Genomic DNA, 45,400 nt, shown 5'->3' with positions numbered 1-45,400 from the left:
AGTTGGAAGGAATAAACAATCGAATAAAGGTCATCAAACGAATGGCGTACGGTTACCGGGACAGCGAGTTCTTCTTCATGAAGATCAAGAGCGTCTTTCCCGGCAATCCGTGAAGAACCATTTTTTAACCCAAGGTTCTGCGACCGCGTGCCCTTTGCGCCTTTGCACAGCGGTGTCCGGCTCAGCCAAGTCGATGTCTTTCTCAACCAAGCCTGCGACTTGAGGCGCGGACTATCTTGAGCGCCAGGCCCACTGAATTTGATGAGCCGCAGCGCTCTTCGGCCACTTACGATAAGGACAGCCCAACCATGCCAATTGTTCGCCCCACCCTTGAACAGCTATTGGATGTATCGACCAGCCTGTACATGCAGATCAGTGCGGAGCAAGGCCATGAATACCTGGCTCTTATGCAGTCAAGCTTCGACGCTTATGACCTGATTGACGAGCTGCCTGACTTCATTCCGCCGGTACGTTACGAACGCAGCTCGGGCTATCGACCCTCGACTGCACACAACCCGCTCAACGCCTGGTACTACCGAACGGAAGTCAGCGGCGCCCGCGAAGGCAAGTTGGCGAATAAAACCGTCGCACTCAAGGACAATATTTCACTCGCTGGCGTACCGATGATGAATGGTGCAAAGCCCCTTGAAGGCTTCGTTCCCTCATTCGATGCCACCGTTGTCTCCCGCTTGCTGGATGCCGGCGCAACCATCCTCGGCAAGGCAACATGCGAGCATTACTGCCTATCCGGTGGTAGTCACACCTCCGATCCGGCGCCGGTGCACAACCCCTATCGCCACGGATTTGCCTCGGGTGGGTCGTCTTCCGGCAGCGCAGCACTGGTTGCCGCGGGCGAGGTCGACCTGGCAGTCGGCGGTGACCAGGGCGGGTCAATCCGGATTCCTTCCGCATTCTGCGGCACTTACGGAATGAAGCCGACCCACGGACTGGTGCCTTACACCGGGATCATGGCCATTGAGGCGACTATCGATCATGCCGGCCCCATCACGGCAAACGTACGGGACAACGCCTTGATGCTGGAGGTCATGGCGGGAGCGGATGGGCTCGACCCGCGACAAACCGCGCCCCAGGTCGACGCTTACAGTGATTACCTGGAGCGCGGTGTAAGCGGGCTGAGGATCGGAGTCCTGCGCGAAGGCTTTGAACTGCCCAACCAGGATCCGCGTGTTGCCTCGTCTGTGCGCAATGCCATCGACGCATTTGCACGGATGGGCGCGCACGTCGAAGAGGTGTCAGTGCCTGAGCACAAGATTGCCGGTTCGCTGTGGCACCCCATCGGCTGTGAGGGCCTGATGATGCAGATGATGCACGGCAATGGGGCCGGCTTTAACTGGCAAGGGCTATATGACCTCGGGTTGCTGGACAAACAAGCCGGATGGCGCGATCAGGCGAATGACCTGTCCGCCTCTCTCAAGCTGTGCATGTTCGTCGGGCAATACGGTCTGGAGCGCTACAACGGTCGCTTCTACGCCAAGGCACAAAACCTCAGGCGCCTGGCACGCTCCGGGTATGACGCCGCATTGGCGCGCTATGACCTGTTGGTGATGCCCACCGTGCCGATCATTGCCCAGCCCCACCCGGAGCCCGGTTGCTCGATCACCGAGTACGTGGCCCGAGCGCTGGAAATGATCGGCAATGCCTCCGCACAGGACATCACTGGCCATCCGGCCATGTCGATTCCCTGCGGCCTGGTAGACGGTTTACCTGTCGGGCTGATGCTAGTGGGCAAACACTATGCCGAAGGCACGATTTACCAGGCTGCAGCGGCTTTCGAGGCATCGGTTGACTGGAAAAACAGCTAGAAGCCGATGCGTCCCATGCAGCGCAAAAGAATAAGCCGCCGGGCGCTGCCTAGAAGCTCAACGATGAGGAACCAACTGATGACCACACCTGAAATAAAACCATCAACCCCGGGTGAGCGAGCACAGGCGTTACTGCAAGTGCTCAAACAAAAAGACCTGATCCCCGACGGTTACATCGAGCACATGACACAGCTCATGGCACACGAATGGAGCCCGCAGAACGGTGCTCGGGTAGTGGCCAAGGCATGGGTGGACCCGCAGTTTCGCGAACTGCTGCTCAAGGACGGTACGGCTGCGTGCGCCCAATTTGGCTATACCGGCCCGCAGGGTGAATACATTGTTGCGCTGGAAGACACGCCCAGTGTGAAAAACGTGATTGTGTGCAGCCTGTGCTCCTGCACCAACTGGCCCGTCCTGGGCTTACCGCCGGAGTGGTACAAGGGCTTCGAGTTCCGCGCCCGACTGGTTCGCGAAGGGCGTACCGTGCTGCGGGAGCTGGGCACGGAGCTGCCGGACGGGGTCTCCATCAAGGTGTGGGACACCAGCGCCGAAAGCCGCTATCTGGTGTTGCCTTTGCGGCCAAAGGGCAGCGAATCTATGGATGAAGAGGCGCTTCGAAAATTGATTACCAAGGATGTCCTTATTGGCGTGGCGCTACCGTACGTCGCGTAACCGGGGTGCTTTGTTTCTTTCAATTTTCATTCTCTATTCATTGCCTATTAAGAGGTATCCACAATGGATGGCTTTCACGATCTCGGCGGTTTCCAAGGCTTTGGCAAAGTCCCTCACACCATCAACAGTCTGAGCTACCAACCCGTGTTCAAGCAGGACTGGGAGCACCTGGCGTACAGCTTGATGTTTATCGGTGCCGATCACTTGAAGAAGTTCAGCGTGGACGAAGTGCGCCACGCCGTCGAACGACTGGACGTGCGTCAGCATGTCGGCACCCAGTACTACGAACGCTATGTCATCGCCACCGCCACCCTGCTGGTCGAAACCGGCGTCATCACCCAGGCGGAGCTCGATCAGGCCCTGGGTTCTCACTTCAAACTGGCGAATCCCGCGCATGCGCAGGGCCGCCCGGCGATCACTGGCCGACCGCCTTTTGAAGTCGGCGACCGGGTTGTCGTGCGCAACGAGTATGTAGCCGGGCATACCCGCATGCCGGCCTATGTTCGCGGCAAGGAAGGTGTGGTCCTCCACCGGACTTCAGAAAAATGGCCTTTTCCGGACGCCATTGGTCATGGCGACTTGAACGCTGCGCATCAGCCAACCTATCACGTCGAGTTTCGCGTGAAAGACCTGTGGGGGGATGCGGCCGATGGCGGTTTTGTGGTGGTCGACCTGTTCGAAAGCTACTTGGACAAGGCCGCCAGCTCACATGCGGTGAACGTATGATTGACGGCGCCCAGGCGAGCCGACTGCCGGTGACCGTGCTTTCTGGTTTCCTCGGCGCCGGCAAAACCACCCTGCTCAATCATATCTTGCGTAATCGCGACGGCCTGAGAGTGGCAGTCATCGTCAATGATATGAGCGACGTCAACATCGATGCCGAAGAGGTGCAGCGCGACGTGGCGCTGCACCGTGGTCGAGATGAGTTGATCGAAATGAGCAATGGCTGTATCTGCTGCACGCTGCGCGCCGATTTGCTCGAACAGATCAGTGCCCTGGCACGCCAGCAACGTTTTGACTACCTGCTCATTGAGTCCACGGGAATCTCCGAGCCGATGCCGGTTGCCGAGACGTTCGCATTTCTTGACGCAGAAGGCTTCAGCCTCAGCGAACTGGCGCGGCTCGATACCTTGGTGACGGTGGTCGATGGCAGTCGTTTTCAGACGTTGCTCGAATCGCCGGATATCGTGGCGCGCGACGACGCACAAGCGGACACACCCAAACGCCATCTGACAGATCTGCTGATTGAGCAGGTGGAGTACGCCAACGTCATTCTCGTCAACAAACTGGACCTGATCGACGAGCCCGGTTATCAGGCCGTGCACGCGGTCCTCACCGGCCTTAACCCGACCGCGCGGATCATGCCGATGACACACGGCAACGTTGAGCTATCAGGCATTCTCGGTACCCATATGTTTGATTTACCCAGCCTGGCTGCATCACCCGGCTGGATGAAAAAAATGCAGGCCGACGACACACCGGTCTCCGAGTCGGACACCTATGGCGTGACGTCATGGGTGTACCGCGAGCGTGCCCCCTTTCACCCACAGCGATTACTCGATTTTCTGCAACGCCCCTGGCGCAACGGGCGGCTGTTGCGTAGCAAAGGTTACTTCTGGCTCGCCAGCCGGCACCTGGAAACCGGCCTGCTGGTGCACAGCGGCAGGCAGTTCCAGTGGGACTATGTCGGGCACTGGTGGAACTTCATCGAGCAGTCGCAATGGCCGCGGGATGAATATCGGTTGCGAAGCATCATGACCAAGTGGGACAGCATTGTCGGTGATTGCCGGCAGGAATTGGTCTTTATCGGCCAGGATCTGGATACCCACGTGTTACAGCGCGCCCTCGACGACTGCCTGCTGAGTGCCCAGGAAATAGCCGCCGGCCCATCAGCCTGGCAAACGCTGCCGGGAGCGAAAGTCTTTGACGCCCAGGCCTTATCGGCCCCGATGCAGTCCTTGCAGGCTGTTCCCATTTGACCGAGGTAGAGGTGCCCCATGCTCTTTTTCAGCCGAACCACACGCCGGGTATTGGCGCAGCTCGCCGACCGACTGGAGCAGCCTGATCAGGCGAGCACGCCATTGGCGTCGAACAACCGGTTGGTGCGCCTCATCCTGGCAAGCGTCGAGCGACTGCTGCAAGAGCGGCAAGCCGTTAAGGAGCAGGCCTGCGCACTGACGTTTCGCGTCAGCCAACTGGAAGAGCACCTGGCCTGCCGTGACACGCTGTTGCGGCAATGGGAGGCGCGCTGGGTACTGATCACACAGGGCGCAGATGAACTGTTCTGGGAACTGGAGCTGGATGGAACCGCTGCACCTGGGCCGGAATGTGCAATGACGTGGACGGGGCCAGCGTCGAACTCGGCCCAGGCTATGAATCAGCTCGGCGCGTGGAGTGAACAGTTGCACCCGGATGACCGGCAAGTGCATTTGGCAGCGCTCGCCAGGCACCTTGCTGATCGCAGCGGGCGGACGGCATTTGCGCTCGAGGTGCGGATGAAACCTGCACCCGGCGATGACTATCGCTGGTGCAGCATAAGTGGTGCCTCGCGTCGCGATGCGCAAGGCGCAGCGCTCTGCATCGCTGGGACCGTTCGTGACATTCATGAACAGTACCTGCACAACGAGGCGCTCGAACTGGCGGCCACACGTTTCGACATTTCCCGGGAAATGCTGCATGACGGGCTTTGGGATATCGAGGTGGTAGCAGGCGACCCGGCGAACCCGAAAAATACCATTTGGTGGTCTTCGCAAATGCGACGACTGCTGGGGTGCAACACCGTCGAGGAGTTCCCCAACACCCTGGAAAGCTGGACCTCGCGCTTGCATCCCGACGATAGCGCACGGGCCATCGGCGCATTCGTCGCCCATGTGGACGACCGCAGCGGCAAGACGCCGTTCGATGTGGATTATCGACTCAAACACCAAAACGGTACTTACCGCTGGTTTCGCGGTCGTGGGCAAACGCGCCGCGCGCAGGACGGCTCCCCGCAACGGGTGGTGGGCGCCATCACCGACATACATGCCCACCATGAAGAAAGCACGATGCGCGAGGCGCAGGCGCAACAACATCGGGTGATGCAGGAAACCCTCACCAAGCTGACGCAGATTGTTGCCTCCATTCAGGGCATTGCCAGCCAGACCAACCTGCTGGCGTTGAATGCCGCCATTGAGGCGGCGCGAGCAGGCGAAGCCGGTCGCGGGTTTGCAGTGGTCGCCGATGAAGTGCGCAAGCTAGCCACGCGGACCAGCCAGGCGACCCAGCAAGCGGCCGAGATGATGGACAACTAGCAACATCCCTGCGCCTGCGCGGCTTGCGTGGCCATAGGGCAAATTCCAACAATAATAATCAGGTACGTTATGCGCGATTACGACTCAGCAGTGTCAACCTTCGACTATCTACAACTGGCTGCTCAAAACTTGCACGGCGAACCGGGAGCCTTGAACGCCTGCATCGAGTGCTGCGACCGGCACGCTCATGGCAATGCCGTGGCGCTGTACTGCGAAACGCGGGATGGTCGCGCCACGCACTACACGTTCAGCGAACTGCAGGTGCACGCTGCGCGCTTTGCCAACTTTCTGCGAGCGCAAGGGGTACAGCCGGGAGATCGTGTCGCCGGACTCATGCCACGCACGGTTGAACTGGTGATTGCTATCCTCGGGACCTGGCGCATCGGTGCGGTCTACCAACCTCTCTTTACCGCATTCGGGCCCAAGGCGATCGAGCAGCGATTGGATTGCTCCGGGGCACGCTGGATCGTAACCGATGCCCACAATCGTCCCAAGCTGGATGACATCCCCGACTGCCCTCGCGTCATCGTGACAGACGGCACCCCACAGCACCCGAGCGATTACGGTTTCTGGGACGCCCTCGGTCGCCAACAGGCCGACTGCACGCCTGAGCTGCTGGACGCGAGTGCGCCTTTCCTGCTGATGTGTACCTCGGGCACTACAGGACCTGCCAAGCCGCTTGAGGTGCCTTTGAGCGCCATTCTGGCCTTCAAAAGTTATATGCACGATTCAATCGACTTGCGCGAAGACGACCATTTCTGGAACCTCGCCGACCCCGGCTGGGCCTATGGCTTGTATTACGCAGTGACCGGGCCACTGGCGTGCGGCCGAGCCACGCTGTTCCATGACGGCCCTTTCACCGTGGAAAGCACCTGCCGGATTATCGCCAAGTATGCGATCAGCAACCTGGCCGGCTCGCCCACGGCCTATCGCCTGCTGATTGCTGCCGGGGCCGAGTTCGCCGACGCCGTGCGTGGCCAGTTGCGTATCGTCAGCAGCGCCGGGGAACCGCTCAACCCGCAAGTCATCCGTTGGTTCGCCGAACAGCTCGGCGTGGTCATTCACGACCATTACGGCCAAACCGAAATTGGCATGGTGCTATGCAATCACCATGGGCTACGCCATCCGGTACGTGAAGGTTCTGCCGGTTATGCGGTGCCGGGGTACCGGATTGTCGTGCTGGATGATGCGCATCGGGAACTACCGACGGCTCAGCCGGGCGTACTGGCGGTGGATCGCGCGCGCTCGCCCCTGTGCTGGTTCAATGGCTACTTTCACATGCCCACCAAGGCGTTTGTCGACCGTTACTACTTGAGCGGCGATATCGTTGAGCTCAATGAGGACGGCAGTATCAGCTTTGTAGGCCGTAACGACGATGTGATCACCACGTCCGGCTACCGCGTGGGGCCTTTCGATGTCGAGAGCGCGCTGATCGAACATCCGGCAGTCGTCGAAGCCGCGGTGATCGGCAAGGCCGACCTGCAACGCACCGAGCTGATCAAGGCGTTTGTGGTGCTGAACCGTCAGTACCTGCCCAGTGCCGAGTTGGCGGAAGCCCTGCGTCTGCATGTCAAACAGCGCTTGGCCGCGCATGCGTACCCACGGGAAATCGAGTTCGTCGAACAACTGCCCAAGACCCCAAGTGGCAAGTTGCAGCGGTTCATTCTGCGCAACCAGGAAATTGCCAAACAGCAGGCACTCTACACATGACTCACGGGCGTATGGTTCCCACGCTGAGCCGTTCGGAGTTTCAGCGCAGAGCCCTTGAGCTGTTCAAGGAACGTAGTTTCAGCCAGGTCAGCATGCGCGAATTGGCGGCGCATGTTGGAATCAGCCCGGGAGCGATTTATCACCATGTAGAGAGCAAGGAAGCAATGCTGTTTGAATGGCTGACAGAGCTCTATCAGGCGCTGTTGTCGCACGTCGACCTGATCAAAACCCGAAGGTTGACGCCCGCGCAACGCCTGACAAAACTGATCGAAGGCCATCTCAAATTGCATGAACAGATGACCGGGCACTTCAAGTTAGCGGTCATGGATACCAATTGCCTGGGCGCTCCAATGCAGGCACGCGTTGAGCGATTGAGGCTAGCCTATGAGTCAGAAATCATGAAGTTGGTCGGCCAGTTGGGCCATCAACCCGGCGGCCCGTTGCGCGAGGGGGCGCTTACTGCGATTTTGCCCATGCTCAACAGCCTACCCATATGGCTGAGCCCGAAGGTTGATAACAGCCAGCGTCGGCTTATTACAAAGACCATCGCCGATGCGGTAATTCACGCCATAAACGCCCTACCTTGAGTGCCCCTGCCCAGCTCTGGATTTCAAAACTGACTCAAGACCTTTTGTTCGCGTCCACGTCCAACCTGATACCCATGTATGCGCAGATACAGGATGATCGCCGTGGGGGCAAAAATGGGGGCATCGAAAGGTTCTTCGGAGCTCAAAGTACCGCCCTAGAGCCCAGTCAAAATGTTTTTTGGCGACCCTGAGAGTCTTTAAGGATCGTCTGGAAGGCCGTTCGGCCGATCAACGCTACCTCCATGCTCAGCCGCAATCGCGCCGGGGATGGCAAAGGCCTTGAAATTCAGTTGCAGAGGCAGTTCGATCGCCATCAGCGCGCCGCCCAACAGCGGGCCGACAATCGCGCCATTGCGACCGATGCCGGACGCCCAGCCCACGCCTGTGGTGCGAATCGACAAGCCTTAGAGCTGCGCAGCCCCCACTCGCGCATGAGTGACGGCAGGCCCACGCCTTAAATAAACAAGTCATAGCCTTCAAAGGTCAACAGCAAGGCACACAGGCTCACGATTAACCAGTGGAAGCGGTTGAACGGGGCATTATCGATAATCGAATGGCCATCATGGCTGCGCATGGCAGTGCTCTCTTTTTTGTTGTTGTGAGTCAGTGTCAGCAGATGGAAAAAGCCTTAGCCGAGGTCGCCGCCGCCCACCGGCAAGGTCACGCCGGTGATGTAGGAGGCCTCGTCGCAGGCCAGGAACAGAATCGCGCCAGCTTGTTCGTCGATGCTGCCGTAGCGTTTCATCGGGCTGCTGTCGAGGGTCTGGTCGACGATCTGCTGGTACCACACACGCTCCTGCTCGCTCTGCGGCTGGCTGTTGCGCGGGATGCGCCGTGGCGGTGCCTCGGTGCCGCCGGGCGCGGTGGCGTTGACGCGAATCCCGCTGCCGGCAGTCTCCAGGGCCAGGCAGGCCGTCAAGGCATTCACGCCGCCCTTGGCCGCGCCATACGGCACGCGATTGACCCCGCGCGTAGCCACGGAAGACACGTTGACGATGGCGCCTTCTCCCTGCTCCAGCATGTACGGCAGCACGCAATGGCAGCACCACAACGTAGGGAACAGCGAGCGGCGCACTTCGGCCTCGATTTCAGCCTCGGCGTAATGCTCGAAAGGCTTGGCCCAAATGGTCCCGCCGACGTTATTGACCAGCACGTCGATGCGCCCGAAACGGGCCGTGGCGGCGGCCATCACCCGCGCGCACTCGCTGTATTGTTCCAGGTCGGCGGTCAGCAGCAGCGCTCGCTCATGCTGCAATTCATGCACAAGCTCGGCGCGATCCACCGCGACCAGCCAGGCGCCCTCCTCCAGCAAGCGCTCGGCGACACGCCGGCCGATCCCTTGGGCAGCGCCGGTGACCAGCGCGACCTTGTTGTTAAACCGTTGAGTCATGCGGCAGTCCTCAGGCGGCATCGCACGGGGCGACGGCGTTAGGGGTGAATTTCTCGTAATGGAAGCTGGTCGGGGTCACGCCCTGCTGCATGAAGTGCTCGCGCACCGCATCGACCATCGGCGGCGGGCCGCACAGGTACACGTCGACATCGCCGCCATTGAGGGATTCGTCGGCCATGTGCTGGGTCACATAGCCCTGGCGCGGGTGAGTGGTGTGCGGATCAGCCACGCAGGTCACCAGGTTGAAGTCGGGCAAACGCGCGGTAAAAGCCTGCAACGCCTCGACCATCACCAGGTCCTGATCCCGCGTTACGCCGTAGATCAACCGGATCGGGCGAGTTTCCTGGCGCTGCGCGAGCACTTCAAGCATCGACAGGAACGGCGCCAGGCCGGTACCACCGGCCAGTAACAGCAGCGGCCGCTCCACCTCACGCAGGTAGAAACTCCCCAGTGGGCCGGTGATCGCCACGCGGTCGCCCGGATGGGCGCGCGCGAGCCAGCTGCTCATCAACCCGCCGGGCACGTGCTTGATCAGGAAGCTGGCGCGCGTGTCGCCCGGGCGACTGCTGAAGGAGTACGCGCGTGTCTGCCCACTGTCGGGCACGCTGATATTCACGTACTGGCCAGGCAGGAATACCGGCGCCTGGTCCAGCTCGAAACTCGCCTCCACCGCGGCATCGGCATGTCGGGTGATGCCAGCCAGCGTCGCGGCGAAGTGCGTGGTGCCGGTCTTGCAGGCGCTGGACGGCATCGGCACAGCGATCACGCAGTCGGACTGCGGCACCATCTGGCAGGTCAGTACCTGGCGCGCCTGCGCTTCATCGGCGCTCAGGGCGTCGTCGATATAGTCGTCGCCCAAGTCGTAGGCGCCGGTTTCACAGTGGCATTTGCAGGTGCCGCACACACCATCCGAGCAGTCCATGGGCAGGTTGATGCGTTGGCGGAAGGCGGCATCGAGCACCTTTTCCCCCACCTTGCAGTCGATGAAGCGTGTCACCCCATCCTCGAAGTTCAGGGCGATGGCATACGTCATGGCGGTGTCCTCAGATGTGGTAGATGTCGATGACCTGGTGGATGTAGTCGTTTTTCAGCACCACCTTCTTGCGCGTGATCAGCGGCTGCTCGGCACGGATGTCGAGGCGATAGAAGGAGGTACCGAAATAACTGTCGGTGGTTTTGTAGCGGTGGCTGAGGGTGTGCCAGTTGAAACGCAGGTCCACCTGCACGCCGTCGTCGGACAGCACTTCGAGGTTGCACAGCATGTGCACGGTGCGCGGCTCGGGCGTGCTGGCGCTGGAGCGCTCGGTCTTGATGCGGAAGATACGGTCTTCCAGGCCGTCACGGTTGGGGTAGTAGATCAGCGAGATTTCGCGCTGCGGGTCTTCGGTGAGGGTGTCGTGATCGTCCCAGGCGGGCATCCAGAACTCGGCCTTGGGCGAATAGCAGGCCAGCCAGTCATCCCATTGGCGGTCGTCGAGCAGGCGCGCTTCACGGTAGACAAAATCCAGCAGGTGGTCACGGGCGAGGCTCATGGCTGCACCTCGCGGTCGCTGGCAATCAGCCCTCGCTGTTCGCGCTCGATCGCACGTTGCAGGCTTTGGGCCCAGTGCGCATGCTGGCGCACAAACAAACCCTCGTCCTCGGTCTTGACCCCGCTGAGCTGCGGTTGCATGCCCATGACCAAGGCATTTTCGTCCGCGCCTTCGACCCACTGCCTGGCGCCACGGCTCAAGTCATTCCACAAGGTGCTCGCGCCCTGGTAACCGGTCTGGCAGGCGCGGAATTCCTCGAGGTCATCCGGCGTGCCCATGCCGCTGACGTTGAAGAAATCTTCGTACTGGCGAATCCGCGTGGCGCGCTCCTGGGCGCTTTCGCCGATGGGCGCCATGCAATAGATTGTCACTTCGGTTTTATCCACGGCGAGGGGGCGCACCACGCGGATCTGCGTCGAGAACTGGTCCATCAGGTACACATTGGGGTAGAGGCAGAGGTTGCGGGTCTGGTCGACGATAAAGTCGGCGCGCGCCTGGCCAAGGCGTTCGGCCAAGGCCTCGCGGTGAGCGTGCACCGGGCGCACTTCGGGGTTGAGCAGGCGCGTCCACAGCAGGATATGCCCGTGGTCGAAGGCGTAGACGCCGCCCAGGCTTTTCGACCAGCCATTGGCGTCGACGGTGCGCGTGCCTTCGGCTTCGTAGTTGCGCCGGCCCATGGTCGCCGAGTAGTTCCAGTGCACGGAGCTGACGTGGTAACCGTCGGCGCCGTTTTCGATTTGCAGCTTCCAGTTGCCGTCATAGACATAGGATGAGCTGCCGCGCAGCACCTCCAGGCCCAAAGGAGCCTGGTCGACCATCTGGTCGATGATGACGCGGGTTTCGCCCAGGTAATCGCTGAGTTCCGGCACCGCGTCGCTGAGGCTGCCGAACAGGAAACCACGGTAGTTTTCAAAGCGCGCCAGGCGCTTGAGGTCATGGGAGCCTTCGCAGTCGAAGCTGTCCGGGTAGGCGCCGGTCTTCGCGTCCTTTACCTTGAGCAACTTGCCGGCGTTGCTGAAGGTCCAGCCATGGAAGGGGCAAGTGAATGAGCCCTTGTTGCCTCGTTTGCGCCGGCACAGCATGGCGCCGCGATGCGCGCAGGCGTTGACCAGGCCATGCAGCGCGCCGTGTTTGTCACGGGTGATGACCACCGGCTGGCGGCCGATCCAGGTGGTGAAGTAATCGTTGACCTCCGGCACCTGGCTTTCATGCGCCAGGTAGATCCAGCCGCCTTCGAAGATGTGTTTCATCTCCAGGGCAAACAGGTCGGGGTCGGTAAAGATGTCGCGGCGGCAGCGAAACACCCCAGTGGCGGGGTCTTCCTGTACGGACTCGCGCAATTGGCAGGCGAGTCGGGCGAGTGTACTGATCATGGGGCGGGCCCTCCGTTGTTCTTGTATCAGGCGCCCTCACCTTACGTGTTCGCCGTGCGCGTCAATATCCGCTGCCTGCACATCGCTATCCGCCAGGCGCACGTCGCTTAACGATGGCGTTTCCAGGTCTGCGACGGCAGTTCGCCGAAGTGTTTGCGATAGGCCTCGGAAAACCGCCCCAGGTGCATGAAGCCATGGTCCAAAGCCACCTCAGTCACGCTGCGCGTACTGCTCAGTTGCAAGCGTGCGTGCACTCGTTCGAGCTTGCAGCGGCGTACATAGTCGCGCGGTGACAGCCCCACCTGGCGCGCAAACAGGCTGTACAGCGAACGTTCGCTGACGTTGGCCACGGTCATCAACTGCTCGACGCTGATGTCATCGCCCAGGTGCTGCTGGATAAATTCGCGCACCGCTTCAAACCCACCGCCGTGGGCAGCCTGGGGGATCACCCGCAACACATTGCTGCCCAGCAATGCCAGCAGCTTGTTGGCCACGATGCGTTCGTACAGGCCCTGCATGTGGGGCTCGGCAGCGTTTTCCGCCTCATGACAGATCAGCCCGAGCAACGGCAGGAAGCCGCCCATTTCACTGAGCGCCTGGCGGGCCGTCGCGAAGCGGATACCCACCTGCGGCAGGCTCCAGTGCTGCTCCAGGCAGGCGTTTTCCAGCAGGCGCACCGGCAGTTTGATGATGAATTTCTCGCAGTCGGCGGAATAGGTGAGGTCTACCGGGTCGTCGGGGTTGATCAGCAGGATTTCCCCCGGCCCGAACACGTCATCCTCGCCACGGGAGCTGGAGCGGCAATGCCCGCTCAACAGGATCTGCAGGTGATAGATGGTCTCCAGCGCCACCGATGTGACCCGTACCGGTGCGCCGTAGCTGATGCGGCACAGGTCCAGGCTCGCGAAGGTGCGATGGCTGATGCTCGCCCGGGGCCGGCCCTTGGGAGGCAGGCGAATGCGGTGGCTGCCCACATGCTGGTTGACGTAGTCCGACACCGCGTAGGCATCGGCGCCCTGGAGAATCTGGCTGCGCTCACTCAATAGCACGGTCATGGTTGCGACTCTTTTATAATTATTGGGCTCAGGCTGACGCCTGGGTAGGGGGGCGTCCAATATGGATAAAGTCTGAAGGGATACCCTGGAGGTATTGTCGGGCGTTCTGCGCCAGGCTTTCAGCGGTGCGTCGGTGCGCGCAGGGCTTGAGGTGACAATATCGTCCTAAAACGTTGAAACAATACTCTTGGCCGGATTGGACGGGCGCTCGGGACCTAGCGATACCCCCGCGCCTGAACATCGAACAACTCGGCATAGCGCCCACCCGCCACCATCAGCTGTTGATGGCTGCCCTCCTCCAGGATTCGCCCGCGGTCCAGCACGATGATGTGGTCGGCATTGCGCACGCTGGAGAATCGATGGGAAATCAACAACGTCATGCGGCCCTTGGCGTGTTCGCGAAAGTGCTCGAACACCGCCGCCTCGGCGCCGGCGTCCAGCGCGGCCGTCGGCTCGTCAAGAATCAGCAGATCCGCCTCCTGGCGCATATACGCGCGTGACAAGGCGACTTTCTGCCATTGCCCACCCGACAACTCCTGGCCGCCAAGCCAGCGCCCTAACTGTGTGCCGTAGGCCCTGCTCAGGCGCTCGATGAATTCGGCGGCCACCCCCTGGGTTGCGGCCGTGCGCCAGCGCGCCTCATCGTTCAGCGCATCGACGTCACCCACTCCAAGGTTCTCGCCGACGGTCATCTGGTAGCGGATGTAATCCTGGAAAATCACCCCAATGCGCTGGCGCAGTGTCTGTTCATCCCAGTCTTGCAAGTCGCTGCCATCCAGCAGAATGCGCCCCTCGTGCGGGGTATACAGGCGCGTGAGCAGTTTGATCAGGCTGGTTTTGCCCGAGCCATTCTCGCCCACCAGGGCCAGGCTTTGCCCCGGCGCCAAGTGCAGGTTGATGTCAGTCAATGCCTGCCGCTCAGCGCCGGGGTAACTGAACCCCACGTGCTCGCAGCGCAGACCGTCGCCGGGACACGCGCCCTGGGTAAGCCGGCCACTCGGCAGGACCACAGGGGTTAGCAGGTACTCATAAAGGTCCGACAGAAACAGACTGTCGTCATACAGGCCGGCAATGGCGCTGAGGCTGGCGGTGATCGCGCTTTGCCCCTGCTTGAACAGCACGATGTACATGGTCATCTGTCCCAGGCTGGTCTGGCCGCGCACGGTGTCCAGCACCACCCAGGCGTAAGCCACATAAAACGCCGCGGTGCCCAGCAGGCCCAGGGCAAAGCCCCAGGCATCGCGACGCACTGTCAACTGGCGGTCTTCGGTGTACAAGCGCCGGGCGTTGTCGCGGTAGCGCTTGAGGAACAGCGGCGCCAGGCCGAACAGCTTGACCTCTTTGGCATGGGTCTCGTGGGACAGCAGCGATTCCAGGTAATTCTGCTGACGGGTCTCGGGCGCGCGCCGGTGGAACAGGCGAAACGCATTGCCCGAGAAATGCGTCTCGGCGAAGAACACCGGTAAGGCGCCGACCACCAGAATCACCAGCGCCCACGGCGAAAAGTGCACTAACAGCACGGCAAAGCTGATCAGCGCGATCAGGTTCTGCACCAGCCCCAGGCCCTTGGTGACCAGGCTCAGGGGCCTTGTTGACGCGCCCTGGCGCACGCGCACCAGCTTGTCGTGGAACTCGGCGTCTTCAAATTGCAGGAGTGAGAGGGTCTGGGCTTTCTCCAGAATCATCAGGTTGACCTTCACCCCCAACTGCACCCGCAGCAACGATTGCTGCATTGACAACGCGCGCTGGGCGGCGGCCAGCAGCGCCAATACGCCCGCCTCGGCCAGCACGTACTGCATCACTGGCCACACGGGCGCCTGGCTGCCGGCTGCATGAATCTGCATCGCGTGCACCACGCCATCGACAATACGCTGGCCGATCCAGGCTGCCAGCGCAGGCAACAGACCGGCAACGATGGTGGCCAGCAGCAGGCCTATGAATAAGGGACGCGACGTCCCCCACACCAGCTTCAGTGCCCTGCGCGCCTGGATGGAAAACGCGCTCAATCGATTGAACAGCACCATGAATGGCATGGACTCCGTGTGGGGGCTGGGGTGGGACGGGTGGATTATGACAGGCGATGACGTTGCGCACATCCAACGGCGAGGCGACAGGGGCAAGTGGTGGAGCAAGGGGCAACCACGGCAGATTCTCGGCGCGCCGCAGCATGACTACATCCGCGCCTTGATCGCCGCCGCCGATCCTGCAACTGCAACTGCAACTGCAAAACGTTGTAAGCAGAGACATGGCCCGCGACCCAGAAACCGATCAGCAGGCCAGGGTAATCAGGCCCTGGGCCGAGCTTCTTTCGTAGCCAGCCGGACAAGCGCTCATCAAACTGATGGCATCACTGGGCACTAACCTCTTGCGATTATACGACCGGTCATTACAGGTAAGAGGCGCAATAACACAGGTAAAAATCTCGCCTGACCTGGCAGCACCACTGAACGTTTGTTTGCCAGTGCTGTAAGGGTTTGCTTGGCGACCTCGGAGGGCGAAATCTTCTTGCCTTGCTTATCTCTTGTTGCACGAGTGTCGACACTGGGAGGCAATACCGCCAAGACATGCGTTCCATGTCTCACGAGCTGCCGGCGAAGCCCCTCGGCAAAACCGTGCTGGCCCGCCTTGGCGGCGCCGTAGGTCAGTGCTCGCCCGGGCGACACCAGGGCGAAGCCGAAGCTTACGATGACAATTGGCCGGCCAGCGCGCCAATGTGGCTGCCGTCAATTGGACCGGTGCCGTCAGGTTGAGGGTGATTTCATCGGCGAGAGCGATCATGTCCGAGAGGCCCGCAGCAAAATCCCGCTCAATGAGCTGGCCTGCATTGCTGACGAGAATGTCGAGCTTGCCAAACCGCTCCGTGACGGTGTCCAGTAGCATCGCCTGTTCAGCGACGACAGTCACATCGGCTTTGACCTCAAGGGCGGCGGGGTACCGGCGACGAAATGCTTCGAGTGCCTCCGGGGATCTTCCGCAAACCGCTACCCGTGCACCTACCCCCAGGAAAGCCTCGGCCAGCGCCAGGCCTATGCCAGCGGTCCCGCCGGTGATTAAAACGACTCGTTCATGCCAACTCACGCTTGCGTGCATCGCAGTCTCCCAAACTTATCAGTTAACGCTTCCAGCTCTGGACGGGTGGCTTTGCTTTGTTGCCCTTGAGGTGCAAGCGCGCGACTGCTTGTACATTGGCGGCCAAGGACGAGAGTAGTTTTCCCAGCGCCGGTTGTTCAGGCTGACGTCGCACGCTGCGCTCGACGGAGTCCATGCTGGGTAGGATTCTTGGAAAGGCCGCCCCGTCCAGCGGGACACCAGGCTGCGAGGTGTACGCGTAATGCATCGCGCCTTGTACGACGTTGAACGGGACGTTCAGAGGTAGAGCCGGAACTACGGCCGCGAATACGGCAGGAAAAATCAGTGCCAATCATCGATGCCCTTCATACCATTCGCCTTTGAATTCATCGCTGCTGGGCATATTCATGATTTTTTGCTAGTGCTGCGACGTTTCTTCGTCGTTGTTGGCACTGGGCTGCTGCTCTTGACGAGCCGTCTTTCTCAGTTCCTGGGTGTCACCCTGCGGAAAAATCGTTATGGCTTTGTAATACGGCTGAGTCGTGCCCTTGCCGCCAGGCTCTTGTGCGCGGCGTTTGCTGGGCGTGCTGAGGTGACGTTGTTCGCTGGGTTTGTTCATATAAACCTCTGGCAAATACCTAGACCGCTGCGAAGTTGCAGGGTCTCGACACTAGGATAATGGCAGTGGTGTGCATGCACGTCGGTGCACTAGCGCTCTTATAAATAGCCCAAGTTCGCGATTTAAAAGAGTCTCAAAACCTTCGCTGGCCGCAGCAGCGCATGAAGCGCAGCCCCAAGTACCGTGCACGTGTGCAGGACATAACAACGCTATGTGCGCTCAACGCGTTGACCCAGCGCTATCGCCAGCAGCGAGAGAAACGCTGATGGCCGCACTATGTTCGCTAACGCACGGTGATCGCCGCGCGTTGCAGGCACGCTGAATGGGTCACGGTTTGCGGCATACCTGAGTGCCACGACCGTGTTCCTAATACGCAGATTTGACGAGGTATCCGGGTGACGGAAAGCCGAGTAGAAACGCCAGCGGCTGTGGCCTCTGACGGCAAAGTCGTTGCAGTTCGCGGCAGTGTCATCGACATGCGCTTCGATGTGGCATTGCCACCTGTTCACAGCTTACTGCGCGCCGGTAAAGACGGCCGAGTGGCAATTGAGGTATTGGCTCAACGCGATGAGCATCACGTACGCGGCATTGCGCTGACGCCCACCCAGGGGCTGGCCCGCGGTATGCATGTGCACAGCACCGGCGGGCCGTTGCAAGCGCCCGTTGGTAAACCCATTCTCTCGCGCATGTTCGACATTTTCGGCAACACCATAGACCGCGAGCCGGCGCTGGAAGGCGTGCAATGGCGCTCGGTGCACAGCCAACCACCACCGCTGGTGCACCGCTCAACTCAATCCGAAATATTCGAAACCGGCATCAAAGCCATCGACGTGCTCACCCCGCTCGAGCGCGGTGGCAAGGCCGGTTTGTTCGGCGGCGCGGGCGTCGGCAAGACGGTGCTGCTGACCGAGATGATCCACAACATGGTCGGCCATCAACAGGGCGTTAGCATCTTTTGCGGCATCGGCGAGCGCTCGCGCGAAGGCGAAGAGCTTTACCGCGAAATGAAAGCCGCCGGGGTGTTACCCAACATGGTGATGATCTTCGCGCAAATGAACGAGCCACCTGGCGCTCGCTTTAGCGTCGGCCATGCGGCGTTGACCATGGCTGAGTATTTCCGCGACGACGAGCAACGCGATGTACTACTGCTGATCGACAATATTTTCCGTTTTATCCAGGCCGGATCAGAAGTCTCGGGGCTGATGGGGCAAATGCCGTCGCGCCTCGGTTACCAGCCAACCATGGGCACCGAGTTGGCGGCGCTGGAAGAACGCATCGCCAATACCGACAGCGGAGCCATCACCTCGATTCAAGCGGTGTATGTGCCGGCCGACGATTTCACCGACCCGGCCGCGGTGCACACCTTTTCCCACCTGTCGGCCTCTATCGTGCTGTCGCGCAAGCGCGCCAGCGAAGGCCTGTTCCCGGCCATTGACCCGCTGCAGTCCAGTTCGAAGATGGTCACGCCGGGCATTGTCGGCGAGCGCCACTACCGGTTGGCCCAGGCCATCCGCCGCACGCTGGCGCAGTACACCGAACTCAAGGACATCATCGCCATGCTCGGTCTGGAGCAATTGTCGCCCGAGGACCGCAAGGTGGTGGCCCGGGCACGCCGGCTGGAACGCTTTCTTACCCAGCCGTTCTTCACCACCGAACAATTCACCAATATGAGCGGCAAGCTGGTGAGCCTTGAAGACGCGCTGGATGGCTGTGAGCGCATCCTCGCGGATGAATTCAAGGACCTGCCCGAGAGTGCGCTGTACATGATTGGCGCAGTCGATGAAGCCACGGCCAAGGCCAAGTCGAGCGCCCAATCAAAGCCCCAGCCCGAAGCCAAAGCAAAATGTACTACCGAGACGACGCCTCGGCACAAGCCCAGCGAGGAGCAGGCGCATGCCGTTGATGACGCTTAAGGTGCTGCTGCCATTTGAGGTATTCGCCGAGGAAACCCAGGTGTCGCGCATGGTGGTCGACACCGCGCAAGGCGCGTTCGGGCTCTTGCCTCAGCGCCTCGACTGCGTCGCGTCGCTGGTGCCCGGCATCCTCAGCTTTCAGGTCGACGAACAGGCAGAGGTGTTCCTTGCCCTTGATGAAGGCGTGCTGGTTAAAACCGGGCCGGATGTGGTGATCTCCGTGCGGCATGCGCTGCGCGGTACTGATTTGGCGCAGCTGCGTGATGCGGTCAAGCAGGAGTTCCTCACACTGGATGAGCATGAATACGCTGTGCGTGCCGCGATGGCCAAACTCGAAACAGGATTTATGCGGCGCTTCGCCTCGCTACGCGAGCGCTCCTCATGAAGCAGGCGTCAAAACGCACGCTGCCGACCGGCCACAACCTGGCAGAACAGGTCGGCGCTAAGGCGACGCGCAAGCTCAAGGCCCGACGCAACGGCGCACCCGGCGTCTGGTTCGGCCTCGGCATGATGGGTTTGATCGGCTGGTCGGTGGCCGTACCCGCGGTGCTGGGCGCGGCACTCGGCCTATGGCTCGACCAGCAGTATCCCGGTGGCCGCTCTTGGACCTTGGCGTTGTTGATGGCGGGCCTGACCATTGGCTGCCTGAACGCCTGGCATTGGGTCTCCCAAGAAGACCGCGCCATGCACGCCGAACAGGAGGATGACGATGATCAACAACCCTAACTGGCTGGCAGGGATCGCTGCGCTGTTGACCGGCGGCGCGCTAGGCGCGGTGTTCTTCGCCGGCCTGTGGTGGACGGTGCGCTGGGCTGCCGATTCAGCGACACCGGCGCGCTGGTTTATCACCAGCCTAATTGTGCGCACCGCCATCGTGCTCGCGGGCTTCTACGCCGTGGGTGCGACGCAGCCGCGATGAAATCTTCGGTCAGGCGATTGCGCTCAAGGTTGAGAGGGTGCCCGACGTGATCGGCGGCATCGAACTCAGCGCACAAGGGCAGAAGCTGGCCTGGAGCATTGCCGACTACCTGACGGCAGTGTCAGCCACGCTCAATGAACATACCGCTGAGGTGGGCGCCGCATGACGCCTACCAGCCCTGATAACAGCCTGCGCAGTGTGTATGACGGCGCATTTACCGGTATTCAGCAGTGCGTGCAGGGTTTTAGTGCGCACTTGTTGCCACGCGAGGTGGGGGCCATTGTCAGCGTCTCCACCGGTATCGCGCGCATTAACGGCTTACAGAATGTGGGTTTCGAGGAGCTTCTGCTGTTTCCCGACGGCCTGTCAGGCATCACGTTCAACCTCGATGAGGACGGTGTTGATGTGGTGTTGCTCGGTGACTACGCGCACCTGCACGCCGGTCAGGAGGTGCAGCGCAGCGGCCGGGTAATGGACGTCGGCGTCGGTGACGCATTGCTCGGTCGAGTGATCGACCCGTTAGGGCGACCGCTGGACGGTCTCGGCCCGGTGCGGAGCGAGCAACGCCTGCCCATCGAGCGCCCTGCTGCACCGATCATGGACCGAGCGCCGGTAACCGAGCCCCTGCAGACCGGGCTGAAGGTGCTCGACGCACTGATTCCCATAGGGCGTGGCCAGCGCGAATTGATCCTCGGCGACCGCCAGACCGGCAAGACCGCCATTGCTCTGGATACCATCTTCAATCAGCGCGACAAAAATGTGCTCTGCGTTTACTGCGCCATCGGCCAGCGCGCCTCAGCGGTGGCTAAGGCCGTGGCGACTCTGCGCGCCAAAGGCGCATTGGCGTACACCGTGGTCGTGGTGGCCGAAGGCAACGAAGCGCCGGGGTTGTCTTACATTGCACCGTACGCAGCCACCAGTATCGCCGAACACTTTATGGAGGCCGGCCATGACGTACTGATCGTGTACGACGACCTTACCCATCACGCGCGGGCTTACCGCGAGCTGTCACTGCTGTTGCGCCGCCCGCCCGGGCGTGAGGCATTTCCGGGGGATATCTTCTATATCCACTCGCGCATGCTCGAACGTGCCACCCGCCTCAACGAGGCGCGCGGTGGCGGTTCGATGACCGCGCTGCCGATCATCGAGACCGAGGCGCAGAACATCTCGGCCTATATCCCGACCAACTTGATTTCCATCACCGACGGGCAGATCGTCTTATCGCCGTCGCTGTTTGAGCTGGGCGTGCTGCCAGCCATCGACGTGGGCCAATCGGTCTCGCGAGTGGGTGGCAAGGCACAGCGCGCGGCCTATCGCGCAGTGGCCGGCGACCTCAAGCTGGCTTACGCGCAGTTCGAGGAGCTGGAAACCTTTGCCCGCTTCGGCGCTCGGCTGGATCAAGACACACGGCAATCCATCGAGCACGGCAAACGCATACGTGCCTGCTTGGTACAAGCCGAATTCTCACCGGTATCGGTGCCCGCACAGATCGCCATTCTTCTGGCATTAAATAGCGCGATGTTTAACGCGGTACCGGTCGAACGCATGCCAGCGGCCCAACAAGCGGTTGAGGTAGCCGCCAATGCCTTGCCCGATGAGCTGCGCACGCGCCTGAGCGGTATCGAAAAATTGACCGACGCCGACCGTGAGCAGGTGAGCGCCGCGGCCCGTCAGGCGCTTTCCGCCTTTTCCAGCACCGACGACGCCGCCCCCGGCGCCAAGACTGCAATCGAGGAAACCCCATGAATATCCAGATCAATACCGGCAATCACATCGACGGCAGCGCAGCACTGTCCGCGCACATCAGCGCCACGCTTGAGCAGGCGCTGCAGCGCTTTAGCGAACAAATCACCCGCGTGGAAGCGCATCTCAGCGACGAGAATGGAGACAAGAACGGCCAGCATGATCAGCTGTGCATGCTTGAGGCCCGCCTCAACGGGCGCCAGCCGGTGGCCGTGACCGAGTTCGCCGCCACTCAGGAGCAAGCGGTACATGGCGCCGCGCAGAAGATGGTGCACCTGCTGGACAGCACGCTCGGCCGGCTGAACGAGCATCGCGATAAGACCTCAGCCGTGCCAGAGCCGGTAAGTAAAGACACGCCAAACCCATGACCACCACGCTCACCGCACTGCGCCGGCAGATAGGCAGCGCCGGGGATCTGAAGTCCGTGGTGCGTACCATGAAGGCCTCAGCGGCGTCAGCTATTGGTCAGTACGAGCAGTCGGTGGCGGCACTGGCCGACTACGCCCGTACGGTCGAGCTCGGGCTCAGTGTGTGCCTGCGTGCAGTCGATCCGCACGGCATACAGCGCCAGGTAGCCGACACAACGGCCGCTGACGCGGTGGTGCACGCCATCGTATTTGGTTCCGACCAGGGGCTGGTGGGCCGGTTTAACGAGGTGGTGGTTGAGCATGCGCTGGCGAGGTTGCCCTCCGCCGCCGATGCCAAGACGACAGTAAAAGTCTGGGCAGTCGGCGAGCGCCTACAGGCGCGCCTGGTTGATGCGGGTGTGACGCTAGAAGGTTCATTTGCGGTGCCGGGGTCAGTGGAGCTGATCACCCAACTGGTGGGGCAAATCCTGCTGACGGTTCAGTTGCCTGACGGCTCCGCGATGAGTGCAATGCCACGCGCCACGCTGCTGCTGTTCTATAACCGCCCCGGCGAATCCGGCTAAAGCCCTGTAAGTCAGAGGCTACTGCCGTTAGACGCCGCGTGGCAGCGCGAGTTGGCGACTCAAGCCTGGCCCACGGCGCAACTGCCAGAAGTGTTGGGCAACCCTGCGCCGGCGCTGCAAGCCTTTATCCGCGAGCACCTGTTTGTTTCGTTGTTTCGCGCCAGTGCTGAGTCGTTGGCCAGTGAAAACGCCAGCCGGCTCGCCGCCATGCAGCGCGCCGACCGCAACATCGGCGAGTTGCTGCAAGAACTGCAAACCAGCTTCCATCAATTACGCCAGGCCAGCATCGACGAGGAACTCTTCGATGTGATCGCCGGCTTCGATGCGCTGCAGCCAAGCACCTGAAGTCGGCCACTCAAACACAGCTATTAGAACCACTGCGTGCGCTGTCGAACAGACGAAGCAAGGGATGGCGCCGGTGATGAGCACAGTAGCAGGCGTTGTCATGCGGTGAACTCCTTCATAAAGAGTGCTGGCACGGACTTGGCTGCTTCAGATAAATGGCTGATGTCGTCAGTCGCTTATTACCTCGACTGTTTCACCCTCCCCCTCAACCTTCCTTGCAGTTCCCGTAAAAGACCTTTGTCATCACGCCCATTGATAGCTCCCTAACGAAAGCCCCAGGCTAGAGGGCTAAACTCGCGCTTATATCATTCCGAATGATAGTTACCTTTGCTTCATTCGATTCGTGACATAGCACATCGCCGCGCATGATCCGCCCATCTCAAATACATTGGCGGATGCACTTCATGGAACAGTCACTCAAACATTTGCGCTTCCCCTTGGCGATTTTGGCCGTAGTGGTGATGAGCGCGTGCGGCAAGACCCCGGAACAAGCGGCCGCCATGCCTGCTGCCAAAGTCAGCGTGGCGAAGGTGCTGGAACAACCGGTCAACGAGTGGGATGAATTCACCGGTCGCCTGGAAGCCCCGGAAACCGTGCAGATTCGTCCACGGGTCTCTGGCCAGATTGACCAAGTCGCTTTCACCGAAGGCGCCTTGGTCAAGAAAGGCGACTTGCTGTTCCAGATCGACCCGCGTCCGTTCCAGGCTGAAGTGCGCCGCCTTGAAGCCCAGTTGCAACAAACCCGCGCCGCCGCCTCCCGCAGCGATAACGAAGCGCAACGTGGCGAGCGCCTGCGCCAGAGCAATGCGATTTCCGCCGAACTGGCCGACTCGCGCACCACCGCTGCCCAGGAAGCCCGCGCGGCCGTTGCCGGGATCCAGGCGCAGTTGGACCTGGCCAAGCTGAACCTGAGCTTTACCCGTGTGACCTCGCCGATCAGCGGCCGCGTCAGCCGTGCCGAAATCACTGCCGGCAACCTGGTGACCGCCGACACCACCGCGCTGACCAGTGTGGTCTCCACCGACAAGGTCTACGCCTACTTCGACGCCGATGAGCGTGTGTTCCTCAAGTACACCGAACTGGCTCGCCAAGGCCGCCGTGGTGCAACCACGCCGGTGTACCTGGGCCTGTCCAACGAAACCGGCAACCCGCACTTGGGCAAGATGAACTTCATCGACAACCAGGTCAATCCGGCCACCGGTACCATCCGTGGTCGCGCTGTGTTCGATAACAGCAAGGGCGAATACACCCCTGGCCTGTATGCACGCCTGAAATTGGTCGGCAGCGGCACCTACTCTGCCGTGTTGATCACCGACGAAGCCGTCGGCACCGACCTGGGCAAGAAATTCGTGCTGGTGATGGAAGGCGACAAGCCGGCATATCGTTCGGTGGAGCTGGGGCCGAAGATCGAAGGTTTGCGCATCGTGCGCAGCGGCCTGAACAAGGACGACACCATTATCGTCAAGGGCCTGCAGCGCGTGCGCCCAGGGTCGCCAGTGGCCCCGCAAACCATTCCGATGGCCAGCCAGGAAACCCTCGCCGCCTTGGCCAAACAACGACAAGCGCTTGAAGCCAGCAACCTGGAACAAGTGGCGCCGGATAAAGCCTCGCCCAAACTTGCCAGCGCGACTCCACGCGGTTAAGGGATACGACTCAAGATGAATTTTTCCAAGTTCTTCATTTCGCGGCCGATCTTCGCAGCAGTGCTCTCGCTGTTGATCCTGATCGCCGGGGCGATCTCGCTGTTCCAATTGCCGATCAGCGAATACCCGGAAGTGGTGCCGCCGACTGTGGTGGTACGCGCCAACTTCCCGGGCGCCAACCCCAAGGTCATCGGCGAAACCGTGGCCGCTCCGCTGGAGCAGGCGATCACCGGCGTCGAGAACATGCTGTACATGTCCTCGCAGTCGACCGCCGACGGCAAGCTGACCCTGACCATCACCTTCGCCTTGGGTACCGACCTGGACAACGCGCAGGTGCAGGTGCAAAACCGTGTGACGCGGACTCAGCCGAAACTGCCAGAGGAAGTGACGCGCATCGGTATTACCGTGGACAAGGCCTCCCCCGACCTGACCATGGTGGTGCACTTGACCTCCCCGGATCAGCGCTACGACATGCTCTACCTGTCCAACTATGCGTTGCTCAATGTGAAGGATGAGCTGGCGCGTCTGGGCGGTGTCGGTGACGTGCAGCTGTTCGGCATGGGTGACTACTCCCTGCGGGTATGGCTGGACCCGAACAAGACCGCTTCGCGCAACCTGACCGCCACCGATGTGGTGACCGCGATCCGTGAGCAGAACCGTCAAGTGGCTGCCGGTGCCCTGGGTGCGCAACCCGCGCCGTCTACCACTGCATTCCAGTTGTCGGTGAACACCCAAGGTCGCCTGGTGACCGAGGAAGAGTTCGAGAACATCGTGATTCGCTCAGGCGACAACGGTGAAATCACCCGCCTCAAAGACATCGCACGGATCGAGCTGGGTTCCAGCCAATACGCCCTGCGCTCGTTGCTCAACAACCAGCCGGCGGTGGCGATCCCGATCTTCCAGCGCCCTGGCTCCAACGCCATCGAGATTTCCAACGAAGTGCGCGGCAAGATGGATGAGCTGAAAAAGAACTTCCCGCAAGGGATGGACTACAGCATCGTCTATGATCCGACCATCTTTGTGCGCGGCTCCATCGAAGCGGTGGTGCACACCCTGTTCGAAGCGCTGATTCTGGTTGTTTTGGTGGTGATCCTGTTCCTGCAGACCTGGCGCGCCTCGATCATTCCTTTGGTGGCGGTGCCGGTTTCGTTGATCGGTACGTTTGCGGTGATGCACCTGTTTGGCTTCTCGCTCAACGCGTTGTCGCTGTTCGGCCTGGTACTGGCCATCGGTATCGTGGTGGACGACGCCATCGTGGTGGTGGAGAACGTCGAACGGAATATCGAGCTGGGCCTGGAACCGTTCCCGGCGACCGAAAAGGCCATGAGCGAAGTGACCGGCCCGATCATCGCGACGGCGCTGGTGCTGTGTGCGGTGTTCATTCCGGCTGCCTTTATCAGCGGCTTGACCGGGCAGTTCTACAAACAGTTCGCCTTGACCATCGCGATTTCGACAGTGATCTCGGCGTTCAACTCGCTGACCTTGTCCCCTGCCCTGGCCGCCGTGTTGCTGCGCAGCCATGACGCGCCGAAGGATCGTTTCTCCAAGATGCTCGACAAGCTGTTTGGTGGCTGGTTGTTCAAACCGTTCAACCGCTTCTTTGAAAAAGCCAGCCACGGCTACGTCGGCACCGTACGCCGGGTGATTCGCGGTAGCGGTATCGCGCTGTTCCTGTATGCCGGCTTGATGGTGCTGACCTGGTTCGGCTTTGCCCACACCCCGACCGGTTTCGTACCGGCCCAGGACAAGCAATACCTGGTGGCCTTCGCCCAATTGCCGGACGCCGCGAGCCTGGACCGCACTGAAGACGTGATCAAGCGCATGTCTGACATCGCGCTGAAACAACCGGGTGTGGAAGCTGCCGTAGCCTTCCCGGGCTTATCGATCAACGGTTTCACCAACAGCCCGAACAGCGGCATCGTGTTCGTGACCTTGAAACCGTTCGACGAACGTAAAGACCCGAGCATGTCCGCCGGTGCGATTGCCGGCGCGTTGAACGGTAAATACAGCGACATCCAGGAAGCCTACATGGCGATCTTCCCACCGCCGCCGGTACAGGGCCTGGGTACGATTGGTGGCTTCCGCCTGCAGATCGAAGACCGTGGCAACCTGGGTTACGACGAGCTGTACAAAGAAGTGCAGAACATCATCACCAAGAGCCGTAACACGCCGGAGCTGTTCGGCCTGTTCACCAGCTACACGGTCAACGTGCCTCAGGTCGATGCGGCTATCGACCGTGAAAAGGCCAAGACTCACGGCGTGGCGATCAGCGACATCTTCGACACCCTGCAGATCTACCTGGGTTCGTTGTATGCCAACGACTTCAACCGCTTCGGTCGCACCTACCAGGTCAACGTGCAGGCTGAGCAACAGTTCCGCCTCGATGAAGACCAGATCGGCCAACTGAAAGTGCGCAACAACAAAGGCCAGATGATCCCGTTGGCGACCTTCATCAAGGTCAGCGACACCTCGGGCCCGGACCGCGTGATGCACTACAACGGCTTTATCACGGCTGAAATCAACGGCAACGCTGCACCGGGCTACAGCTCGGGCCAGGCAGAAGCTGCGATTGAAAAACTGCTGAAAGACGAACTGCCCAACGGCATGACCTACGAGTGGACCGACCTGACGTATCAGCAAATTCTCTCGGGCAATACCGCGCTGTTCGTGTTCCCGCTCTGCGTACTGCTGGCGTTCCTGGTACTCGCCGCCCAATACGAAAGCTGGAGCCTGCCGCTGGCGGTGATCCTGATCGTTCCGATGACGCTGCTGTCGGCGATTACCGGGGTGATCATCTCGGGCGGCGACAACAACATTTTCACCCAGATCGGACTGATCGTATTGGTGGGCCTGGCGTGTAAGAACGCGATTCTGATCGTTGAGTTCGCCAAGGATAAACAGGCAGAAGGCCTCGACCCACTGGCTGCGGTACTGGAAGCCTGCCGTCTGCGTCTGCGGCCGATCCTGATGACCTCGTTCGCCTTCATCATGGGTGTGGTGCCCCTGGTGTTGTCCAGCGGTGCCGGTGCCGAGATGCGCCATGCGATGGGCGTGGCGGTGTTCTCCGGGATGATCGGTGTGACCTTCTTCGGTCTGTTGCTGACGCCAGTGTTCTACGTACTGATCCGTCGCTATGTGGAGCGCCAGCAAGCGCGCAAAGCGGCCAAGGCCTTGAAGCTGGAGACACAGCAATGAGTGTGAAAGTATTCTTGCCGAGCTTGTTGGTGCTGGCGCTGAGCGCCTGTGCCGTAGGCCCGGACTACAAAACCCAGACCCCGGAGGCGGCCAATGTCACGGCCGCCGCCGATGCCAAGAAGTATGACCACGCCAAGTTCGAAGGCATCTGGTGGCAGCAGTTCGAGGACCCGACCCTCAACCAGTTGGTGACTCAGTCGCTGCAGGGCAACCGCGATTTGCGCGTCGCCTTTGCCCGTCTGCGGGCCGCCCGCGCCATCCGCGATGACGCCAGCAATGACGCCATGCCGACCATCACCAGCCGCGTCAGCAGTGACCAGGGCAAAGGCCAGATTCCGGGCCAGACCACCCGGCGCGTCAAGACCGAGCGTTACGACCTCGGCCTGGACATGGCTTGGGAACTGGACCTGTTCGGCCGCATACAGCGCAACCTGGAAGCCACCGACGCCGACCAGCAAGCCGCCGAGGCTGACTTGTACCAACTGCAAGTCACTATGATTGCCGAACTGGTGGATGCCTACGGTCAACTGCGCGGCGCGCAACTGCGTGAACGCATTGCCCTGGACAACCTGAAGAACCAGCAGGAATCGCGCACCATCACCGAAAGCCTGCGCGATGCCGGCGTGGGTGATCAGTTGGATGTGGAACGTGCCGACGCACGCCTCGCGGCGGTTGAAGCCAGCGTGCCGCAACTGCAGGCCGAGCAAGTGCGCGAGCGTAACCGCATCGCCACCCTCCTCGGTCAGCGTCCTGACAAGCTGACGGTGGACCTGAGTCCTAAAGACCTGCCAGCGATTGCCAAGGCATTGCCGATTGGCGACCCGGGGCAACTGCTGCAACGTCGCCCGGACATTCTCAGTGCCGAACGCAAACTGGCCGCCGCCACTGCGCGTATCGGTGTGGCCAAGGCCGATTTGTTCCCACGGGTCAGCCTCAGCGGCTTCCTCGGCTTTACCGCCGGGCGCGGTTCGCAGATCGGCTCGTCCGCTGCGAATGCCTGGGCCCTCGGCCCTAGCATCACCTGGGCCGCCTTTGACCTGGGCAGCGTACGCGCCCGTTTGCGCGGTGCGGATGCCGAGGCTGATGGCGCGCTGGCGAACTACGAGCAGCAAGTGCTGTTGGCCCTGGAAGAATCCGAAAACGCCTTCAGTGATTACGGCAAGCGTCAGCAACGCCTGGTCTCGCTGATCCGCCAAAGCGAATCCAGCCGCGCCGCCGCCGACCTGGCTGCGATCCGCTACCGCGAAGGCACCGTGGACTTCCTGGTGCTGCTTGACGCGCAACGTGAGCGTCTGGCGGCCGAAGACTCCCAGGCCCAGGCCGAAGTGGATTTGTATCGCGGGATTGTAGCGATCTACAAAGCACTCGGTGGTGGCTGGCAGCCAGACACGGTTGTTGCCACCGCCAAGTGAAGTAAAGAGCTCCTTTGGTTGGTCGCATCCAGCCAATTTTTAGCCCCGTGGTCCATTCGGTCACGGGGCTTTTTTTGGTCGGGTGTTTTACAGGGATGATAGTTAGGAAGTTGCCTGCACATTAGTCAGCCTTATCTGTCAGAGGGTTCTGAAATTTCTTCAAAAGCTAATGTTGGACTCTAGTACGTCGATAACGGGGGTGTAATTCTTAATACAGACAGGAGATTGTTATGGGCATGCTCGTTACGAACACAGCGACCACGTTATCGAAGCAAACTGATGCTCGTGTGGTCAGAAACCCAACCATGGTGACGAATGCGTTTACGCTGACGGAAGAGTCCAAAGCGGCGGAGACGCTGAAGCTAAAAAATTCAGAAAAAATTAACGACCTAAAAATCTTTTTAAAAAGCTATGACCTGACTTCTATCAGCACCAACGAACTTAAAGAAGTGGGCAGCAAACTTTACGATAACGGACTCATCGATGACAATACGTTCATGATGTTCATAGCTGGAGACGGCGCATCAGATGCTAATGGCCGCCAAACGAAAATGGACGTTAAATTCAATGCAATCGCTTTGTTTAACGAAAAGTTGGAGGATAACTTGGCGTATTTCAAGACCGATCGATACTCGAAACCTGAGCACGTTGCCTATATCACTCACCGGATGGTCAGTGCCAATCAGGCGCTTAATGCGATGGTTTACTTCGCAAATTCCCCAGCCAGCACCCTTTCTATAGATGAACACGCATGATCAATAAACACTCAAAAAGCAGCGCGTTGAAGGTGTCTGTCAACGCGCTGTTTGCAGGGTACAAGCACAACGCCGACACCTGAAACGACAACCCCAGCAATAAAGCAAATGAAACAGTATAAGACGCTTTACAAATTCACCTTCATAAATAAATGATTGAATCCTCAGCATGCACCGAATACAACAAAGCAACCACAGGCTTTCAATTTACCCATAGGCGACCCTCACGGTTGGCAGACGATATATATCGACTATTCATGCTTTGCCTTAACTAGCACCCAGTAAACATCGGCGAGCACCACGCCACTTACTATGCATGAACGTTCAAACGCGATGAGCCGCCCGCCTCCCAAAAAATTGCGGGAAATCTCTTTAGACTTTTATGAAGGACGACGGTGTATATATCTCTGATCTTCAAACCTAAAACTAAACGCCCGCAACCTCATTCAAAATCAAACTCCGATAATGCCCCGGATTCGACCCGCTCCATTTACGAAACGCTTTATAAAACGAACTGGTATCGGCAAACCCCAACCGCTCTGCAATTTCGGCGAAGCTGATCTGCGCTTCCGCCAGCCAAACAATCGCCAACTCTTTACGCACGCTGTCCTTGAGCCCTTGAAAGGTCTGCCCCTCTTCAGCCAATCGGCGTCGCAAGGTTGAGGCGGAGATGCACAGGCTGGCGGCGAGGCCTTCGGTTTCCGGCCAGGTCTCGGGAGGCATTTGGCGCAGGTCGTGTTTGATGTGGGTAGCGAGGCTGTCGGGGTCGCGGTACTTGACCAGGATATTGGCCGGCGCGTGGGCCAGGAAACGTTTGAGCTCTTCTGCGCTGCGCTTGATCGGCAGGTCCAGGCAGTCGGCGGAGAAGATCATGCGGGTGCGCGGTCGGTCGAAACGCAGGTTGTCGGAGAACATGACTTGGTAATCATCGCAGAAGTCTGGTTTTGAGCAGCGCAGTTCAATCGCAAGAATTGGAATCCTACGTCCCGCCAGCCAACAGGCTACGCCATGCACAATCATCCAATACGTAAAGTAGGTGAAGGCCCTGTTGGGTTCGGGCTCCGGTTCCAGCAGCACGATCTCCGCCAGGCTTTGTTGACGCACCAGTTGCGCGGGCATGCGTTCCAACATCAGTGACAGGAACGCCAGGCCGGTTTCCAGGCTTGCGCCGAGGGTGGGTTGCACCATGGAAGCGCGGCAAAGGAAGGCCAAGCTGCCGGACCTGAGTTTGCGCGGGTCCATGCCGAAGAACTCATCGTCCATACGCCGCGCCAGCAGGCGCCATAGACGCGCATAGGTCGTGGCCGACACGCGCGCATCGGGCTGGCCCAACAGTGCCGGGTCGATACCGGCTTTATCCAGCACTTCGATCGCGGCTTCACCCGGCGCACAGCTCTGCAACAAGGCTTCGCGCACGAGGTGGAGGGAGATGGTGTCTTTTTCCAACATGAGGGATCGGGCATCCGGCTGCGCAACAAATAATGGTGTGCATCATAAGGTGGGTCGCGATTTGCCACCACCGTTCAGGCCCTGTTCAGCTAAAGTCAATATTTCTTGTTTAGCAATGAGTATCATTATGCTACAACTTAGCACCCTATCTAGTTCTACTGCGGTGCCAAATGCTCGTTCCTTTTCTCATCATGCTGCGCGAAGGCATTGAAGCCGCATTGATCGTTGGCATCATCGCCAGCTACCTGCAACAGACCGGCCGTGGCCAGTGGATGCCCGCCGTGTGGATCGGTGTATTCCTCGCCGCTGCGCTGGCCCTGCTGGTCGGTGGTGGCCTTGAGCTGGTCAGCGCCGAGTTCCCGCAGAAACAGCAGGAACTGTTCGAAGGCATCGTCGGCCTGGTCGCCGTGGGCATCCTCAGTTCCATGGTGTTCTGGATGCGCAAAGTGGCGCGCTCCATCAAGCATTCCCTGCACGCCTCCCTGGATCACGCGTTGGCCGGTTCCAAACATCAGGTGACCGCGCTGATCCTGATGGTGTTTTTCGCGGTGGCCCGTGAAGGCCTGGAAACCGTGTTCTTCCTGCTGGCGGTGTTCCAGCAGAGCGAAGGCCCGGGCGCGCCGATGGGCGCCCTGCTCGGCCTGATCCTGGCGATCATTGTCGGCTTCCTGATTTACACCGGCAGTATGCGCCTGAACCTCGGCGCGTTTTTCCGCTGGACCGGCCTGTTCATCCTTGTCGTCGCCGCCGGCATCCTCGCCAACTCGGTGCAAGCCCTGCACGAAGCGGGCGTGTGGAACCACCTGCAAACCGTGCTGTTCGACTTCAGCACTGCTTTGCCGATGGACAGCCCGCTGGGTTCGGTACTGGCCGGCATGTTCGGCTATCAGGAAGCCCCCACCGTCAGCACCCTCGGTGCTTACCTGACTTACCTGGTGGTGGCGCTGGTGATGTTCTTCCTGCCCGCCTCACCGCCCAAACCTGCCGCCACTCCTTCTTCCGTTTCCACCCACTAAGGACCGCCTCTTGTCCAACCCAACTCCTCAACCGGCTCTGCCACCCCGCGCCTTGCGTTGGGCCGTGGCGGGCTCGGTGGTCGTGATGATCGCCGCCGGTGGCCTGTTCTATTACGCCTCGCAACTGGCGGCCAGCAAGCGCCAGGTCAACCACAATGAAATTGCCGTGACCATCCACGGCCATGCCTGCGAACCGAATGAACTGACTGTACCCGCTGGCCGCGCGAGTTTTCGCATCATCAACCGCTCCGAGCGTGCCGTGGAATGGGAAATCCTCGACGGCGTGCTGGTGGTCGAAGAGCGCGAGAACATCGCCCCCGGTCTAAGCCAGGTGATCAACGCCAACCTGTTGCCCGGCGACTACGCGATTACGTGCGGCCTGCTGAGCAACCCGCGCGGCACCTTGCACGTAACGCCCACCGCCGAATCCGACGCCCAGGCCAGAGCCAAGCCGTCGATGGTGGCGTTTATCGGCCCATTGTCGGAGTTCCGCGTGTATCTGAGCAGCCAAGGCAGCGCATTGGTCAAGGCGGTGACTGCCTTACAGCAAGCCATCGATGCGGGTGACCTGGCGCAAGCCCAAGCGCTTTACCTACCGGCGCGCGTGGCTTACCAGCGACTGGCCCCGGCGGCGCAACGCCTGGCGCAGTTGGACAACGCGATCAACGCCCGCGCCGACTACTTTGAGAAACGCGAACAGGATCCGGCCTTCAGCGGCTTCCACCGCCTGGAATACGGCCTATTCCAACAACGCAGCCTCGACGGCCTCGCGCCGATTGCGCAGCGCCTGGTAACCGACGTCACGACACTGAAGCAACAACTGCTGGCCCAGTCCCTGCCGCCCGAGCAACTGGTGAGCATCGTGGTGCGCAACCTCAATGGCCTGGCCGATGTGCGCGCCATCAGCGGTGAAGAAGAGCGCTACAGCCACGTCGACCTGAATGGTTTTGCCGCCAACCTGCAAGCCGCCCACAAGGTCGTCGAGCTGATGCGCCCGCTGCTGAGCAAGTCCGCCGCCGACCTGTTACCAAAAGTCGACAGCGCCCTCGCGGCGTTCGACAGCGAACTCAATGAGTTGAAAGTCGACGGCCAGTACCGCCGCTACGACAGCGTGACCGCCGATCAGCGCAAGCAGATCGCCGACAAGGCCAAGGCTCTGGCCGTTGCACTCGATGGAATCGACCCCGCCCTTGGCCTTTCCGGCCTGCAGTGAAGACGACCGCCTACATGAGTAATTCAGAACAGTTTGACCTTCAGCGGCGCCGTGTCCTGTTGGGCATGGCCGCCACCGGCGCCGCGATTGCCGGTAGCACATTGAGCTGCCCGGCCATGGCCGCCGCAGCGGAACAAGTCACCGCGGCACCCCGCAGTGACAAAACCCAGGACCACCACGATTTTTTTGGCAAGCACCAGACTGGCATCGTCACTCCGCGCCCGGCCTGCGGCATGCTCGTCGCATTCGATGTGTTGGCCAGCGACCGTGAAGACCTGGAACGCCTGTTCCGCACGTTGAATGAACGCATCGCTTTTCTGATGACCGGCGGCACCGTGCCGCAAGTCGATCCGAAACTGCCGCCCACCGACTCCGGCATTCTCGGCCCGGTGGTGACGCCGGACAACCTCACCATCACCGTGTCTGTCGGTGAGTCGCTGTTCGACGAGCGCTTCGGGCTCACGGCAGTCAAGCCCAAGCGCCTGAGCCGCATGGTCGGTTTCCCCAACGACGCGCTGGAACCGGCGCAGTGCCACGGTGACCTGAGCCTGCAATTTTGCGCCAACACCACTGACACCAATATCCACGCCCTGCGCGACATTGTGAAGAACCTGCCGGACCTGCTGATGGTGCGCTGGAAGCAGGAAGGCAGCGTACCGCCGCAGGCGCCGAGTAAACCCGGAGAACCTGCGCAGAGCGCGCGTAACTTCCTCGGTTTCCGTGACGGTTCGGCTAATCCGAATTCCAACGACGCCAAGGCCATGGACCAGATTGTGTGGGTCCAGCCTGGCAGCGACGAACCGGCCTGGGCGGCCAATGGTAGCTATCAGGCCGTGCGCATCATCCGCAACTTCGTCGAGCGTTGGGATCGAACCCCGCTGCAAGAACAGGAAAGCATCATCGGCCGCATCAAGCCGACCGGCGCGCCGATGGACGGCGCCAAAGAAACCCAGGTGCCCGACTACAGCAAGGACCCGGAAGGCACATTGACCAAGCTCGATGCCCATATCCGCCTGGCCAACCCGCGCACCCCGCAGACGCAGGCCAACCTGATCCTGCGCCGGCCGTTCAACTACTCCAACGGCGTCAACAAAAACGGTCAGTTGGACATGGGGCTGTTGTTCATCTGCTACCAGGCTGACCTGGAGAAAGGCTTTATCAGCGTACAAACCCGGCTCAACGGCGAGCCCCTGGAGGAGTACCTCAAGCCGGTCGGCGGCGGATACTTCTTCACCTTGCCGGGGGTCACTGGGCCCAAGGATTTCATCGGGCGCACGCTGCTGGCTGCAACGCACCCTCACACCACTGCCACTCCCTAAAACAACCCCCAGAGCGGAAATCGTCCTATGAAGAAGTCGACCATTGCGTTGTCGTTGTTGCTGACCCTTTCGCCGCTGGCAGCGTTTGCCGCTACCGCGCCGCTGGACCTGGTAGGCCCGGTGTCGGACTACAAGATCTACGTCACCGAAGAAATCGGCGAGTTGGTCACCCAGACCCAAGCGTTCACCGACGCCATCAACAAAGGCGACCTGGCCACCGCCAAAAAGCTCTACGCGCCGACCCGCGTACATTATGAGTCCATCGAGCCGATTGCCGAACTGTTCAGCGATCTCGATGCGTCCATCGACTCCCGCGTCGATGACCATGAAAAAGGCGTGACCGCCGAAGATTTCACCGGCTTCCACCGCCTCGAATACGCACTGTTCTCGCAAAACAGCACCCAGGGCCTGGAAACCCTGACCGCCAAACTCAATACCGACGTCAACGACCTCAAGACCCGCGTCGACGGCCTGACCTTCCCGCCGGAAAAAGTCGTCGGCGGCGCCGCAGCGCTGCTTGAAGAAGTCGCCGCCACCAAGATATCCGGCGAGGAAGACCGCTACAGCCACACCGACCTGTACGACTTCCAGGGCAACATCGACGGCGCAAAAAAAATCGTCGACCTGTTCCGTGGCCAGATCGAGAAGCAAGACAAAACCTTCCTGGCCAAAGTCGACAAGAACTTCGCCGCCGTGGACAAGATCCTGGCCAAGTACAAGACCAAGGACGGCGGCTTTGAGACCTACGACAAGGTCAAGGAAAGCGACCGCAAGGCGCTGGTGGGTCCGGTCAACACCCTGGCTGAAGACCTGTCCATGTTGCGTGGCAAGCTGGGCCTGAACTAAACGCTGGATAAAAAAAGACCCAGCCCTGTTGAGGGGCTGGGGTTTTTTTCGCCTGCAGTTCTACAGGATGCGGTACAGCAGCCGCTCGATCCGAACGCGGCTGACCCGACGCAGGAATTTGCCGACCGCCTCCGGGTAGTCCAGCAGCGTTTGCAGGTCCTGATAACGCTCGATGCGCGTGCTGTGCTGGAAAATCTGCGCCAGCTCGGTGCGGCGCGGTTCAAGCCACTGGCCTTGCGGGTCGTCGATCAGCAAAGCGTTTTCCAGGTCGAGACGGAACGCCCGCGGGTTGAGATTGTTGCCGGTGAGCAACGTGTAGCGCTGGTCGACCCACATGCCCTTGAGGTGGTAGGTGTTGTCGCCGTCGTGCCACAGGTGCAGGTTCAACTGGCCGTGGTCGATGTCGCGCTGATGGCGCTTGGCGAAGCGGCGTAGACTGATTTCGTAGAGGTAGGGCAGCGCAGCAATGACCTTGAACGGCTCGCTCGGCGGAATGTAGAAATCGTTGGCGGTCTTGTCGCCGACGATGATGTCGACCTTCACACCTCGCGCCAGGGCGCGGTTGATTTCGCGAGTCACCGGCAGCGGCAGGTTGAAGTACGGCGTGCAGATGGTCAACTGGTGCTGGGCGCTGGCGATCAGTTCGAGGATCACCCGGTTCAGGGGGTTGTTCTTGCCAACCCCGAGCAATGGGCTGACCAACAGGTGACCATTGGGCAACTGCCCCGTCGTGGTGTCATAGGTCGCGTGTTTCAAACGGCTGCGCAAGTCGCCGATATCATTGCGCAAGCTGCGCGTGGTCGGGGGATTGGGCAGGTCCAGGCGATTAACCGCCTTGGAGGCGACAAGCCCGTGTTCCACCAGGTGCTGCATGGAGTCGGCAAGCGGTTGGCTGTGGATCAGGTGGTAACGGTCGAAGCGGTACTTGTCGAACTTGTGCAAGTACACGTTATTCAGGCTGGCACCGCTGTACAGCACCGTGTCGTCGATCACAAAGCCCTTGAGGTGCAGCACGCCGAACAACTCGCGGGTTTGCACCGGCACGCCATACACCGGCACTTCAGTGCTGTGGCTTTGGGTCATGGACTGATACCAGGCGCTGTTGCCTGGCTGCTTGCCGGCGCCGATCAAACCGCGCTGGGCGCGCAGCCAGTCGACCACCACCACGATGTCCAACTGCGGCCGTGCCGCCTTGGCCGCGTGCAGCGCATCGTAGATCTCCTGGCCCGCCTCGTCCTGCTGCAAGTACAGCGCGACAATGTAGATACGGCGCGTGGCCTGGGCAATCTTCTCCAGCAGGCAACGGCGATACGCGTCGGCGCCGGACAGCACCTCAAGGGCGTCTGGAGTGAGGGGGAAACCGCGCAGTTTGGGCAACAGGGAGCGTTTGAAAAACAACGGCATAAGGCTCGCAATGGGTCGAATCCGAAGAAGCCCTGAGCTTACACCATGGGGGGGCTCAGGTCTCGCTGTGCGGCATGGAAAAAAATTAATTGACCAAGAAGAACGATCGTTCTACTTTTTGTGACATGAACGACATAGCCAGTAATGAAACCCGCGATATTATCCTCGACGTCACCGAAAAGCTGATCTACCGCCATGGCATCGCCGCCACTGGCATGGACTTTCTGGTGAAAACCGCCGGTGTCTCGAGAAAAAGCATTTACCGCTACTTCGCCAATAAAGACGAACTGGTGATTGCCGCTCTGCAGCGCCGCGATGAGCGTTGGATGCAGTGGCTGCGCGATGAGGTGGAACGCAGCGAAGGCACAGGTGAGCGCCTGCTTGCGCTGTTTAGCGCGCTCAAGGCCTGGTTCGGTACTGCAGATTTCCGTGGCTGCGCCTTTATCAATACCAGTGGCGAAACCGGCGACCCGCAAGATCCAGTGCGTCTGCTGGCCAAGGCGCATAAACAAAAACTGTTCGAGTATGCACTTGAACTGTGTCAGGCACAGGGTACCCCTGCGCCCGAACGGCAGGCCGCGCAACTGCTGATCCTGATCGATGGCGCCATTACCGTTGCCCTGGTGATGGGCGATTCAACAGCAGCCGATCATGCGCAAGGCATGGCGCGAACGTTATTGGGACTTTGAATGCACAGGCAGGCGCAACGCTCGATAAACCCTATTGCTTGAGGAATTACACGATGTCATCGATTGCAGAAACACGTCCGCCCTTGCCGCCGTTTACCCGCGCGTCGGCCATCGAAAAAGTGCGCTTGGCCGAGGACGGCTGGAATTCGCGCGACCCGCAGCGGGTGTCCTTGGCCTACACCCTGGACACGCAGTGGCGCAACCGTACCGAATTCGCGCATAACCGCGAAGAAGCCAAAGTTTTTCTGACCCGTAAGTGGGCCAAGGAGCTGGATTATCGGCTGATCAAGGAGCTGTGGGCGTTCACCGATAACCGCATCGCGGTGCGCTATGCCTATGAGTGGCACGACGATTCGGGTAACTGGTTCCGCTCCTATGGCAACGAGAACTGGGAATTCGATGAGAATGGCCTGATGGCCAATCGTTTTGCCTGCATCAACGACCTGCCGATCAAGGAAAGCGAACGCAAGCTCCACTGGCCGCTGGGCCGGCGCCCGGATGATCACCCGGGGCTGTCCGACCTGGGCTTGTAACCCTTTGGAACTGGCTTGCCTGCCTTGGTGCACCTGATACACCGAGGTGCCTGCATCGCAGGCAAGCCAGCTCGCACAGGGAAGTATCGGCCTACCTCAGTCCTGATTCAGCCCAATCCGATACAGCACGCCATCCTTCTCATCCGTCAGCACGTACAAAAAGCCATCGGGCCCCTGCCGCACATCGCGGATCCGCGCTTTCAAGCCGCCCAGCAAACGCTCCTCGTGAACGACCTTGTCGCCATCGAACTGCAACCGGATCAACTCCTGGCTGACCAGCGCGCCGATAAATACGTTGTGCTGCCAGGCTTTGAAGCGGTCTGCATCGTAAAACGCCATCCCGCTGATACCCGGTGATTTCTCCCAGACGTGATGCGGCGGCACCGTGCCCTCCACCGTTTTGCCCTTGGCTTCGGGTATGGGTGTCAGCGAATAATTGATGCCATGGGTTGCCAACGGCCAGCCGTAATTCTTGCCCCGTTCGATGATGTTGATCTCATCGCCGCCGCGCGGCCCATGTTCGTTTTCCCAAATCGTACCGCTCCACGGGTTCAACGCCAGGCCCTGAGGATTACGTTGGCCGTAGGACCATATCTCCGGGCGTACGCCTTGCTGGCCGACAAACGGGTTGTCATCCGGCACGCGACCGTCCGGGTAGATACGCACGACCTTGCCTTGCAACTTGTCCAGGTCCTGGGCCGTCGGGCGATCGTTGTTTTCCCCAAGGGTCACGAACAGGTAGCCGTCACGGTCGAAGGCCAAGCGCGAGCCGAAGTGATTGCCGGTGGACAGTTTAGGCTCCTGGCGCAGGATCACTTTGAAGTCGGTCAAGCCACTGAGATCTGTCGCCAGCCGGCCACGGCCCACCGCAGTGCCGGCCGTGCCGCCCTCGCCGCCGCCTTCCGCGTAAGACAGGTAGACCATGCGGTCCTGTTTGAAATCCGGTGACAGCACCACGTCCAGCAGACCGCCCTGCCCTTTGGCCCACACTTCAGGCACGCCCGTCAGTGGCGCGGAAAGCTTGCCGTCCGGGCTGACAAAGCGCAGGTGGCCGGGACGTTCCGTCACCAGGAAGCCTTGCTTGTCCGGCAGAAAGGCCACCGCCCATGGGTGGTCCAGGCCTTTGGCAATCGGGGTGGCGGTGATACTGCCTTGTTCGCTGGGGAACTGCTGGGCTTCGGCGGCGACAGCCGCCGTCAACGGCAGCAGCGTGGTTGCACAAACGGCGGCTAGCAGGGTTTTGCGTAGAAACATAAGGCTGGACCCTTACCGGCGATTGCCGCTGGCGTCATAAGTGGGGGCTTTGGTTTCGGTGGCCGGGCGGCTCGGGGCGGCATCGCGCTGGGGATAGCGGTTGCCGATGCCGCCGTTCTCCAAGGTCGGCGAACGTGTGGTCGGCCCAGTCTGAATACCGCGAATGGCCGGCGCATTGGGCTGTGTGCCCTGCATGCTGTTGGGGTTGGCCCGGTGAATCGGACCGTTGTTGGAGTTGTTGTTGCCGGGCAGGTTTTGCGCATGGGCCAAAGGGACAAGGGCCAAACCCAACACCAGCGCTGCAACGTGACGCACACAGCTGTTCATGACAAAGCCTCTCTGGGGCGAGGAGTACGTGCTTTCGATAACACGCTACGCCTCAGGTTCGGCTTTCGACACTAAATAGTTTCTCATCAGGTGTAACACGATCTGTCCGTGCATCTGTCCGTGGAAACTTTTCCCACAGGGTCCGAGTCACCTGAACACAGCCTCTATGTAAGGAATCGCACATATGCCACGGGCAATCTGGAAAGGCGCCATCAGCTTTGGCCTGGTGCATATACCGGTGTCACTGGTCTCGGCCACGTCATCACAGGGCGTTGACTTTGACTGGCTCGACAAACGCAGCATGGACCCGGTGGGCTACAAGCGCATCAACAAGACCACTGGCAAGGAAGTCACGAAGGCGAACATCGTCAAGGGCGTCGCGTTCGAGAAAGGCCGGTACGTGGTGCTCAGCGAAGAAGAAATCCGCTCGGCCCACCCCAAGTCGACCCAGACCATTGAAATCATGGCGTTTGTTGCCAGCGACCAGATTCCGTTGCAGAATATCGACACCCCTTACTTTCTCGCCCCGGACAAACGCGGCGGCAAGGTGTATGCGTTGCTCAGGGAGACTCTTAAAAAAACCAGTAAAGTCGCCCTGGCCAATGTGGTGCTGCACACCAAGCAGCACTTGGCCGCATTGATGCCCCTGGATTCGGCCCTGATACTGGTGATGTTGCGCTGGCCCGCTGAGGTGCGCAGCCTGGACGATCTTGAACTGGGCAGCGACGTGACCAAGCCCACGTTGGCCAAAGGTGAGTTGGAAATGGCCAAGCGCCTGGTAGAAGACATGAGCGCCGACTGGCAACCGGATGACTACCGCGACAGCTTCCAAGAGAAAATCATGGCGCTGGTGGCCAAGAAGGCCAAGGCCGGCAAGATCGAGGACGTCGAAAGCAGCGCGGACGGTGAGGAGCGTAAGTCAGCCGATGTGATTGACCTGACGCAATTGCTCAAGCGCAGCCTGGCCGGCAAGCCGGCAAAGAAGCCCGCCGTGAAAAAATCCACCAAGGCCTCATAAGTCATGCCAAAGCCCCTCAGCGACTACAACCGCAAACGCGACTTCGGGATTACCGCCGAACCACAAGGGAGCGCGCCCGCCGGCAAAAGGAAGGCCTCGGCGCTGTCGTTCGTGGTCCAGAAACATGAGGCGCGCAACCTGCACTACGACTTCCGCCTGGAGCTTGATGGCGTGTTGCTCAGTTGGGCGGTGCCCAAAGGCCCGAGCCTGGACCCCAGCCAGAAACGCCTGGCCGTCCACGTTGAAGATCACCCCCTCGGCTATGGCAGCTTCGAAGGCAATATTCCGGCGGGTCAGTACGGCGCAGGCGACGTTATCGTGTGGGACCGCGGCGTGTGGCAACCGCATGACGACCCGCGCAAGGCTTACGCCGCCGGCAAACTCAAATTCACCTTGGTCGGCGAGAAACTCTCAGGCGACTGGACCCTGGTGCGCACGCGCCTGAAGGGCAGCGGCGATAAACAACAATGGCTGCTGATCAAGGAAAAGGACCCACAGGCACGCCCTGCCGATGACTACGATATTGTCCAGGCCCAACCGAATAGCGTGCTCAGCAACGCCTCGGTCGGCAAACCCAACGCTAAAGCCAAGCCCAAGCCCAAGCCCAAGCCCAAGCCGCGAAAAACTGCAGTCACCCTCCCCGAGCAATTCGCCCCGCAATTGGCCACGCTGGTGGACCGCGCGCCAGAAGGCGACTGGCATTACGAAATCAAGTTCGACGGTTACCGCATGCTCGCGCGCATTCGTGACGGCGAGGTACGCCTGTTCACCCGCAACGGCCATGACTGGACCGAACGCCTGCCCCGTCAGGCCAAGGCCCTGCAAGCGCTGAAACTCAAGGACAGCTGGCTCGACGGCGAGGTGGTCAGTCTCAACGGCGACGGCGTGCCGGACTTCCAGGCGCTGCAAAACGCGTTTGATATCGGGCGCAGCCTGGACATTGTCTACTACCTGTTCGATGCGCCGTTCCTCAACGGCCAGGACCAACGCGAAGCGCCTGTCGAGGATCGCCGCGCGGCCCTCAAGGCCGCGTTGGCCGGTAGCCGTAGCAAGTTGCTGCGCTTCTCTGAGGCGTTCACTGCGCACCCTCGTGACATCTTTGAAAGCGCTTGCGACTTGGCCCTGGAAGGCGTAATCGGTAAACGCCTCGGCAGCCCCTACGCGTCGAGTCGCAGTGCCGATTGGATCAAGCTCAAATGCCGCTTGCGCCAGGAGTTCGTGATTGTCGGCTACACCCGGCCGCAGGGCTCACGCAGTGGTTTCGGGGCGCTGTTGCTGGCGGTGAATGATGATTCCGGGCTGGTGTACGCCGGGCGTGTGGGCACAGGCTTTGATCAGGCGTCGCTGAAGTCGATCTACGCGCAACTTACGCCGCTGGAGTGCAGCACGTCACCCTTGGAAAAACCGCTGACCAGCGCCCAGGCCCGCGGTGTGCATTGGGTGCGGCCGACGCTGGTTGGCGAGGTGCAATTTACCGGATGGACCCGAGAAGGCGTGGTTCGCCAGGCAGCGTTTGTCGGCATGCGTACCGACAAGCCCGCTGCGCAGATCATTCATGAGCAACCGCGCGCGGCCAAATCCATGAAAACCGCGAAAAAACCCAGCGGCAACGTGAACATCACCCATCCCGACCGCGTAATCGATAAGCAAAGCGGTACGCAAAAACAGCAGTTGGCGCAGTTCTACGACAGCATCAGCCAATGGATTCTGCCCTTCCTGCGTCACCGTCCGGTTTCGCTGCTGAGAGCGCCCGAAGGCATTGAAGGCGAGCAGTTCTTCCAGAAGCATTCCGAGCGGCTCGCCATGCCTGACATCAAGCAACTGGATCAGGCGCTCGACCCTGGCCATTCACGCCTGATGGAAATCGACAGCGCCGCTGCATTGATCGGTGCCGTGCAAATGGGCACCGTGGAATTCCACACCTGGGGCGGTACCACCGACAAGCTCGAAACCCCGGACCTGTTTGTGCTCGATCTCGACCCGGACCCGGCACTGCCTTGGAAAGCCATGTTGGAAGCGGCGCAGCTCACGCTGTCGGTGCTTGACGAATTGGGGCTGCAGGCGTTCGTCAAGACCAGCGGTGGCAAGGGCCTGCACCTGGTCGTGCCACTGGCGCGGCGCGACCATTGGGACACCGTCAAGGCATTCGCCAAGGCGATTGCCCAGTTCATGACCGCGCAATTGCCGGAGCGTTTTACCGCAACGTCAGGGCCCAAAAACCGTGTCGGCAAGATCTTTATCGACTACCTGCGCAATGCTCGAGGCGCCAGTACCGTGGCGGCCTACTCCGTGCGCGCCCGCCCGGGATTGCCGGTATCGGTGCCGGTCAGTCGTAAGGAATTGAAGGGCTTGCGCGGTGCCCAGCAGTGGACGGTCGCCAACGTGCATGAGCGTTTAAAGGCGTTGAAGGTTGATCCCTGCGCCGGGTATGCCAATCGCCAGAAAATCAGCAAGAAGATGTGGGATAAGCTGGGCGCCCATCCACCGCAGTGAAGAGCGCCCAGGGCGCCCCTCAGATCAGTACAAAGATCAACGCCAACCCAGCGAAGATCGCCCACTTTTCCAGGTAGTAGCGCATGCGGTTGCGCTTTTTCAGCGCTTTGCCGCGCAGACGGATCTTATACAGGCGCGTGAAGGCGCGATTGAGCCCACCGGTCTGGTCACCGGCATCGTTAGGCGAGCCCGCAGCGGCCATGACGGTACGGCTGAACCAGCGATTGAACGCCGCGGCCCAGCGGTATTTCATCGGACGCTCGATATCGCAGAACAGGATGATGCGGTTCTGCTGCGTGGTGTTTTCGGCGTAGTGGATGTAAGTCTCGTCGAACATCACTGGCTCGCCGTCACGCCAGTAGTAGTTTTCGCCATCCACATTGATGTAGCAGCCCGGGTCATTCGGGGTATCCAAGCCCAAGTGATAGCGATACGAGCCTGCATACGGGTCGCGGTGACGCACCAGCCTGGAACCTGGCGGCAGTTCGGCGAACATCGCGGCCTTGATCGAGCCAATGCCCTGGACCAGCTCAGTGGTGCGCGGGCAGAGCTTCATCGCGGAAGGATGGCTGTCGCCATACCATTTCAAGTAAAAGCGCTTCCAACCGGATTTGAAGAAGGAATTGAAACCTACGTCGTTGTACTGGTCCGAGCACTTGATCTCCCCGGCGCGCATCAGGGCCAGGCCTTCCTGGCGAATTTCTTGCCAGTGCGCCTGCAGCGGGCTCAAGTCCGGGAAATCGCCGGGCGACAGATAAGGTCGGCTGGGCAGTTTAGAGAAAAGGTAGAGAAAGCAGTTGATCGGTGCCAGGAAGGTCGAATGATCACTGAGTTGGCGGCCTAGCTTATGCCGCACCCGACCGCGCAGGTGTACATATGCAATCGAGGCAACGTAAAGCATAACAATGATGAGTTTCACGGGGATTCGTCACACGTCAGAAGAAAACAGGCTGCTCCTGCGTGCCCACTACGGCCGAGGTTGGATAGCAATACCTGAAATCACAATTCACACAATCGGCACGACCGTCTGATCGACATCCGGTACGTAGCCATTGGCACTTATTTAGCCATAATTTGTAACCATAAATTAACTACGAATTGTGAAAAGCTGTCTTGCAAATAGGTTGGGCTGGGGCTTAAGGGTTCCAATCGATGACTAGGCGCATCAGGGCATAAATGCTAAAAAGCGTCGCATCATCTTCACAGCCGACGATTTACCCTTCAGCAAAAAGGAATTTGTATGTCATCGATAACAGACCCGGATATCCAAGCCCTGCAAGGTACCTGGGAGCAAACTTCCCTCGAAGACAGTGGCGTGCTCAACCCAGTCGATGCCCACAGCGCCCCGGGTGCAATCACCTCTATCACCGGCGACCGGTTCGAAGTGAAGACCGTCAGCGGCGAGGTATTGCTGGCTGGCCGGTTTTCCCTGGACAGCAGCACCGTTCCCAAGAGCATTACCTGGGTCGACGCCATTGGGGATGACGCAGGCAAACACTTGCCCGCCAGTTATCGCCTGGAAGAGGATGAGTTCGTGTTTATTGCCGCCGAGGAAAACATGCCCAGGCCGCTCGCGTTCAGTACTGGCCCAGGTCAAACCATGCGCACCTTCGTACGTCGCGGCTGATCGCGCGCCATCCGAACTTGCGACAGTATTTTCACAAAGCCTTCACTTTCGCAGCTATAGGGTGATGCCTACCTACTCCAGTGCATCCCTTGGCCCGCCTCTCCTCGCGGGCTTTTTTTTGGTTCTTCACGGATTGCCGGGAAAGACGCTCTTGATCTTCATGAAGAAGAACTCGCTGTCCCGGTAACCGTACGCCATTCGTTTGATGACCTTTATTCGATTGTTTATTCCTTCCA

Annotated in this window: 41 protein-coding genes and 5 pseudogenes; 30 read left to right on the top strand and 16 right to left on the bottom strand. The window is 60.3% G+C overall.

From position 1 onward, the window contains the following. The 9 genes and pseudogenes from AACY52_RS25035 to AACY52_RS25000 form a co-directional block, all read left to right on the top strand. The coding region (locus AACY52_RS25035; RefSeq protein WP_036984840.1) for a transposase at positions 1-113 on the top strand (113 nt) is incomplete at its 5' end. A gap of 195 nt (positions 114-308) precedes the next feature. Next, complete coding sequence (locus AACY52_RS25030; RefSeq protein ID WP_339428255.1) at positions 309-1,823, top strand: amidase; 1,515 nt, start codon at positions 309-311, stop codon at positions 1,821-1,823. Between the two features lie 78 nt (positions 1,824-1,901). Continuing rightward, entirely contained in the window at positions 1,902-2,495 is a 594-nt protein-coding gene (gene nthA, locus AACY52_RS25025; protein WP_032891454.1) for a nitrile hydratase subunit alpha, read from the top strand. 63 nt (positions 2,496-2,558) lie between these two features. Beyond that, entirely contained in the window at positions 2,559-3,221 is a 663-nt protein-coding gene (gene nthB / locus AACY52_RS25020; protein WP_339428254.1) for a nitrile hydratase subunit beta, read from the top strand. Then, positions 3,218-4,474, top strand: a complete 1,257-nt coding sequence (locus AACY52_RS25015; protein WP_339428253.1) for a GTP-binding protein — start codon at positions 3,218-3,220, stop codon at positions 4,472-4,474. Before nthB ends, AACY52_RS25015 begins: the two co-directional genes overlap by 4 nt. 18 nt (positions 4,475-4,492) lie before the next feature. Beyond that, positions 4,493-5,491 (top strand): annotated as a pseudogene (locus AACY52_RS25010) (PAS domain-containing protein); the annotation flags it as partial. Next, a pseudogene (locus AACY52_RS32360) lies at positions 5,492-5,776 on the top strand (methyl-accepting chemotaxis protein); the annotation flags it as partial. Positions 5,777-5,854: 78 nt separating this feature from the next. After that, on the top strand, positions 5,855-7,495 hold the full coding sequence (locus tag AACY52_RS25005; protein WP_339428251.1) for an AMP-binding protein: 1,641 nt from the start codon (positions 5,855-5,857) through the stop codon (positions 7,493-7,495). 11 nt (positions 7,496-7,506) lie between these two features. Next, complete coding sequence (locus AACY52_RS25000) at positions 7,507-8,082, top strand: TetR/AcrR family transcriptional regulator (protein ID WP_339506913.1); 576 nt, start codon at positions 7,507-7,509, stop codon at positions 8,080-8,082. 197 nt (positions 8,083-8,279) lie between these two features. On the opposite strand, the pseudogene AACY52_RS24995 reads toward AACY52_RS25000, so the two are convergent. The 10 genes and pseudogenes from AACY52_RS24995 to AACY52_RS24960 form a co-directional block, all read right to left on the bottom strand. Beyond that, positions 8,280-8,486 (bottom strand): annotated as a pseudogene (locus tag AACY52_RS24995) (hypothetical protein); the annotation flags it as partial. A gap of 224 nt (positions 8,487-8,710) precedes the next feature. Further along, a complete protein-coding gene (locus tag AACY52_RS24990) occupies positions 8,711-9,472 on the bottom strand; it encodes a 1,6-dihydroxycyclohexa-2,4-diene-1-carboxylate dehydrogenase (RefSeq protein ID WP_339437125.1) in 762 nt (253 codons plus the stop codon). 10 nt (positions 9,473-9,482) lie between these two features. Continuing rightward, entirely contained in the window at positions 9,483-10,505 is a 1,023-nt protein-coding gene (benC, locus tag AACY52_RS24985; RefSeq protein ID WP_339560911.1) for a benzoate 1,2-dioxygenase electron transfer component BenC, read from the bottom strand. Positions 10,506-10,515: 10 nt separating this feature from the next. Next, the gene (gene benB / locus AACY52_RS24980; RefSeq protein ID WP_339437127.1) at positions 10,516-11,004 is read right to left on the bottom strand and encodes a benzoate 1,2-dioxygenase small subunit; all 489 of its coding nucleotides are present in this window, start codon (positions 11,002-11,004) and stop codon (positions 10,516-10,518) included. After that, positions 11,001-12,377 (bottom strand): Rieske 2Fe-2S domain-containing protein, encoded by a 1,377-nt coding sequence (locus AACY52_RS24975; protein WP_339560910.1) that lies wholly within the window; start codon positions 12,375-12,377, stop codon positions 11,001-11,003. The genes benB and AACY52_RS24975 overlap by 4 nt, the downstream gene beginning before the upstream one ends. Before the next feature lie 107 nt (positions 12,378-12,484). Continuing rightward, positions 12,485-13,432 carry an AraC family transcriptional regulator gene (locus AACY52_RS24970; protein ID WP_339457439.1) on the bottom strand — a complete coding sequence of 316 codons (948 nt, stop codon included), beginning with the start codon at positions 13,430-13,432 and terminating at the stop codon, positions 12,485-12,487. Between the two features lie 215 nt (positions 13,433-13,647). After that, a complete protein-coding gene (locus tag AACY52_RS24965) occupies positions 13,648-15,456 on the bottom strand; it encodes an ABC transporter ATP-binding protein (RefSeq protein ID WP_339560912.1) in 1,809 nt (602 codons plus the stop codon). 333 nt (positions 15,457-15,789) lie between these two features. Continuing rightward, on the bottom strand, positions 15,790-16,119 hold the full coding sequence (locus tag AACY52_RS32355; protein WP_370468049.1) for an SDR family NAD(P)-dependent oxidoreductase: 330 nt from the start codon (positions 16,117-16,119) through the stop codon (positions 15,790-15,792). A 28-nt stretch (positions 16,120-16,147) separates the two neighbouring features. Further along, positions 16,148-16,522 (bottom strand): annotated as a pseudogene (locus AACY52_RS32350) (SDR family NAD(P)-dependent oxidoreductase); the annotation flags it as partial. A gap of 397 nt (positions 16,523-16,919) precedes the next feature. Beyond that, positions 16,920-17,120, bottom strand: coding sequence for a hypothetical protein (locus tag AACY52_RS24960; RefSeq protein ID WP_339419110.1), 201 nt, complete (start codon positions 17,118-17,120; stop codon positions 16,920-16,922). Positions 17,121-17,515: 395 nt separating this feature from the next. On the opposite strand from AACY52_RS24960, the gene atpD reads away from it, so the two are divergent. The 12 genes and pseudogenes from atpD (at position 17,516) to AACY52_RS24900 (ending at position 29,976) form a co-directional block, all read left to right on the top strand. Beyond that, positions 17,516-19,033, top strand: coding sequence for a F0F1 ATP synthase subunit beta (atpD, locus tag AACY52_RS24955; RefSeq protein WP_339560909.1), 1,518 nt, complete (start codon positions 17,516-17,518; stop codon positions 19,031-19,033). Then, positions 19,014-19,418 (top strand): F0F1 ATP synthase subunit epsilon, encoded by a 405-nt coding sequence (locus AACY52_RS24950; RefSeq protein ID WP_339560908.1) that lies wholly within the window; start codon positions 19,014-19,016, stop codon positions 19,416-19,418. The genes atpD and AACY52_RS24950 overlap by 20 nt, the downstream gene beginning before the upstream one ends. After that, positions 19,415-19,759, top strand: a complete 345-nt coding sequence (locus AACY52_RS24945; RefSeq protein WP_339560907.1) for an AtpZ/AtpI family protein — start codon at positions 19,415-19,417, stop codon at positions 19,757-19,759. Before AACY52_RS24950 ends, AACY52_RS24945 begins: the two co-directional genes overlap by 4 nt. Next, on the top strand, positions 19,743-19,952 hold the full coding sequence (locus AACY52_RS24940; RefSeq protein WP_339560906.1) for an ATP synthase subunit I: 210 nt from the start codon (positions 19,743-19,745) through the stop codon (positions 19,950-19,952). Before AACY52_RS24945 ends, AACY52_RS24940 begins: the two co-directional genes overlap by 17 nt. Continuing rightward, entirely contained in the window at positions 19,933-20,118 is a 186-nt protein-coding gene (locus tag AACY52_RS24935) for a hypothetical protein (RefSeq protein WP_339560913.1), read from the top strand. Before AACY52_RS24940 ends, AACY52_RS24935 begins: the two co-directional genes overlap by 20 nt. Beyond that, entirely contained in the window at positions 20,115-21,698 is a 1,584-nt protein-coding gene (locus AACY52_RS24930) for an alternate F1F0 ATPase, F1 subunit alpha (RefSeq protein WP_339560905.1), read from the top strand. The genes AACY52_RS24935 and AACY52_RS24930 overlap by 4 nt, the downstream gene beginning before the upstream one ends. Continuing rightward, on the top strand, positions 21,695-22,063 hold the full coding sequence (locus AACY52_RS24925) for an HPF/RaiA family ribosome-associated protein (RefSeq protein WP_339437008.1): 369 nt from the start codon (positions 21,695-21,697) through the stop codon (positions 22,061-22,063). Before AACY52_RS24930 ends, AACY52_RS24925 begins: the two co-directional genes overlap by 4 nt. Then, positions 22,060-22,971: pseudogene (locus AACY52_RS24920) on the top strand (F0F1 ATP synthase subunit gamma). Before AACY52_RS24925 ends, AACY52_RS24920 begins: the two are co-directional and overlap by 4 nt. 404 nt (positions 22,972-23,375) lie before the next feature. Beyond that, the gene (gene mexE, locus AACY52_RS24915; RefSeq protein ID WP_339428248.1) at positions 23,376-24,614 is read left to right on the top strand and encodes a multidrug efflux RND transporter periplasmic adaptor subunit MexE; all 1,239 of its coding nucleotides are present in this window, start codon (positions 23,376-23,378) and stop codon (positions 24,612-24,614) included. A 15-nt stretch (positions 24,615-24,629) separates the two neighbouring features. Further along, a complete protein-coding gene (locus tag AACY52_RS24910) occupies positions 24,630-27,809 on the top strand; it encodes an efflux RND transporter permease subunit (RefSeq protein WP_339428247.1) in 3,180 nt (1,059 codons plus the stop codon). After that, positions 27,806-29,221, top strand: a complete 1,416-nt coding sequence (locus tag AACY52_RS24905; protein WP_339428246.1) for a TolC family protein — start codon at positions 27,806-27,808, stop codon at positions 29,219-29,221. The genes AACY52_RS24910 and AACY52_RS24905 overlap by 4 nt, the downstream gene beginning before the upstream one ends. Before the next feature lie 230 nt (positions 29,222-29,451). Continuing rightward, on the top strand, positions 29,452-29,976 hold the full coding sequence (locus AACY52_RS24900; RefSeq protein ID WP_339560904.1) for a hypothetical protein: 525 nt from the start codon (positions 29,452-29,454) through the stop codon (positions 29,974-29,976). A gap of 426 nt (positions 29,977-30,402) precedes the next feature. Here the strand turns inward: AACY52_RS24900 and AACY52_RS24895 are convergent, their stop codons facing one another. Beyond that, positions 30,403-31,425, bottom strand: a complete 1,023-nt coding sequence (locus AACY52_RS24895) for an AraC family transcriptional regulator (protein WP_339419101.1) — start codon at positions 31,423-31,425, stop codon at positions 30,403-30,405. Positions 31,426-31,595: 170 nt separating this feature from the next. On the opposite strand from AACY52_RS24895, the gene efeU reads away from it, so the two are divergent. The 4 genes from efeU to efeO (AACY52_RS24875) are packed head-to-tail and all read left to right on the top strand — an operon-like array spanning position 31,596 to position 35,819. Then, positions 31,596-32,441 carry an iron uptake transporter permease EfeU gene (efeU, locus tag AACY52_RS24890; protein ID WP_339437011.1) on the top strand — a complete coding sequence of 282 codons (846 nt, stop codon included), beginning with the start codon at positions 31,596-31,598 and terminating at the stop codon, positions 32,439-32,441. A 10-nt stretch (positions 32,442-32,451) separates the two neighbouring features. After that, positions 32,452-33,654 carry an iron uptake system protein EfeO gene (gene efeO, locus AACY52_RS24885; protein WP_339439294.1) on the top strand — a complete coding sequence of 401 codons (1,203 nt, stop codon included), beginning with the start codon at positions 32,452-32,454 and terminating at the stop codon, positions 33,652-33,654. Between the two features lie 14 nt (positions 33,655-33,668). Next, a complete protein-coding gene (gene efeB / locus AACY52_RS24880; RefSeq protein ID WP_339437013.1) occupies positions 33,669-34,973 on the top strand; it encodes an iron uptake transporter deferrochelatase/peroxidase subunit in 1,305 nt (434 codons plus the stop codon). 27 nt (positions 34,974-35,000) lie between these two features. After that, the gene (efeO, locus tag AACY52_RS24875; protein ID WP_339457256.1) at positions 35,001-35,819 is read left to right on the top strand and encodes an iron uptake system protein EfeO; all 819 of its coding nucleotides are present in this window, start codon (positions 35,001-35,003) and stop codon (positions 35,817-35,819) included. 60 nt (positions 35,820-35,879) lie between these two features. Here the strand turns inward: efeO (AACY52_RS24875) and pssA are convergent, their stop codons facing one another. After that, on the bottom strand, positions 35,880-37,223 hold the full coding sequence (gene pssA / locus AACY52_RS24870) for a CDP-diacylglycerol--serine O-phosphatidyltransferase (protein WP_339419094.1): 1,344 nt from the start codon (positions 37,221-37,223) through the stop codon (positions 35,880-35,882). A gap of 125 nt (positions 37,224-37,348) precedes the next feature. Between pssA and AACY52_RS24865 the strand changes: the two genes are divergently transcribed. Then, complete coding sequence (locus tag AACY52_RS24865) at positions 37,349-37,912, top strand: TetR/AcrR family transcriptional regulator (RefSeq protein WP_339419124.1); 564 nt, start codon at positions 37,349-37,351, stop codon at positions 37,910-37,912. Positions 37,913-37,965: 53 nt separating this feature from the next. Beyond that, the gene (locus AACY52_RS24860) at positions 37,966-38,445 is read left to right on the top strand and encodes a nuclear transport factor 2 family protein (RefSeq protein WP_339428241.1); all 480 of its coding nucleotides are present in this window, start codon (positions 37,966-37,968) and stop codon (positions 38,443-38,445) included. 96 nt (positions 38,446-38,541) lie between these two features. Here the strand turns inward: AACY52_RS24860 and AACY52_RS24855 are convergent, their stop codons facing one another. Both AACY52_RS24855 and AACY52_RS24850 read right to left on the bottom strand, forming a co-directional pair. Continuing rightward, positions 38,542-39,699, bottom strand: a complete 1,158-nt coding sequence (locus tag AACY52_RS24855; RefSeq protein ID WP_339419092.1) for a PQQ-dependent sugar dehydrogenase — start codon at positions 39,697-39,699, stop codon at positions 38,542-38,544. 12 nt (positions 39,700-39,711) lie between these two features. Continuing rightward, the gene (locus tag AACY52_RS24850) at positions 39,712-40,026 is read right to left on the bottom strand and encodes a hypothetical protein (protein ID WP_339428240.1); all 315 of its coding nucleotides are present in this window, start codon (positions 40,024-40,026) and stop codon (positions 39,712-39,714) included. Positions 40,027-40,210: 184 nt separating this feature from the next. Between AACY52_RS24850 and AACY52_RS24845 the strand changes: the two genes are divergently transcribed. Then, positions 40,211-41,044: a Ku protein gene (locus AACY52_RS24845; protein ID WP_339428239.1), complete on the top strand. Its 834-nt coding sequence runs from the start codon at positions 40,211-40,213 to the stop codon at positions 41,042-41,044. Between the two features lie 3 nt (positions 41,045-41,047). After that, positions 41,048-43,537, top strand: coding sequence for a DNA ligase D (gene ligD, locus AACY52_RS24840; protein WP_339560903.1), 2,490 nt, complete (start codon positions 41,048-41,050; stop codon positions 43,535-43,537). A 19-nt stretch (positions 43,538-43,556) separates the two neighbouring features. Here ligD and lpxO read toward each other — a convergent pair whose 3' ends face one another. Next, a complete protein-coding gene (gene lpxO, locus AACY52_RS24835; RefSeq protein WP_339428237.1) occupies positions 43,557-44,456 on the bottom strand; it encodes a lipid A hydroxylase LpxO in 900 nt (299 codons plus the stop codon). Between the two features lie 321 nt (positions 44,457-44,777). Here lpxO and AACY52_RS24830 point away from each other — a divergent pair, with 321 nt between their 5' ends. Further along, positions 44,778-45,164, top strand: coding sequence for a TIGR03067 domain-containing protein (locus AACY52_RS24830; protein WP_339560902.1), 387 nt, complete (start codon positions 44,778-44,780; stop codon positions 45,162-45,164). Positions 45,165-45,290: 126 nt separating this feature from the next. Here AACY52_RS24830 and AACY52_RS24825 read toward each other — a convergent pair. Then, the coding region (locus AACY52_RS24825; RefSeq protein WP_163003228.1) for a transposase at positions 45,291-45,400 on the bottom strand (110 nt) is incomplete at its 5' end.

Source organism: Pseudomonas sp. EA_65y_Pfl1_P113 (assembly GCF_963970525.1).
Taxonomy (GTDB): domain Bacteria; phylum Pseudomonadota; class Gammaproteobacteria; order Pseudomonadales; family Pseudomonadaceae; genus Aquipseudomonas; species Aquipseudomonas tritici.
This window is presented reverse-complemented; position numbering and strand designations above follow the sequence as displayed.

Excerpts from the sequence above, each read along its gene's own strand:
- AACY52_RS24865 (WP_339419124.1), top strand. The coding sequence starts at position 37,349 with ATGAACGACATAGCCAGTAATGAAACCCGCGATATTATCCTCGACGTC.
- benC (WP_339560911.1), bottom strand. The coding sequence starts at position 10,505 with ATGACGTATGCCATCGCCCTGAACTTCGAGGATGGGGTGACACGCTTC.
- AACY52_RS25000 (WP_339506913.1), top strand. The coding sequence starts at position 7,507 with ATGGTTCCCACGCTGAGCCGTTCGGAGTTTCAGCGCAGAGCCCTTGAG.
- AACY52_RS24965 (WP_339560912.1), bottom strand. The coding sequence starts at position 15,456 with ATGGTGCTGTTCAATCGATTGAGCGCGTTTTCCATCCAGGCGCGCAGG.
- AACY52_RS24900 (WP_339560904.1), top strand. The coding sequence starts at position 29,452 with ATGGGCATGCTCGTTACGAACACAGCGACCACGTTATCGAAGCAAACT.
- AACY52_RS24855 (WP_339419092.1), bottom strand. The coding sequence starts at position 39,699 with ATGTTTCTACGCAAAACCCTGCTAGCCGCCGTTTGTGCAACCACGCTG.
- AACY52_RS25030 (WP_339428255.1), top strand. The coding sequence starts at position 309 with ATGCCAATTGTTCGCCCCACCCTTGAACAGCTATTGGATGTATCGACC.
- AACY52_RS24850 (WP_339428240.1), bottom strand. The coding sequence starts at position 40,026 with ATGAACAGCTGTGTGCGTCACGTTGCAGCGCTGGTGTTGGGTTTGGCC.
- AACY52_RS24925 (WP_339437008.1), top strand. The coding sequence starts at position 21,695 with ATGAATATCCAGATCAATACCGGCAATCACATCGACGGCAGCGCAGCA.
- AACY52_RS24975 (WP_339560910.1), bottom strand. The coding sequence starts at position 12,377 with ATGATCAGTACACTCGCCCGACTCGCCTGCCAATTGCGCGAGTCCGTA.
- mexE (WP_339428248.1), top strand. The coding sequence starts at position 23,376 with ATGGAACAGTCACTCAAACATTTGCGCTTCCCCTTGGCGATTTTGGCC.
- AACY52_RS24950 (WP_339560908.1), top strand. The coding sequence starts at position 19,014 with ATGCCGTTGATGACGCTTAAGGTGCTGCTGCCATTTGAGGTATTCGCC.
- efeO (WP_339457256.1), top strand. The coding sequence starts at position 35,001 with ATGAAGAAGTCGACCATTGCGTTGTCGTTGTTGCTGACCCTTTCGCCG.
- AACY52_RS25005 (WP_339428251.1), top strand. The coding sequence starts at position 5,855 with ATGCGCGATTACGACTCAGCAGTGTCAACCTTCGACTATCTACAACTG.
- efeU (WP_339437011.1), top strand. The coding sequence starts at position 31,596 with ATGCTCGTTCCTTTTCTCATCATGCTGCGCGAAGGCATTGAAGCCGCA.
- pssA (WP_339419094.1), bottom strand. The coding sequence starts at position 37,223 with ATGCCGTTGTTTTTCAAACGCTCCCTGTTGCCCAAACTGCGCGGTTTC.
- AACY52_RS24960 (WP_339419110.1), bottom strand. The coding sequence starts at position 17,120 with ATGAACAAACCCAGCGAACAACGTCACCTCAGCACGCCCAGCAAACGC.
- benB (WP_339437127.1), bottom strand. The coding sequence starts at position 11,004 with ATGAGCCTCGCCCGTGACCACCTGCTGGATTTTGTCTACCGTGAAGCG.
- AACY52_RS24990 (WP_339437125.1), bottom strand. The coding sequence starts at position 9,472 with ATGACTCAACGGTTTAACAACAAGGTCGCGCTGGTCACCGGCGCTGCC.
- nthA (WP_032891454.1), top strand. The coding sequence starts at position 1,902 with ATGACCACACCTGAAATAAAACCATCAACCCCGGGTGAGCGAGCACAG.
- AACY52_RS24910 (WP_339428247.1), top strand. The coding sequence starts at position 24,630 with ATGAATTTTTCCAAGTTCTTCATTTCGCGGCCGATCTTCGCAGCAGTG.
- AACY52_RS24940 (WP_339560906.1), top strand. The coding sequence starts at position 19,743 with ATGATCAACAACCCTAACTGGCTGGCAGGGATCGCTGCGCTGTTGACC.
- efeB (WP_339437013.1), top strand. The coding sequence starts at position 33,669 with ATGAGTAATTCAGAACAGTTTGACCTTCAGCGGCGCCGTGTCCTGTTG.
- AACY52_RS24945 (WP_339560907.1), top strand. The coding sequence starts at position 19,415 with ATGAAGCAGGCGTCAAAACGCACGCTGCCGACCGGCCACAACCTGGCA.
- AACY52_RS24895 (WP_339419101.1), bottom strand. The coding sequence starts at position 31,425 with ATGTTGGAAAAAGACACCATCTCCCTCCACCTCGTGCGCGAAGCCTTG.
- AACY52_RS24845 (WP_339428239.1), top strand. The coding sequence starts at position 40,211 with ATGCCACGGGCAATCTGGAAAGGCGCCATCAGCTTTGGCCTGGTGCAT.
- AACY52_RS25015 (WP_339428253.1), top strand. The coding sequence starts at position 3,218 with ATGATTGACGGCGCCCAGGCGAGCCGACTGCCGGTGACCGTGCTTTCT.
- AACY52_RS24930 (WP_339560905.1), top strand. The coding sequence starts at position 20,115 with ATGACGCCTACCAGCCCTGATAACAGCCTGCGCAGTGTGTATGACGGC.
- nthB (WP_339428254.1), top strand. The coding sequence starts at position 2,559 with ATGGATGGCTTTCACGATCTCGGCGGTTTCCAAGGCTTTGGCAAAGTC.
- AACY52_RS24905 (WP_339428246.1), top strand. The coding sequence starts at position 27,806 with ATGAGTGTGAAAGTATTCTTGCCGAGCTTGTTGGTGCTGGCGCTGAGC.
- ligD (WP_339560903.1), top strand. The coding sequence starts at position 41,048 with ATGCCAAAGCCCCTCAGCGACTACAACCGCAAACGCGACTTCGGGATT.
- AACY52_RS24860 (WP_339428241.1), top strand. The coding sequence starts at position 37,966 with ATGTCATCGATTGCAGAAACACGTCCGCCCTTGCCGCCGTTTACCCGC.
- AACY52_RS24970 (WP_339457439.1), bottom strand. The coding sequence starts at position 13,432 with ATGACCGTGCTATTGAGTGAGCGCAGCCAGATTCTCCAGGGCGCCGAT.
- AACY52_RS24830 (WP_339560902.1), top strand. The coding sequence starts at position 44,778 with ATGTCATCGATAACAGACCCGGATATCCAAGCCCTGCAAGGTACCTGG.